The organism is Staphylococcus lugdunensis, assembly GCF_002901705.1.
Lineage (GTDB): Bacteria > Bacillota > Bacilli > Staphylococcales > Staphylococcaceae > Staphylococcus > Staphylococcus lugdunensis.
In genome coordinates, this window is the sequence record NZ_PPPV01000016.1 from 30284 (window position 1) to 87954 (window position 57671).

The following is a 57671-nucleotide window of genomic DNA, read 5'->3' on the forward strand; positions in this document are numbered from 1 at the left end:
GATGTCCCAGTCTCAGTTTAAATTCTATTTGTTGGTGCCCCGATTTGCAACTTTCCTTGTTCGTAGTATATCTTTATTGGGGCACCATTTATGTTATATTTAACGCTATATTTTGACTAATTCGCGTTTTTTCAGGGTATTGACGATTTACCTTTCAATCTATTGAAGATATGTTAAACTTCCCTTTGTGACCATAACATCATTTTGTAAGTCTACCAAAACTTTATTAACTAACGCTCCTTCTGTTTCATTGATATACGTTTTAAAATGAGACGTATTACAGTGGATATTATATGCTTTTTCATCGTTGTAAACTTCATAAAAATAGAATCGTTGAGAATTATTACGATCCTGAAGTGCATACATGGCAAGTACATCGTCTTCTGCAATGATTGAAGCCTTCATATTTTTTAATACACTTTCTTTAAAATTTAATTCTTCATTTTCTTTTACTAAAATTTGTGCAAATTTTAAGCAGAAATGTTCTGCACCAATCCATTTCGATGATGCTAATTTCTCTTTTAAAAAGATTGGCTCTACCTCAAATGCTTTTTGTTGCGTCAACTTCGTTCCAACTTGATTAGTAAACTCTTGATATTGGGAAGAATTTAAATGTTGTTGATAAGCATATTCATCTTTATATACCTCAAAAACAATAAATTGATTAGGATTTTCTGTTATTTTACTAGCGTACATTGCCAGTGTACCATCCTCATTTTGATAAGAAGTTGATAAGTTATTCACACCTGCTTGATGAAATACCTCTATATCATGATTACTGACTTCTAATTTAAATAGATGTGCTACTGGTTTTTCCATGGTTCAAACTCCTTCTCGATTCCATTAATCATAAATATAGTATTCAAATGATTTAAATTACTAATAGTTTAGACTACTAGTTAAAAAGTATCAATTGTATAGAGCAAAATCCGACAAAGATGTTTAGGATTTGAGCAGATCCTAGCAATAAGCGAAAATGTTTTACCAAATTTTTGTAAATGGTGACAGCATGATTAACACGCGTTGTCCGTGAAAGCGTTCTTAATTGTGTGAAAATTATGTAACGATACCAAAAGACAAATGAGAGTTCTATGAGCTACTTTCAAAATACCATAATAGATAATTAGTTTAGACAAAGTGGAAATGATTGTTTGTGACATTGTCTTTAAAAGACTAGAAAGTTATACGAATATGAAATAAACTTTTATTTTTCACAACAAAAACCACTATTCAAAATTTTCATTTTTTCAATTCTATAATAAATCACTAGTCCGATTTTTAAATTTTGAATATAAAAATAACGCAATTATCTCTATAATTACTAAGTGATTAATATAAATAAAAGAGGTAATAAGCCTTTATTCATGTAACAGACATACCGCAACGTAGATGTGGCTGCTAATTATAAACTTAAATCATTAAAAGAACATTTTTATCGATATCCATTAATGATTAGACTAAAAGTTAGAGCTATAACAATTGATGTGTATGAACTTTATATATCTAAATTAGCAATTATTCAGACATACTAAGATAAATCTAGTTTGTTTTCATACAATCCAATTTATTACATAGAGATCTCAATATGTCGGTGATTTGTATTATAAATCGATTCAGAAAGACAGATAAAATCCTTTATAATCAATACAAAAATTATTGCAATCTTTTTCTTATACATTGAATTATAAAAAGTTTATGGATTAAGAAAGTTATTAAAAGAAAATCAAACAAATTAGTTACTTAAAATTTTATTTTCTATTAATTTATCAGCTATTTTGTACAAAGATCCTTCCAATAATTAGAACATTAAAACAGATAATAACCTTAATTGAAATATAATCAATTATTCAAGACTTTACAACGGTCTATAGAGATAATTAAACATAAAATTCAGATAATAAAAAGATTATCTTTTGACTATGGAATATATGATAATTTGTGTTTTAGAATGCTCATAGGTTCAAGACTATTCACATCTTAATTTAAAAAGAAGTTAAGCATCCGTCACTTAACTTCCATAACTTAAATGAATTGTCCTAATTTAAAAAACAGCCTCTTAGTTCAAATTCTATTTAAAAACTAGAAAATGACTTTAAAAAATGAATTAGTTCCTCAAACTGAATGATTTTAATACTATATGTTTTTAAACCGTCAGCAGTAACCGAACAATAGTAATTATTCCATTCAAAAGTAATAAAATCATATTTTTTAGTTACATTTACTTTTTTTAAATTATCTGAAATACCAGTACCTTTTTTCTTTAAATATGCTTCTTTTTTTGTCCAAATATCATAAAATCGCCTCTTATATTCACGTTTTTTAGCTCTTTTCATTAATTTTTTTTCTTCTTCATGAAAGCAATATTCAATAATTTCATTAGGAACGTCATTTAATTCTTCAACGTCAATTCCTACTTCACCATGTTCATAAAATGCAACATAAACAACTTTACCAGAATGTGATATATTAAAGTAAATGTTATTATTCTCAATATACGGTTTACCGTATTTTTCTTTTAATATATTTACATCATTAGGAGAAATACCTCTAAGCTTATACATTCCATACAAAACCACTAATCTACTATATAGCAAATTTAGTTTATCTCTATCGTAATATAAAGCGGCGATTTTGTTCAAATCTTCTTCCTGTATAAAATTAAGTAACTTGGTCTCTATTGTAGAAAATACACTTTTCTTATTTTCATAAATATAAATCATCAGCATTATAGTTTCACCTTTCAGTTAATAGAGTTTCTAACTCTTTCACTGAGTTATTTTCATACAGTTCAATCATTTCTAATTCTCGCCCAATTTTATTTTCAATCCAAATCTTAATCCTCATCATTTGAATGGAATCAACTCCAAAATCTAACAAAGTATCTGTAGATTGAATATTTGTCACATCAAGTTCCAAAGATAACATCTTTCTTAGCTCAGTACTCACATCATCGGTACTATCTTTATTCTTACGTATAAAGTGACGCTGCTCCATGTAGATATCAAATAACTTATTATAATCAGTTTTTCCATTAATTGTGATAGGAAATCTTTCTACCTTAAATACATAATTGGGCATTTCGTAAGGTAATAAATAGTTAGATAATTTTTTTAATATTTCATTTTTATCTGACGAAATTTCACCTTCATATGCAATAATCATCTTTTTAGGAGTATCTTTTGTTAAAAGAATACGGCTTTCAGTATTGAAACACTTATTAAACTTATTGGAAATTTCGCTTAAACTCAATCGATAACCATTAACTTTAAAATCATCATTCTTCCTACCAAGTATTTTAATATAATTATGTTCCGTATAGATACCTAAGTCACCAGTTAGATAAATATATCCCAATCTAGGATGATGTATAAACGATTTACTAGTTTTAAACTGGTCATTTATATACCCATGGGCTACTCCCATTCCACCAATAGCAATTTCTCCAACTTCCCCTACATCACAAAAATCATGTTCATTATTTAATATATATATCGTTTGGTTGGTTAAAGGATACCCGTAGGGAATATATTTCAATTGATTTACCTCATTTTTCATAACATTATAAGTAATTGACCAAATAGTACCCTCAGTTGCTCCTCCTAAACTATGCAAATTCACATTGGGTAATTCTTTATAAAAAAGTTTAGCTAATCCTACTGAAATAAAATCTCCACTTAGTAAACAATGTTTTAATTTATTCTCTATAACTTTATTGGAGTTTAAATAAAGATACATTAAGTTAGGTACGGAATTCCAAATCGTTACTGGATATTTTGAAAGAATCATATTAATTTCATTAAAATCTCTAGGATCTTCAACTAAATGCAATGTCCCTCCAACAATTATTGAGGCAAATATATCAAAAATGCTTAAATCAAATGATAGGGATGATAGATTTAAAAAATAATCAGTATCATCTAAATCAAATCTTTCAATTAAATCGAAGATGGTGTTCACAACTTGATAATGAGATTCTATGACTCCTTTTGGCATTCCAGTAGTTCCCGAAGTAAAAATCACATAAGCAAGGGAATCATCCCCAACTAATGGTTTAATAGTATTGACGACATTTACTTTATCATGTAAAAAATAGGTGTTCTTGCAGTCAATGAACGCTTTCGCTTGTGTTTTATCTAAAATATAATTTATCCTTTCATCTGGCGAAGCTGGATTAATTGGTATAAAGAAATTGCCTGAATTCAAGACTCCTAAAATTTGTCCAACTACATCTATATTTTTATATCCCATTATTGCAATTGGCTGATTATTAAAATCAAATAAGTTAGTTACCTCAATCATTTTATTGTATAGCTGTTCATAAGTAATACTTTCTTTTTTGTTTCTAACTGCAATCTTATCTGGATGTTTCTTCACATTGTCCAATAAGAACTCATGAAGCTTTTTACTTGATTCTATCAGCTTTTGAGTATTGTTATATTTTTTATATAATTCATTTAAATGCAATTTAGACATATAAATTCTCTCCTTCTAGCTAAGCTTAAGATATAAATTAGCAACACAAGAGTTCGAAAGTTAACTTCGGATCTTGAAATATATTATTGATAAAAAAGTGATCTCCTTTAAACTTTTTAAAATTGCATGAATTTACAGCGTAATCCTTCCATTTCATAATATTTTCTTCTTTTACATGAATATCTTGATCACTATACCAAACTTCAACATTAGACTTTACCTTTTTAGAACTATTATTCATTTTATATTGATTGATAAACTGCATATCCTGATAAAATATTTCACCATAGAATTCCATTAGTTCTTTATTATTAATTATTTCTTGAGGAGTTCCATTAAACAATGATATATAAGTTTTCGTATTATCCAAAGATAGTTCATTATATTCTTCTAGGCTATCATTATTGTTGTCAACAGGGCATTGCCCACTAATAATGACTTTCCGAGGTTTATGGAGCTTATTAATCTCAATAAACCTACATAATTCATTTGCTAAATATCCCCCCATACTATGACCAAAAATGACATATGGAGAATTAAAATTAATCACATTACAAACCTCTATCATGACTGAATTTAATGAATCCAATTTCTCAGATATTCTAGAACGTCTACCTGGTAATTCATACTTTATTAAATCTATTCCATCAATATGGCATAATTTTGAATAACTATCTAGTGAGCCACACGCATAAGGAAATGCTAGAACTTGAATATTTGTCATAATAACCTCTCACTTTCTAAGGCATTATAGATATATTTATAAAGTGAATCATAACTTATACTGCAATTTATATTGTAGTTAATTTGATAACCTATATCTTCAGAACTTGAATTTTTAATTGCCTTTACTCCAGAATCATAAAAGATATTTTCTTTAAATAGTGGGATTAATATTTTTATATGATTATCCTTCGAATTTTCTGCTTCAAATATCCAATCTTCTAATGAAACTTTTCTAATTTTTTTATCGATAATCTCTTCAATAATACGAATACATTCACCAAATGAAATCATTGATTTCGTAAAATAATTTATAATTTGATTTTCATTATGAGAAGCATTCGAATTCATTAAGCATTTAGCTACCTCATCCACAGGTGTTAAATCTGTTTGCTGTTCTAAAAATTCTTGAGGACAACATCCAATCTGAGCAATGGATAAAATCAATCTCCAAAACAAATCTTTACTTGGGCTCATTTTATTACGAGAGTTACCATTTAAACGACCTACTCTTGAAATTTGTACACCATTCCTTATTGTACGGTATTTTCTCAATAATTTTTCTGCTTGTATTTTCGTTTTAATATAACTTATTGGCGCCTCATCCAAATTTTCAATTAAATAATAATCATGTCCAACTACAGACAATGTCGATATATGGTTGACCTTCTTAACTAATTTATTATTGGCAAATTTCATTATATTTTCAACGCCAATAACATTGGACTTATATGCTTCCTTATAGGGAGCCATAAAATTCACGTTGCTAGCACAATTATAAATAACTGAACAAGTTTTTGATAATTTATCATATTCTTCTTGTGACATTCCGAAAAATTCTTTTGAAATATCCCCAACAACCACATGTAAATTTTCTAAGGGTAGCTTCTCTATTTTTCCTGATATTTTTTTGAGCTGTTTTAACACTCTATTTCTTGCTGATTTTGAACATTCTGCTCTAATAACTGTATAAACACTAAATCCTTTTATAAGGTGTTGATATAACAATTCGCTCCCTAGCAATCCCGTTGTTCCTGTAATAAAAACATGATTATTACTATTTTCTACTTTTAAGATTTCAGTAGAGGGCAATTTAGGTAACTCTATATCATCACCCTTCATTACTTTTTTTGACTGCTTGCCTAAACTGTTTGCATTGTTTAAAATGTTTTGAATTGTTGGGTCTTGAAAGAAGCTAATAACATCCATTTTTAATCCCATTTTCTCATTTAATAAAAATACTAATTTAGAAAGCTTTAACGAATCGCCACCACTTTCAAAGAAATCATCATTAGTTGAAACGCTGTGTGTACCTAAAATTTCTTCCCACAGATTGATAATTTCTTCTTCACAAATCTTGTTATTTTTATTTGTATCTTTTTTTACTGAATTGATTTCGTCAACATTTTCATTTGAAAGTTTAATCTCAATATCAGGTACTAACAAATCATTGACTCTAAGTACATATTTTAGAGAGCATACTTGTTTTAGCAAATCTTTAAATATACTACTTATTTTTTCTATAGCTTCTTCTGAAATAAGTGAACTGGAATATACTAATTTAAAAACAATATCACTTGATAACCCTACACTCATACTTAATGGCATATTCGATTGTTCACTAGCATAAAAGTCTTGAATACTGTCTGGTTGTTCTTCAACTTCTGGAAAATTTTCAATTACAAGAAGCGTATCATAAAATAATTGCCAACTTGGAATGTTAAGTTTTTGTTTTAATTTACTTATGCTTATTACATTTGCAAAAATATTAGATTTAACCTCTTCTAGTTTTTTAATCTCATTGATTATTGTTTTATCTTCATCTCTGCTAAAAAGTATTGGCAATGTCTTAATAAATAGTCCAACTTTATTTTCTATATCTGGTACATTTATTTCACGGCCAGAGTCGACTAGACCAAAAGTTACTTTAGATTTTTTAGATAGATGGCTAATAATATATCCCCATAGATAGTTAAATATTTGAGCAACTTTTATATCATTATGTTTGGCATATTTGTAAATTTCATTAGTTAGCTCTTTTTCTAAAGTAATTCTAACTTCCCTATTTACTTCTCTAGAACTTTGTAATAAATCCCTGTTATTAAACAGATTGCTACAAACTCCATTGAATTCACTTAATAGTGATTGAAAATCAGTTGACTCAGAAATGGTTTCTTTATTTTGATTTAGCCAAAGTACATAGTCCCTGTTTGAAACTTCATTGATTCCAAGTATAGTCTTTTTATTCCACATTTCATTAATAAGAATCGATAAACTCCAACCATCGAATAAAATATGATTGAATAACCAAACAATTCTTTTATTATTATTTGGAGTAGTTATGATTAAAAGATAATGAGTTACACCATTTTTAAAGTCTCTTAATTTTCCAATGATTCTTTCTTTAATTTCATTCATCTTCTCAATTATCTCATTCGAATCTACATATTTTAAATCTATAATTTTAATCGGTAACTCATCAAAAGAACTTTTAATTACCTGATACACTGAGCCATTATCTGAAATCCAAAACTTAGTTCTCAAAGCTTGATATTTTCGGTGAACTTTGGAAAAAGACTCTATAATATCAGACATATTAGTTTTAGTGGTCCAAGAAATTTCATTAATATAACTTTGTGAATAATCTCCAACAGATGAATACAGCATTTCTTCTTGTAATGGAAACAAAGGATATATTTCTTCAATTTCTTTTTGATTAATTAGTTCAGCATACTCTTTAAAAGGGATAATTGGGTTACCAATTACTTTTAAATCAGCAAAATACCTTAAATAATTTACATTTTGAATATAACAATTAAATTCATGAATCGCATTTAAAAGATGTTCTTCACAGTTTTTGATATTCATTACGCTTACCATCAAGTTCGAGCCCTGCTTAATAATATTTATTGTTGGCGGCATTGATTGTATATTTTCTTCAGCAATTGATTGAATTTCTTCAAATATAAAAAATTCATTATATTCATGGGCTTCTTCAAGATTTACAACATTTAAAAATACTTGGCTATTAATCTTATGATGAAATTTATAATCACTTTCTTTTTGCAATATTAAGTATACTTCTTCCACTGAAATAGCTGGTTGTATATCTAAATTATATATTTCAGTGTACCACCCAACAGTATCGGATAGATTAAAATCTTTTAAAGATTCTGAAAGTCTTGAATCCTTTTCAACAGCAATGTCAAGTTTCAAAGACTCATCAGTCAAAATTTCTTTAATAATACTGCTTGCAAGTATTTTAGGAAAATTCACTTGTGAATATTTGCTATTTTCTATCGAAATATTCCTTGAAATTACTCCTGATTTTGAAGAATAAATTAAATTCTTCTGATTTGTTATGGTATTAATACTAGGTAGGTTTTGTATTTTTTTATTCAAAAGTTCAGTATTAGAAATATCTCCTGTTGCTCTCTTTGTATACAATAAAAAATCATTAATTTCATTTCTAATTATATTTATTGAAAATGTATCAACAAACATATGATGACAAACAAAATAAACACCTACACAATTCTTTTGATTATTAAAAAAATATAATATTTTTGATGTTGGTCCATTGTATATATCCAGTGAAAAGTCAGCTTGTTTAGCTTTATTATAGAATTCCTTTTCGTTCTTACATTCAATAAATATTTGCTCATATTTTAAATTTTCAATTTCCTGAATATAATTAAATAATTCTCCTCTCTCTTCTAGAATTACAGCACGCAACATTGCATGTGATGAATACAGAGATTTAAAAGCTTTTAATAATTCATCTTTAGTTACATCAATATTGATGTTTTCAAAAAATGATTGGTTAAAATGATGAAAATTCTTTTTATCTTTTTTCATGAACCATTGCTGCATTATATTCAATTTGAATTTTTGTAGATATTTATAATTAACCGCCATATTATTATTTTTTATGTTTTTCTGTAAATGCTTCGTTAAGAGGGAAACACTTGGATTATTTAATAAATCATTTGTAGATAAAACGTAATTTTTCTTCCTTAAGGCTGAGATAATCTGGATATTCTTGATTGAATCCCCACCTAATTTAAGAAATGAATCATCATTATTTATATTTTTAATCTTAAATACCTTTTTAAATGCTTCTTTAACATCACTCAGAATTAGCTCATTTAATTTAAAACTACTTTCATTTACATTATTTTTCTTCATATTACAATTTAAAAACGGAATTATATCTTTAAATGTTTGATCGTCATTATCTTTTATAAATATTGATTCTCCACTTTTAAATCCCTTTAGCCTTGTATTTAACATTGATTTATTTAAATCTCTTGAGTCTGAAAAACGACATTTATGAACTTTATTAATATTTTCAGTCATTTTTTGATTAGAACTTTCTACTTTTAATTTTATTAAAAATACATTAGCTATTTCATTTTCAGGTATTTCATTTGAATTTTCATCTAATATCTGTATATCGTAATTATTTTCATTTACTAAATATATTATTTGTTCAAACCTAAATTCTTCTTGATTTTCAGTAGGTAATGGTATTATTTCTTTTTTAGTTTCTCTAATAATTATATCTGATACACAAATGTCTGATTTAAGTAATACCTCTTTTGACCATATTAAGAATAAATCTATAAGAGATTTAATTTCTTGGCTAGTAAACAATTCAGTAGCATAATCAACTTGTAACTTCAAACAATTTGTAAATTCATAAATAGTTAATGATAATGGAAACTGTGAGTATTTGTGATTTTTTATAATTAGATCATCATAGAATTCATTGCTATGTTTTTCAGAAAAAGTTTGCATAGCAAAAGTTGTTTGTGTTATAGGTTCGTAATTATTTCTTGTTGCTTGTATGTTATTTATATCCTGAAATTCTATATCACTATGATCATATAAATCGAATAGTTCTAATTTAAAGTTTTGTACATCTTCTTTAAATGTATTGATGTTACTTTTTTTATCCAAGACAGGCAAAAATTCTATAAATAAACCAATCGTATTTTTATATTCTTCCGTCCTCTTATTTAATGGAGTTCCAACATATACAGCATCTTCATTAAAATAGTTTAATAAGAATTGACTATATAACTTCAAGCAAAGATTAAATTTTGATATATTATTTTTTTGTGAGAACAATTCTATAAGTACGCCTAATTCTTCTGGAATATCAAAATATTGCATTTCTCCTTGATGATTAAATTCCTTTTTATAAAAGCGCAAATAATTCTCTATATTAACTACTTTTTCCATCCAAAATTCTTTATCCTTTTTATACTTTTTTTCATCTTGTTTTGTACTCAAATATTGAAAGTAGTTATTAGTATTGTCTAAATGTTCATCGTCGAATATCATAGAGATAAATTTCTCCAGAGAGATACCATCAAATATAATATGGTGAACTACAAAAATTAAATAAATATAGCTTTTTTCTTCAATTAAAGTTACTTTTATTAAAGGTTCTAAGCCATCACTTAAATTGAATGAATGATTTAAATAAGTTATAATTTTATTCTTATCGAATTGTCCCGGCACAAAAATATGTTCTATCTCAAAATTTTTCTTTTGAGTTACCCATATTAAATCGCTATTTTTATCTTCAATAAGTGCTGAGTTAAATATATTGTGATCACCTATTACTTGTTTTACTTTATTATTTAAATCTGAAACTTTCATATCTGTTTTAAGGATTTTTCTAACATAAGGAATATTAAACATTGTATTTTCCGGATGCTCTAATTGGTAATAGTACATGGACTTTTGCATGTTTGTTGCAAAACCTAAATATTTGCCGTTTGATTGCTTGAATTCATTTTCAATATCGTGCATATAATACTCTTGAACATCATTAATTGTTTTAAACTGAACAAAGTCTTTTAATGATACTTCCAAATTAAAAATTTTGTTTAATTCTTTATTCAATCTGATTGTTTTCATGGAATCAATACCCAAATCATGAAAGCTAGCATCACTTTCTATATTTTTAGAATCTGTATATTTTAAAATAATATCACTCAATTTTGGAGCCACAACTTTTATTTCAGATAAATTTTCTTGGCCATTATCATTCTTTATAGTTAAAAGTTTATCTTTATCAATTTTTCCGTTAAGAGTTAGAGGCATGGTCTTTATCTGATATACAAGTTTAGGATTCATATAACTAGGGAACTTGTTAGCTAAAGTACTCTTTAATTCTCTTTTTGAAATACCACCTGTATAAAAAAGAGTAATCAGTTTATCTTCTCCAATCATAACTTTTGCATTTTTGACTCCAATTATCTCTTTGATTCTATTTTCAATCTCTAATACTTCTACCCTATACCCATTAATTTTTACTTGGCTATCTTTTCTATCAATATAATGGAATCGCTGGCCATCAAAGCTTACAATGTCACCTGTTCTGTAATAAGTTTGCTCATTAATTTCTACTAAGAAGTTTTTATTATCATTAACTTTGTTTTCCACATAACCTTTTGATAACCCTTTCCCACGAACCAATAGCTCTCCTTGAGAATATATCGGTACAATTCGATTAGAATCATCAACAACAACCGCTTCTGAATTAGCTAATAAGCTTCCAATTGAAATTGCTGATCTTTCACTATAATCTGTTGGTATCTTATATGTCGTAGTAAATGTTGTATTTTCTGTCGGTCCATAGCCATTAAAAAAATTAGTATTAGGGTTAACTGAAAGGGCTTTCAAAACATGCCCTCTTGAGAGTGCTTCACCACCAACAAATACATTACTTATTTTTGAAAATAAATACGGATCTAGATCAATAAATACATTAAATAAGCTCGAAGTAAACCAAGAGGCCGTAATATTATATTTATTCAGCACTTCTTTCCAGCTTAGTACATCAAAAACTGGATCCGGAATAAAAGCAATTGACCCATTATTTAAAAGGGGTAACCAAATTTCAAAAAAGCATGCATCAAATGCTAATGAAGAAGCTTGAGTAAAAATATCTCCTTCTTTAACATCGTAAAATCCATTATTGATTGACAAGGCAAAGATATTGTTCGTAGTTATTTTTATTCCTTTTGGGTTGCCCGTAGTACCAGATGTATATATTATTTGAAAATAATCTTCTCTTTTGTTTTTTGTCAAATACTCGTTAGACCCTTTAAAGTTGAATGAATTTTTACTGCTAATACTTATTCCCCGAATTTTAATATCACTTATATATTCCGGCTTTTTTTTATCATAGAAAAGATAAGATGCATTTGAATCATTAAGTATAAATCGATTTCTCTCACTAGTATTTTTGGAATCTAAATATACAAATGGAATGCCATGCTGTTCTAATGCAAGCATTAAACATATTGCATACGGAGCTCTATCACAATCAATAGCAACTGTTTCTCCATAGGAAAGCTCTAAATCGTTTAATAAGGATGAATATCTTTTTGTCTCATTAATTAAAGTATTATAGTTTATTTCATTATCGTTATAGTAAAATGCAATGTTATCATTTTTCCCTTGCACTCTCTCCTCAATATGAGTTATTAATGGAATATCTTTAGGGACAGGAAGTACCTCTCCGAAAGCCTTACTTAATCTAATTTTATTAATCACTTCACTGATAGTTTGTTTCTCATCTTTTAAAACTTCGCTTAACAAAACTGTATAGGATTCTATTAAGGCCGATGCTATATCTTTGTTTATTAATTCTAATGAAAACATCATTTTTACTAAAACTTGATCATTCATTACTCCAGTAGATAAAGTTAATTCGCTTGACTGCTTTTCAAATGTGTTTAATATTTTATAAGATTTACTTTCATTTACGGGATAGTTTTCATATACAAAAGCACAATTTGTGTATTCATTAACCCCAATATCTGATAAATATTTTTTTGTTTGGTACATTGAAAATTCTTGCTTTTCTCTTGTTTCAATATCAGTAATATGATTATTTTCAATGAAATCTGTAAGAATCTCATCATCGTAAATTTTATATCGTGACGGGTAATTTTCAATAAGTAACCCAACAATTTGTTCTTTTTTTTTGCTATCCCGTCCAGAATGCGTTTTATTCAGTAAAATATCACTTTTACCTGTATAAGCTGAGACAACTAAAGACCAAACTGAGCTAAAAAGTGAAGATAGCGAAATTTTATATTTCTTGCAAAAATTCTTAATGACTTTCATATCTAGAGTGAGTATTTTATTTATTGTTTCAAAACCTTCTTTTTCTATTGGTGTAAGAGAAGGGAAACTAAATCCAGGAAAATCAGTAAGTAAATTTTGAAAATATTGATTCGATTTTTCATTGTTAGCAGTTAATTTATTTTGAATAAATTCACTGAATTCAGTATTATTATAAATATATGATTTTTCTTCATTAAATAATTGATAATAAAGTCTATTCACATCATTCAAGACTATAGACAAACTCCATCCATCTAAAATAATATGATGGAAAGTAATAATCAAATAGTTTTTCTGATTATTATTAATATGTTTAAAACGAATAAGTGTGGGTTTCTTTATATCTGATAATCTTTTTCTTTCTTTTTCTTCAATACTTTCTATACTACCATTGTAATCAGTTAACACTTCCCATTTGAAATCAATATGATTATTAACTACCTGAACATCATCTTTCATTTCTCCAAAATAAAATGCCGTTTTGAAGGTTTCATATTTGTCAATAATTTTTTCCCAAGCAGCTTTATAAATCTCTATATTTTCATAGTAAAGCTCTATTGTCATTTGACTAATATAAAATTCTCTGTCTTTATTTAAATAACATTCATACGCTATTCCTTTTTGCACTTCAGTCATAGGATATGCAGCTATAGCTTTCATATTAACACCCCATTCTTTTAAAATAAATCGCTTAAAACTTTCAAAGAATCTTCAGAGATACCGAATACATTCTGTCTCTCCATTTTAGTTAAAAGATTTATCAAGCTTGATAAATTCTCACTTATTTTTTCAAAATATTGAAACATGTCACTTTGATAAATAATAAACACTGAATATTCATTTTCTCTCTTTAATACATTAAAAGCTATTTTGTCCGGAAAATCATACTCACCTATATCATTGAATGATTGCATGGCATTTACATCTAACTCTTTTGATAATTCGCCTAAAAAGTTAAATGATATTTCCGGTCCACTAACAGGTTGTGAAAAAAAATATTCATTAAAAAAACTTGTTTGCTTTTCAATGTTAAAGATATTTGTAGATACAAAGCTTTTATAAGGTACAGTACAATCTACTTCAACAGGACAAGTTTTTGTAAACCAACCGACAGTTTGATCAAGAGAATATTTTTCTGGCAAATAATTTCTGCCACTTAATTCTTTATTAATCAAAATCTTTTCTCTTCCCATTTGTTCACTCAGTACCTTTGCAAAAAGTAATAATAGGAAATTTTCTTCAGACAAATTATGTTTTTGATAATATTCTTTAACTTTTTTATAATCATCTTCTACAATATTTATTTTTTTAGTTTCATATTTGTGTTTTGATGAATTTTTATTTGAATTTATATCATTTGAAAACCGAGGCTGTTTTATTATATATTTTCCCCAATCTTCTATACTCGAAGATTTGGGATATAAAGTTATTTTCTTATTATTGTTCAAGCAATTAATTGCACGTATGAAATCCCTTTTTAAAATTAACCAGCTAATGTTATCACATATTAAATGATGCATAACCCACAGCACCTTAAAATGCGTTTCATTTATTTTGATAATCTTTATTGCAGATAATGGTCCATCAAAAATATTTATTGTTTTGTGAAGGTTTCTTTTTAATTCATTTATGTTATTAATATTAAAATGACTGCTATCAACATATTGAATTTCTTTTTTTGAATCCTCTAAATTATTTTCTTTAACCAACCAGCAATATTCCATATTAATTCTTTGAAAATAACTCCTAATTGCATCGTGTTTCTCCCTAATTGAATAATAAATTGTTTGAAAATCTAATTCATCGAATTGACCAAATATTTCAAATTCATTTGATTGATTCCAATGATGAATATTATGAAATTCTTGAGAAAAAAACCATTTCTGCATTGGGAATAAATTGATTTTTCCAAAAACAGGATCTTGATTAAATTTTGAATTATGTTGTATATTTTTTTGAAATAATTCATTAAAATCATTTGACTTCATTATTTCTACTGAAGAAATATTAAATCCATTATCCTGTAATTCACTGGCAAGTTTAATACTCAAAATAGAATCCCCACCAACATCATAAAAGTTATCATTTTTACTTAGTTTTTTATTTTGAAACACTTTCATAACAATATTCATAAATCCTGTATCCCTACTATCGGTTGTTTCATAACTATTTAGACTACATTTTTCAGTGTTTATTTCTTTCAACTTTTTACTATCTATTTTCCCATTAATTGTCATAGGAAATGCATCTAGCTTATGAATAGTTGTTGGAACCATATAATTTGGAAGAATGTTTTTTATTTTTTTTCTTATTTCAATCGCATCTACATCTCCAATATAATAAGCTATGAGTTGTCCATTTAATACCAGTGTAACTGCATTATTAACTTCACGAAGATTTATTATTGCAGAAGTTACTTCATTAGGATTTATTCTATAACCTCTTATCTTCACAAAATTGGAACTCCTGCTAAAGAAGTGTATATCATAATTTTCATCATAATAAGCTAAATCTCCAGTACGGTATATTGTATAGTCCTCATTATTCAATGTTATTTTTTCTAGCTTATAATTTTTATTTTTGTCTAAATAACCAAGAAATACTGATTGTCCAGTAATACAAATTTCACCGACAACATGACGATTTATTATCTCTCCATTATTGTTTAATAAAATAACTCCTGAGTTTAATATTGGTTTACCTAAGTTTGAGGTTTTTACTTTTTTTGTCATTAACTTTATTAAACACATAACTGTTGATTCAGTTGGTCCATAGGCATTAAATATCTTAACATTTTCAGGTACAGTATCATTAAACTTAAATTCATCTCCACCAACAATTATATTTTTTAATGAATTACATTTACTAAAGTCTAGTAGAGCATAATAATCAGGTGTCATTAAAAAATGGGTAATACTATTATCTATAATAAACTGATTGAAGTTCTCATAACCTCCATTATTGTTAAAGATAATCAATACAGAAAATGTTGAAAAGGCTAATGTCATTTCAAATATACTAGCATCAAAATTCAAACTGGCTATTTGAGCAACTCTATCTCCTTTTTGAATATCAAATAAACTTTTGTATTGAGTAATTAATCCAGACAAATTCTTATAAGTAATCATTACACCTTTCGGCTTATCAGTTGATCCAGAAGTAAATATAATATATGATGTGCCAGGTGAATAGTTCTCATCAGTACCTCTAATTATTGTGTTTGGGCTCAAACAATGACATTTATTTAATTTACTCACTAATATTTTATCTGTTTCACTTCCATCTAAAATGTCTGAAAAAATAAGGAGCGGGTTTGATTCTTCAATTATAAGCTTAACTCTATTTAAAGGTGTGTCATTAGAAACCGGTATAAAACAACAATTGTTTTTCTGTAAGCAATAGAAAATTCTAACAGCTTCAAGAGTATCATTCATATAAACGAGGCATTTTGCCCCCACTTTCAAATTCCTATTCCTAATAAATCCAGAAAATTTGATTGAATCTTCTTCTAATTGTTTATAAGAAATTTTTTCGCTTCCACTTATTATCGCCGTATTATACATTAAGGTTTTTACGTCTAATTTCGATTTATTATAATTAATGTCTTTTTTAGAAGCTGCAAAGTTACTTATATTTATAATTTTATTTAATTCTTTTATTGGCATACCAACATTTTTTTTAAAATAACTTCCAGATTCACTAATAATATTGTTAATAAAGAAGTTAAATCCTTCATGAAAATCCCTAATCTTCCAAAATGGGAAAAGTTCTTTTTTAAAATTGGAATTCAAAAACACTTGCTGATCTCTAATGATAACTTTAACTATCCATGGGTACTCTGATTGTAAATTCCACATTCTTACTTTATTATCTAAATAGGATTCTTCTTCGACAATATCAAATATACATTTATAATAGTCCTCAATATTCTTGGAAGCACTTTTGCTTAAATTAGATAATTCAATAATTGAAAGATCAGAATGCTCTAAAAGTTCATAAAGCAATTGATTAGAATATTCTTGTAAATCTTCATAATTTTTCTGTTTCTCCACCTTCATTACATGGGGAAATACCTGCGTAATGTACCCTATAGTTTTATAATCTTGTTCCGAACGTCTAGAAGAGACAGGTATTGCGATAGACAATGTTTCTTTATTAAAATGTTTAGATGCATAGAGACGAAATAAACCTAAGAGTGTTGAAAATAAACTTTGTTTTAGTTGATGTGAATGCTCTTTTAAATTATTTAAACTTACACTTAGTTCATTCTCATATTCAATCCTTTCGTTTCCTTCTTTATTATTAATCATGAAATAATCATCAATCTCACTATTAAAAATCTTGTTCCAATATTTTTTATCTTCCTCCAAAACAATTTGATCACATGCTTTATTTAAATAGCTCTCATAAAAAGTGTTATTTTTTATACATATATTTTTTTTAAAAGACAGTTGCCTTTCTAATTCTTCTTTAAATATTTTTCCTGAATGACCATCGAAAATAATGTGATGGAATTTACAAACTAGAAAGTTTTTTTTCTTATGTTGAAATAATTTAAAATCGCATAATTTTTGGTATAGAGACATTGGTTCTTCGATATATTTTTTTATTTGATATTCAAAATCATTTTCATTATCTATTAAATTTATATTTCTTAATTCAATATTTACTTTTTCATGAATCAATTGTTTCGGGAATTTCCCCATCATTATTTCTACCCTTAAAGCAGAATTACTTTTAATAATTTCATTAAGTGCTGATTCAACATCTTCTTTTTTTATACCTTCATCAAGTTGAATGACTAAAGGAATTAGGTATTCATTATTTTCTCTATATTGTTGGATTCTTGACCAAATACCTTTCTGCTGTGGACTCAATTCATAAAGTTTATTTACCACTTTTATCCCTCCTTAATAGTAAATAAATTTCGCTAAAGTTACTGGCTTTAAACAATTCCTTTATTTTCATTTCAACTCCATATTCCCTATTTAATGCTCTAATCAGCTTCATACCTTTAATTGAATCACCTCCAACACTGAAGAAATTATCATTTAAATCGATTTTCCCTATTTCCAATGTATCAGAGCATAGTGTTAAAAATTCTAAAATATCGTCATTATATTGATTGATATCGATATTAAAATTCAACTCTCTTTTTACTATACTTTCAATTTCTTTGAAATCTATTTTCCCATTAATTGTTATCGGAAAATCTTCGATATATTTGATGAAATTAGGAACGGCATAACTAGGTAAATTTCTCTTCAAAAATACGTGTATTTCTTCCTCATTGTAGTTCGCAGTATAAGCTAAAATTAAATCCTTATTATTACTAAAAATCAATTTATAGGAGTTACTAGGCATTATCTTATTTAACGCTGATTCTATATCTCCTAGCTCAATTCTATAACCCCTAAGTTTAATTTGATTATCTAACCGATTAATATAATGGGTTAGATAATTTGATTGAATATAAACAAGGTCTTTTGTATTAAAATGATTTTTCCTGTTATTTTCAATCAGAAAATTACTATTTAAATGTTTATCTGTATACCCTTGAGTAACTGTAGAACCTTTTAACACATATTCTCCTACAACTCCAAACGGCAGTATTTGTTTATCGGGTGATATTGTAAAGCCATTCAAACTACTTATAGGTTTGCCTATTGGATAATGGAGATAATCATTTATATTTTCGCTGTTTATTCGAAACATATTCGAAATAATAGTTGACTCCGTTGGACCATACATATTAATTATTTCTATTTTTTTTGGTAAATTTTCAATATCATTTTTAGTTAATTTTTCTCCACCTATAATCATTACCCTCAAACTGCTATTATTTTTCAGTTCTAAATTTTTAGCAAGCGAAGGAGTCATCGAAAAAATTGTAATTTTCTCTTTTTCGAGCAAATATTCAATTTCAGTAGCGTATAATCTTTTCTCAGGAATATACATAGAACATCCACTAATAATAGGCATTAGAAGATCGAATATGGATGGATCAAAATTCATCACTATATTTTGATACCAAATATCTGACTCGTTAGCTATATGTTCCCTAGCCAATGCTTTTAAGAGGTTAGTAAGATTATACTTTGAAACTTTTACTCCTTTTGGTACCCCAGACGATCCTGATGTATAAATGATATAAGCTATATCATCAAGTGAAGTTGTTGAAGTACCTTCCAATCGACTAAAGGAACCATCGCCATTAAACAAACAATTTACTCCGGCATTATTAATCATCATTTCAATTCTATTTTTATTAATTTCCTCTGTTATAGGTATATAAGTTGCTCCGGATATGAAACATGCAATTGCATATAAAGTCATTTTTGTTCTATCTTTTGTCATCACCGCAACTACATCACTATCTGATAGTTCAGTACGATTAATAATATTTCGAACAATATTGTATACATCATTATAGGTGTATTCTTTTTCTTTGCTTTTTATCAACAATTTATTATTATATTTTAAAAACTGTTGTATTAATACACTCGAAACAGTCTCATTAATTTCCGTAATAACCCTTACTTGCGGATAAAGTGAAGTATTGCTAAGTAATTTATTTGAAATTTCACTCACTTCATTAATCTGATTTTCTAAAAACAGATTAATTTGTTTAAGCAATATTTTACAGCTATGCAACATGTCTTTATTAACAAACTTCTCATCTAATTTTATATCTATTTTATAATTATGTTTCATATCAATCACAGATAATGCCAACAAAAAATTAACCTGTTCATGTCCTTTTGAAGTATCAAATGAAAAAATTCCATTTGTTTGTACTTTGGGATAGTTTTCAAATACATAACCAATCTGAATTTCATTATCTATATTTGATTCCATTATTATATCTTTCCATGTAATAAAATCATTTTCTAAAATAGAATTCATTTTATCTTTAATTATTGGAATTAAATCTTCTTTTATTGTTTGGCAATCTCTAAAATCAATTCTGAATGGTAGAGTGGTTACAAACATACCAACTCCATCTATCTCATTACTATGAAATTTACTTCTACCAGATGTTGTCACTCCAAACAAGATATCGTTCTTACCAAATAAATATTTCAATGTCAGAGACCAGAGTAATAGAAAATAATTATTTGGTGTTAAATTGTTACTTTCTAAAAAACTATAATGTTTATCACTTTTTTCTATATAGATTGTTTCTTCCTCTAAACCTTCATTAGAAATCTTAGGTAAGTTAATAGGTTCATATTTTTCAAAAATATCTTTAAACTCATCTAGATTTTTTGGCTTAGTATTACTAATTAATCTATCCTGAAGAATGTTAATATCTCTGAGTTTTTTATCATTATCATATAATTTATTGAAATAATTAAAGATTGTTGACATACTCCAACCATCAATAATTAAATGATGATTTTCCATAATTATTTTATAACCATTTTCAAGTTTAACAATAAGAAACCTTATTAATGGTCCTCTCTGAATATCAAACGGTATGTGTCTTTGACTTATAAGCAGATTATTTATAAGATTATTTGAGTTGCTATTGTTACTAAAGTCAAAAATTTTTATAAGCTGATTTAATCCAAAATCATCAAGTTCATTAACCTTCTGATACCATTCTCCATCTATCTCAGAAAAAGACACCCTTAAAGGTTCTACTTTTCGAAGCAATTCTCTAATTGCACTTAAGATTTTTTCTACTTCCAAGTTTTTGGTTTCAGATTCCCATTGAATAATGTAATTTCCACTTTTGGGATTTTGATAATAATCCATTATCATTGCTTCTTGAGTTCGATTAATTGGATATATTTGACCATTTTGAGCATCTTTCAACAAATATAGTGAATCTTGAAATTCCATTTCCACTTTTTTAAAATCCGAACTATTATATAGTTTTTTATTATATTTAAATTTAATACTTAATTCTTGATTATTTAAAATAACATCTACATGCAGATTTGATAAAGCCTGACTGTTTGGAGAAAAGTCATTTTCTGAAAAAATATCTACTATCTTAAACTCAGGATAGTCATTAAATGTCATATCACCCAAAAAGTTAAAACTCCAATCATGACAAAAATTCAAATCAAAATATCTTTGATAGCCGATTCCTTTATTAGGGATTTTTATTTGATTAAAAAAGATCTTTTGAGCTGATATTTTAATATCATCATTTAGTTCTATCTTCATTGGATATATATTTGTGAACCAGCCCATTGTATTAATAAACTCATTCTTTTCTTTTGGTCTACCATGGCCTTCTAATAGTAAAATAGATTTTTGGGGTATGATATTATTTTTACTTAGAGTATGTGCAATAACTGCAATAAGAACAGCCTCCATGTTTCCATGGTTCTTCTGATTCGCGAATCGAATTATAACTTCAGTTTCCTCTTTACTCAATGCTATGTCATAATCTTTTAAATCTTTATATTTACACTTTTTGTTATTATTAATCTGATTCTTCCATTCCGAAAAATAATTTTCTGATAGCCCATCTTCATAATTTTTTATATATCTTACCCAACTATCAAAGTTACTCGATTCATAATTATACTTATTATTACCTTCTAATAATTCAGAGAAATCATTTAAAATAATTCTCCATGATACCCCGTCAATCACTAAATGATGTATAATAAAGTGAATATATACTTGATTTTGATAATATATTATTTTAAAATTGTATATACCTTTGTGAATATTTAGTGATGATTGCCCAATATTTAATAAGTTATTAAATTCACTTAAACTCTGTACTTTCTCTGAATTTATCTCATATTTTCTTTTATCTATGACTTGCCTATAGACACCGTTATCTAAAATAAATCGTGATTTCAATATAGGGTGTAATTCGATAAGTTGTTTTAAGCAATTAATAATATCCTTTTCTTCTTTTATGTTTTTTAATTCAATTAAAGCACTTTGATTCCAATGAGATATGTCTTCTTTCTGTGTTTCAAAAAACCATTTCTGAATTGGACTAAGTTCATTTGAATTCCAAATCTGATTATTTTGGCGTACCTCTTTATTATTTTCTTTTTTAAAAAATTCTCCTAAACTTTTAATATTTTGGCAGTCCATAAATTCGCTCATAGTAATGTTATAACCTTTATTTCTTAATTTAGAACAAATTTGCATCGATTTAATGGAGTCTATACCAATTTCATATAAATTAGTTTCCGTACTAACACTTTGACTATGCGTGGCATCTTTTATTACTTCCATAATCATTTTTTCTTCTTTAGTGGCCGGAATATTATCACTGTTTTCTATATAAAACTTTTCTATAATTGATTTATCTAATTTGCCATTTAACGTTAATGGAATCTTATCGGTATGAATAATTTGATTTGGCACCATATAATTTGGCAATACATTTGTTAAAAACTCTTTAGCCTTATTAGTCTTTAGTTGACCTTCATAAACTAATACTAATAAATTATTGATAACTTCAGTAACACAATTTGACACTAAATCATGCTTAAGTAGATTTTCTTCAATCTCAGATAACTCTATTCTGTATCCTCTCAGTTTAATTTGGCTATCTATTCTGCTAATATAATTAAGCGTTGAATCACTTGAAATATAACCAATATCACCACTTTTATATAACTTGTCAGTCACTTCATCAATCGTCACAAATTTTTCTTTTGTAATATTTTCATTTAAGTATCCTGAACTAAGATTTTCACCACCAATTACTATTTCGCCTTCGCAATTATGTGGTAGAAGCATATTTCTTTTATTTACAACGCCGATTTTCACATTGACTCCAGGTTTTCCAATAGGAACGTTAGAAAAGAATGAATTATTAAATTCCATTGTAGTCGTAAAAGTAGTATTTTCAGTTGGACCATAACCATTAACAATACTAACATTCTCTAAGTTTTTAATTGCTTTTTTAATATGTTTTGCTAAAGCTTTTTCTCCACCAATAAAAATTTTCCTATGATCTTTGAACAATTGTATTGACTCATTATCAATCATAGAATAAAACAACGATGTTGTTAAAAAAGAAATAGTAGGTTTTAATTGTAATTCCTCAAAATTCCAATTTTCAATATCAATTATTGGATCGGGAACCACTAATAAACTACATCCATTAAGTAAAGACATCCATATTTCAAATGTAGAAGCATCAAATGATAAAGAACTGCAGTGAGTAAAGACATCCTTATCATTTAAACCATATGCTTCAAAATTCCGGGTAAAATTGAAAACATTTTTATGAGTTATTTTAACACCTTTAGGAAAACCAGTTGTACCAGATGTATAAAATACCTCCAGACAGTTTTCATCTTCCCTAAAACAAGAGTTTTTATTGTAATTCAAATTATCATAAATGAATAAATTTCTATCTAAAACTTTTTGTTTCTCACTTATTTTTAAATGATTTGCATTATCTGTAATAACATATTTTGCATTAAAATCATCTAAGATATATTTAATTCTTTCTTCAGGATAGTTATTATTTAAATGTAAAAAAGGAATATTCATTTTAGCTAAAGCTATCATTAATGCAATATTCTTAATTCCTCTATCTAAAAAAATAGCTATCCTGTCATCCTGAGAAATTTTATAATTTAACATTGCATTTACTAGTTTATCGACCAATGTATTTAATTCGAAATAAGTAATTTGATATTGTTTTGACATAATTGCTATTTTGTGCTTATATTTTTCGTTAAATGCTATATTTCTAAATTCTTTATAAAGATTATTATTTTTTTCTAGACTAACTTTTTTACCTTGAATTAAGCTATCATTACTTCCTCTATTTTCAAAATCATTACCTTTTAAAGCTTTATCAATTATACTTTTATAAGTATCAATCAAAAATTTCGATTCTTCTTCATTAAATATTTCATCAGAGAACTCGATTTCCAAAAACGCTTCATTTCCTAAAACTTTAACGTTGCCAGTCAATTCAAACTTTGCTCCTGTTTGATTTGTATTAATCTCATAAAAAATGTCCGAAACATTCTTATCTGTTTCTTGGTAGCTAAAAACTACATCTTGCATTCTGTTTAATGGCGAATCAAAGAATGTAGTTAAATCCCGATAACGTGCATTCTTATATTCAAATGTTTTAAATATTTCTTTTTGAACAAGTTTAAACCTATCTAACCAGGTATAACCTTTATCATAAATACTATCCTGAATATATAAAGGCAATATATTCACAAAATATCCCATTTTTTTAAAATCCTCACTATTATTTCGAGTAGAGAAAGGTATACCTAATCTGAAATAATCCTCACCGGTAATATGAAGTAAAGTGTAATAAAAAGTAGTTAGAAAAAAAGTGTATTTTGAAATTTTATTTATGTTACAATATGTTACTAATTCTTGGAACTTTTCATTATTTAGTTTTAAATTCTTAGTATAGCCAGTAAATTTAGTTTGTGAAATTCTATGAGGCTTAATACGACGAGGTATATCAAGTGCTTTTTGTATGTATTTATCTTGTTTGAGCTTTTTTAATGGCTTTAAGTGTTCTTGATAATTAGTAGATAATTCATGATGAATTTTTTCAGTAACCCTACTTGGATCTAGTATCTCTTTTAACCTTCGAAGTATTAAATTTTTTGTTTGAGCATCTGATACAATGTGGTGGTGGTTTATAATAAGATAAGTGCTATTCATTTCATTATCTATTAAAATATAAAACTGACATAGGACGTCATTATTTAAATCAAACTCTTCCGTTTTGTATTTATTTATAAACTGATATAAATTTGTCTCTTTCACTTTTTCAGTTATCACAACAGGATTTGTATGATTTACGTATTTATATACACGATTATTTTTAAATATGAAATTTGATTTTAGAATATCATTTTCTTCAAAAATTTGACAAAGTGCTTTCACAAGTTTATTTTTGTCACATTCAATTAGTAATTTAAAACACCATGTTTCCGTATATAACGATCTAGTCACAGATGATTTATTCCATATCAAATAAAGTTGTTCTTCTTCCATAGAAGCTTGTGTCATATAGGATGATTTAATTAATTCCATCTGATTGACCTCCTTTAACTAAAACTTATTCAAAAATCCTATCAACGGTTATGTCAATTAAAAACTCGATTGTTCCATTTTCATTATATATATCTAACTCTTCTTTTGATAAAGGAGTAAAGATATATCCTAAGGCAGAAATCCCTAAATTTTCATCAACTTTATATTTCAAATTTGATTTCCTAATTTCATTACGAAGATCATAGTGTACATTTTCCATTAATTTTTTTTGTTTTTTTACATCTAGTTTATTTAAAAATTTGATAAAATCCTGTTGTGATGTCTCATTTAAAAAATCTAATTTTGTATATTCCTGATATAACAGTTTCAAAAAATTAGCAAAATCATATTTAGTCATACATTTTTTTAAACCGTCCTCTGTAATTTTCACTAACTTATTGTGTGCACTTATGATGACTTCATAAAATAATGCCTCCTTCGAATCAAAAAAATTATAAAAAGAACCTTTTGATATTCCAGAAATTTGGCACAAGTCATTAATATTTGTTTTTTTATAACCGTATTTTGACCAATGCTTTTCACAATTTTCTAATAAATTTTTCTTAATATTTTCTTTTTCAATCTTAGAGAATGCCATATTAATACCCCTATTCATTTATGACTAAATAAATTTTTCTAGTCACTTTTATCTTAATCTATTTAATTAATATGTCAACTATATTAAGCGAATATTTTTTTAAATATTGATTTTTCTTTATTGTGTCTATTACATCTCTAAAGATAAAGAATAAAATATTTTGTCAACTAATCTTCTAATAATAAGAATATTCTATTGCGGATTTTATACTACATTTACATTGTATTTCTTATTACATACTTTATTATTTTAAAATTAAACTATCTGCTGTAATTTTTTTAAACATAATTATAATCACTGCCATTTCTATAAAAATTACCAATAAAGTCAGCAATGAGTTATTTATTAGAACAAATGCAATAACTATCGGAATAATTATCATACTTATTATTGCAGTTACAATAGTTCCTTTACTTTGTTTAACAACTTCCATTTCAGAACTCCAGTTATAGGATGGGAACCGTAAATTTACTAAAAACCCAATAATACTTATCAAAGTGAGGGTAGATACTAACAACGTACTGATTATAATTAAATAAAATATACCTGCATGAAATACTGTATAGAACACAATAGAAGTTAAAACAATACCTGGTAAAAATAAAAGTATATTAACTAATATTTTTCCAATCGCTATTTTCTTAATATTAATAGGAGCCACTAACATAATCCAAATACTCTTTCCTTCAAAAGAAATGCTACAAGAAGTTGTAGTAGTAAGAATTACAAAAGTAAAGACAATAAGTACATATATTTGCTGAGAACTAATAGTAAATCCTAGTAAATCATAAGAAATTGAATCAATACTGGGTATTATTCCAATTAGAATACTTATATTTAATATAACAATAACTACTGGAGTTATGATTGTATTACTAACATAAGTTAAAGAGGAAAAATATAATTTAAATTCCTTTATTATTAAACTGAATACTGGTGAATTTATTTTAAATACCGTATTCCCATTTCTTTTTTTCTTTCGCTTATTTGTTTGATTTCTAAGGGAATCATGAAAATTAATCAGCATATAAATAACTATGAACGTTGTAATAAAGGTAATAACAATTAACAAAAACATATTAAATAAAAAAGGAGAGCTAGTCATCTTGTTAAGCGGGTACCGTAAAATAGATGTATTTATAAACCATTCTTTATAACCAACCATTTCAGAGTTAAAGATAAAATAAATTAACGGAGCTATAAATGCGAATAATGTAAAAATTGACTCTGTTATATTATTACGTAACTTGATAAATATTAGTATATTTCTTACTAATATGGAAATTATAAAAGGTATATTTGTAGCTAGAAGAGGAACAATAAAACTTAATAAAATAATCATAAGAATTACTGACAATAAATGAGATAACAAAGGTATTACGAAGACAACACTTAGAATAAAAATGGTAAAAGTCAAAGTAATATGAATCAAATATTTACTTAATAAATAAAACAGTTTTGCTTGCCAGTTTTTTATTGGCAGACTATAAATAAATTCACCATCCTTCCCTTCTATGACATTATCGAATCCGCTAAGTATATTCCATATACCAAATAGCCAAAATAAAATGGATGTTAATAATACAAAAAATTCATGGATATTATTATTTAAACTTAAATCTATTGCAATGAAAACTATATATCCTAAAAACATTATAAATGCAGTAATATATCCTGTGATAGTGTAAATAGAATGCTTTCTTACTTCTTTATTATTGCTTTTCAAATTAGATAATTGCGTTTGATTTTTTAATCGAAATAAAAATAACAATTTAAGATTATTCATCAGAAGTCACATCCTTAAATATTTCATTTAATGGTGCTTTTTTAAGAATACTTTCCATTGTATCATTTACTACAGCTTTACCATGATCTAAAATAACAAGTTTATTACATAATTTTTCAGCAACTTCAAGTACGTGTGTAGAGTATAAAATAATTACTCCTTCACTGGCTCGTCTTCTAATTTCATTCACTAAAAAATCAATAGCATTTGGATCCAAGCCAACAAATGGTTCATCCAAAATAATTAATTTAGGATCATGCATTAATAATGAAATAAGCACTAACCTCTGCTTCATTCCATGAGAATAACTAGAAACCAAATCATAAATGGCACTTTCAAATTTTAATTCTTTTATTAGGTAACTTAATTTCTCTTCAAGTTCTATGTTCTCCATTTTATAAAGCGCCGCTATTAGTTCAATATATGCTTTCCCCGTCATATTATTGTACAAATCAGGCGTATCTGGTGAATAACCAATGAAAGATTTATAATACTCTGGATTATCTTTTAGATTTATATTGAACAATTTCACTTCTCCATGATCAAATGTATGTATTCCAACAATTGATTTAATCGTTGTCGTTTTCCCAGCACCATTTGCTCCAATAAAAGCACATATATCACCTTCATATAATTCTAATGATAAATTCTTAACACCTTTATCAGAACCTTTATACGTTTTACTTAAATTTTGAATGGATAACATTTCTATACCTCCTTAGAATTTCTTGATAATGACTTTAGATGCATATACTAAGGCAACAATATAAATAACAGGTGCGATTATCAATAAGAAATTAGAATTTATATTTTGAAATTGGCTTTCAGCTAATGTAAGTGCACCACTTGGTAAAAATAAAGCAAATGTTTTATTAATATTGCCCAATAATATAAATACCATTGATATTACGATAGTTATCACACCTATAAAAATAGAGCTTTTTATAAAAGTACTTAATAATATCGTTACGCTGACAATAAAAAGAATCCACAAACTATAAAATAAGAGAAAAAATAAAAAATTAATAAATGGATAATAATCAAAAAGATAAATAGTATAACAATATGAAACACCAGCACCAATCAAGATACATATCATACTAATAATCCAGTTTCCAAAAAGCTTTGAAATAATATATTGCATACTAGATACTGGCCTTGTAAATATAAACCCCAGAACTCCACTCTTCTTTTCATCAGCTATCATACCCATAAAGCTGATGACCAATACAATCAAACCCATCTGATTAAATTGGCCAGTAAACGTTGCCAACAAAACTTCATTAGCCTGAGGTTTAGGTGCATTAGGGTCCATAATAATCCCATCAACCCCTCCAAAATTTTTAATAATCACTTCCATGTAATTATCAATTAAAGGTTGCGTCAATCCAAGAATAGAAAAGAATATTGCTAACCATATAAATTTAATGTTCCTTACTGCTTCTAATAATTCCACTTTTCCTAAAATTAATATATTTCTCATATATCAGACACCAACTCTAAAAATATTTTCTCTAAATCTTTCTTTTCATATGCAATTGAATTCACTTTAATATTAATTTTGTCCAGTTCTTCAATTAACTCAGATATTTCAATTGGCTTTCGACTGGTTACAATATATTCTCCTGCTTTTACTTTTTGTAAATCATATAAGTCGGTTAATTGAATATCCGGATCATAAGAATCTTTTAAAGAAATTTTTAAATATATACTTTTGTAATTCACAGTCTCATCTTCATTGGTTATATTTCCGATGATTTCTCCATCTTTTATAATAATATATCGATCACAAAATTCACTTGCATCATCAAGAATATGTGTGGATATAAGAACTGTTGTGTATTTTTTCAATTTTTTTATTAGGTTTTTGATTTCATTCCTGCCAACTGGATCAAGAGCTGATACTGGTTCATCTAAGACCAAAAACTTTGGACGATGTAAAATAGCCTGTGCTATGCCTAATCTCTGTTTCATCCCTCCTGATAATTCTTCTACCTTATATTTATTTTTATTCTGAAGACCTACATCTTTTAGTATTTCATTAATATTCTGAGCAATATACGTTTTATTTAAACCTGATAAACCACCAAAAAATCTTAACGACTCTTCACAAGTCATCCACTGCTTAAAATCTGTGTGCTGTGATAAATAACCAATATCATTTTTAAAATTCAAAATATTTTTTCCATTAAATTTAATTTCCCCTTTTTCATAATTAATAATTCCAGTAATACATTTAATCAATGTTGTTTTCCCAGCACCATTAGGACCTAATAATCCAATACACTCTCCCTCTGAAATATTAAAAGAAATATTTTTCAGTATTTTTCTTCCTCTAAACATTTTATTCACATGCTTAATCTCGATCAATTTTTATTAGCCTCCTTCCAATAATCAAATAAAGAATAGGTCCAATAGTATTAAACAACAAAATTGCGATTGCCCAAGCAATAGGATAATTAACAATTTTTCTTCGTCTATATAAATCGATTAGGGCAATTATTAAAAGTACTACATGTAAAACCAATATTGGTATTAATATTGGCATAATAGTCCCCCAGTCTATTTCTTTTAAGACGTTAATATCAGTATTCATTTTCACCCTCCATTATCATTATTGATAATGATAATGTTACTGTACATTTATTTAAAAATCAATTATTATGTATAAAGTGAGGTGTTATGTATGGAATTCAGTTTATTTAAAAATCAAACACGTTTTAAAATCGCATTAACATTAATCGATAAACCAGAAGGACTTTCTATTATGCAACTCAATGAATTATTAGAAGATGTGCCTCAAGCAACACTGTATAGACATGTAAATGCTATGTTTGAAGAACAATTATTAAAAATTGTAAAGACCAAAAAATTACGTTCTAGTGAAGAAAACTATTATGCAATAAACTCTAAAGGCTATAAAATTGATGAAACAGAGTGGACTCAAGCGAATTACAGTAAAAAAATAGACTTTGTTACTTATTATTTTATGTATGTATTACAATCTTATCAAAATTATCATAAAACAATTAATAAGGATGATAAAGCTACCTTTTCTATTTCAAAACTAAATTTAGAAGACAGTGAATTTGAAAATTTCCAGTCCGATCTTAACTGTTTAATTAATAAATATTACAATGAAAAACAAAATACGAATAACAAAGAGCGAACCATTTCACTTGTTATTATTCCATAACCAATTTTGATTCACTTTACTAGCAAAAGTTAAAACTATTAATACTGTGGTTCATATGATTATTTCTTATGACTATATTGCCAAAATCAACATCGGCCACATTGACTGTAATAATATAATTTGATTTTCCTACTTTTGTAATAGGTATACGAACACATCATATATCTCTCTTTAAAAGACTGTTAGATGGAGTTTTAAAACGTCAAACAGTAGTTCCTCCAGAAATCTTTTTCGTAATAGTATAGTGTAATATGTTTTATATATACCTCTCAAGTTAATCCTAGAAAGATTGGTTAAATATCAAGACACAATATACTGAATTTTTCCACAAAAAACACCTCGACATAATATCGAGGTGTTTTGTATATTTCTTCCAACAATTAACGTTTTGAGAATTGTGGAGAACGACGTGCTTTTTTAAGACCTGGTTTTTTACGTTCTTTCATACGTGGGTCACGTGTTAATAATCCAGCACGTTTTAAAGAACCTCTGTATTCAGGATCTGCTTCTAATAACGCACGTGCAATACCGTGACGAATTGCTTGAGCTTGTCCAGTGAAGCCACCACCATGTACATTAACTAAAACATTGTAGTTACCTTTAGTTTCTGTTACATCAAATGGTTGGTTTAAGTCTAAAATCAATGATTCGAATGGTAAGTAGTCACGCACATCACGATCGTTAACTTTAATGTTACCTTCGCCTGGTACTAAACGTACACGTGCTACTGAGTTTTTACGACGGCCTGTACCTCTATATTCAACTTGTGCCAATGTAATTTCCTCCTTCTAATTAACCACGTAACTCGTAGTTTTCTGGTTGTTGTGCAGCGTGTGGATGTTCAGCGCCACCATATACAAATAATTTTTTACCTTGTTTTTCGCCTAAACGTGAACTTGGTAACATACCTTTAATAGAATTTTCAAGTAAGCGTTCTGGATTATTACGTTTCAATTCTCCAGCAGTAACAGCTTTTAGTCCGCCTGGATGATTTGAGTGACGGTAATAAATTTTATCTTGTTCTTTGTTACCAGTTAATTCGATTTTTGAAGCGTTGATGATGATTACGAAATCACCAGTATCAACGTGTGGTGTGTAAGTTGGTTTATTTTTACCGCGTAAGATAGATGCAACTTCTGATGATAAACGACCTAATGTTTGGCCTTCAGCATCAATTACATACCATTTGCGCTCAATGTTTGATTCATTTGCCATAAATGTTTGACGCATAATAATTGTCCTCCTAAAAATAAATGCTGTGTCTAGATTGTAATCCTGTCTTCACATTCGAACCTATGAGATAAATCACAATCTGCTTTCGATACTTAAATACTGTTACGATTTAAAAGCGTTAGTTTCATTTATTTTGTTAACTGTTCTTCTGCTTTGCTTATATATCTTGTAACACAATAAGTTTCCGGGGCTTATCATGGGGTGGATATAAAACAATACCGTTAATAATCTTATAATTTTATAGGTGTTTTGTCAATCTAATTTAGTCGTTTTGTAAAGATTTTTTACGATAAATTTTGATGTTTTGTCCAAAGTCATTAATTAGATCTTCAGGTGCTAAGTAGATTTTTTCAAGATAAAGGCCTTCTGCTGGTGCGGTAAATGGAACATTATCTCGATTTTTTTGTTCCAATAATGCTGTGACTTCTTCCGGGGAACGGTTCCCCTTTCCTACTTCAATGAGAAAAGCCATTAATACGCGGACCATATTATATAGAAACCCTGATCCTGTAACAATATAATCAAAACCATATGTCGTCATTTCAATTTCACTTTGATATAACGTTCTAACTTTACTTTCTACTTCTGTTTTTTGCGAACAAAATCCTGTAAAATCATGTGTCCCAATAAATTTTTGAGCAGCTTCATTCATACGTTCAATATTTAATTGTTGTGGTACATAAGTCTTCAATCCACTTTCAAATGGATTCTTATGTTCAGCTTGATACACTTTATATCGGTAGCGTTTGCCAACACAATCATATCTACAATGAAAATCCGAATCTACCTGTTTAACTTCTTTGACATAAATATCATCAGGCAAAGCACTGTTCATTGCATATTGCCATTGACTATCAGCAATCTTTAATTCGGTATCAAAATGGAAAAATTGTTCAAGCGCATGGACACCTCGATCGGTACGACTTGATGGATGTATACGAACATCATGTCGATGCATTCGTTTTAGTATCTTTTCAAATTGTTGCTGAACCGTACGACCTTGATTTTGAATTTGAAATCCTAAAAAATTGCTTCCTTGATAGCATATATTGACTAAAATACGCAACGCATTACACTCCTATCAATTTTAATACAAACATTAAACCTGCGATTGGAATCATTGCTAAAATCACAATTGTATCTTTTATCTGCCATTGTAACGTACGATAGCTAGTACGTTGAACATTTGCATCATATCCTCGCACTTCCATAGCTATAGCCAAGTCTTCTGCACGTTGAAATGCAGAAACAAATAATGGAATCATCAAAGGGACAAAGGCTTTTATACGTGCAAATATCCCTCCCGAGCTTATTTCAGATCCTCTTGATTTTTGTGCTAATATAATTTTATCTAATTCATCCATTAGTGTTGGAATAAAACGTAAAGCAATAGACATTATCATACTGAGTTGATGTACGGGTACCTTAATCCATTTCAGCGGATACATCAATTTTTCAAAGGCATCTGTTAAATCAATCGGACTTGTAGATAAGGTCATAATTGTTGCTATCACTACAATAAGAATTAATCTTAGAGAAATAAAAATCCCTTCCAAAACACCCGCACTTTCAATAGTAAACGCACCTATTTGAATCAGTACAAAGCCACCTTTTGTAAACAGTATATGCATCACAAAAGTAAAAATCAGAAAGATAAATATGGGTGTCAGTCCTTTTAATAAAAACCAAAGTTTTATTTTTGCACATATCATAATAGCTAAAATAATAAGTAACAACCATGCAAACGTAGTAAACGAGTGAGCAAAGAATATCGTAATAATAAATAAAAAGACAAAGATTAATTTAGCTCGTGGATCTAATTCGTGTATCAATGATTGTGTAGGTAGATAGCGACCAATAATCAATTTATTTTTCATTTTTGCCGCCACTCCTTATACATTTGAACGAATTCCTCATTTGTAAGTGCCAAATGAGGGAACTTTATTTGATGTTTATCCTCAATATCTTTTTGTAGTTTAACAATATCGGGTAAGGCAATATGCCAATTTGTTATATACTTATCTTTAGCAAACAAATCACGCGGTGTACACACATCAACGATTTGTCCTTCTTTCATAATTACAGTTTGATCTGCATAGCACGCAACATCATTCATATCATGCGTCACCAAAATGATAGTCTTATTATCTTCAAGTTGAAACTTTTTAAGTAGTGTCATAATTTGAAATCTACTTTGAGGATCCAATCCTGCAGTAGGTTCATCTAAAATAATTACATCGGGATTCATTGCTAAAATAGATACGATGGCAATCTTACGCATTTGTCCTCCTGACATTTGGAAGGGGGATAAAGACATAATGTTTCTTGGAAAACCTAATTGCATTAATAAATCAAAGGCATCACTTTTAACTTGTTCTATATCCATACCAAAATTTTTCGGACCAAAGATAATTTCACGTTCCACTGTATCTTCAAATAATTGTGTTTCTGGAATTTGGAAAACCATACCGACTGTTTTACGAATAGTTCTTATATGTTTATCTTTGGTTTTATGATGAATCGTAATGTCACCAACAGAAAGGCTTCCTGTTGTAGGTTTGATAAGGCCATTAATATGTTGAATAAGTGTTGACTTACCGCTTCCCGTTTGTCCTATGAGTGCATAATAGACACCTTGTTCTAAAGCCAAATGAATGTGACTCACTGCTTCTTTTTCATAAGGTGTCCCCTTTTGATAAATATATGTGACATCATTAAAGGTAATACTCATAGTTTGTCCACTAACCCTTCATAAGTAATATAACGATTACTAACTTCTAATTGTTGTGCAATTTTCATTACAAATGGTAAGTCTAAACCAATATCTAATAAACCGTGTTGTGACGAAAAAATGGTCTCAGGTATTCCAGCCTGGTAAACCGTTCCTTTATTCATCACAATCACATAGTCACTATCCATTGCTTCAGTCAAATCATGTGTAATAGAAATAATTGTAATATTTTTTTCTTGTTGGACACGTTTCACTAACTCAAATAAATCTTCTCGTGCTTTAGGATCTAACATAGAATCAGCCTCATCTAAAATAATCACTGAAGGCCCTAATGCTAGTACACCAGCGATAGCAACGCGTTGTTTTTGACCACCAGATAATGATTGTGGCTCACTATCTGCATAATCTAACATATTAACATGAGAAAGCACCTGTTTAACTATGCGATGCATATTATCATGAGGTACTGAATGATTTTCTAAGCCAAAAGCAACATCGTATTTGACAATTGACCCAACAAATTGGTTTTCTGGGTTTTGCAATACGATACCAATATGTTTACGAATATCTTGTAAATTTTGTGCATTGATAAGGTGATTATTATAAAAAATTTGTCCTTCATTTGCTTGCTCGATACCTACCATCAATTTTGCAAGCGTTGATTTCCCTGAACCATTATGACCGACAATTGTCGTCCATTTACCTTTTGGTATATTAAAAGAAACATGATCTAAAGTAAATGCAGTATCGCTTTGATATTGAAATGACACATCTTTAAATTTAATTATATTTTCTTCCATAGCCATTGTCAGTCATCCTTATCAAAATTTATGTATTCTATCATATTTTACATGAAATCATATCATCTGTATATTGTCCACATTTTATCAAATATACTGTCTATTTTCTATGCACGTTACTACACAACATCCACTTCAAATAGGATACAAATTAAAAAGCCATAGTCAATTAAACTACAGCTAAATGAAAAAAGCGCGCACCCCATCATGTTTATTGAGTTCACGCTTTAAATGATTATTAAGTTGATGGGGTACTCTGAGCTAGACAATATTTGTATGTGGCAAACATTATCGTTGCACTCATTTGCTTTATATATAAGTTCTAAGTGTATTTATTCAGTGATATATTGTGACATTTCACAATTATACTAATTCAATAATTACTGATTCAGCACCGTCTCCACGACGAGGGCCTACTTTAAGGATACGAGTGTAACCACCTTGACGTTCTGTATAACGGTCTGCGATTTCACCAAATAGTTTTTGAAGTGCAGTTTGTGTTGTCTCATCTTCATTTAAGATGTCAACATTACGTAATGTTTTAGCTGCATTACGACGAGAAGCTAAATCGCCTTTTTTTCCTAAAGTGATTAATTTCTCAACAATACTACGAACTTCTTTTGCACGTGCTTCTGTTGTTTCGATACGTTCACTTACAATAAGTGACGTTGCTAAATCACGTAACATTGCTTTACGTTGGTCAGAAGTACGACCTAATTTTCTGTAACCCATGAGTTAACCTCCTTTATCAATCTTCTTTTCTTAAACCTAAACCTAAATCTTCTAATTTGTATTTAACTTCTTCAAGAGATTTACGACCTAAATTACGCACTTTCATCATATCAGCTTCTGATTTATCAGCTAACTCTTGTACAGAATTGATTCCTGCGCGTTTTAAACAGTTATATGAACGTACAGATAAGTCTAATTCTTCAATAGACATTTCTAATACTTTTTCTTTTTGGTCTTCTTCTTTTTCAATCATAATTTCAGCATTTTGAGCTTCATCAGTAAGACCTACAAAGATATTTAAGTGCTCAGTCATTATTTTAGCAGCTAATGATACTGATTCTTGTGGCGTGATTGAACCATTTGTCCAAACATCCAATGTTAATTTATCAAAATCACTACTTTGACCTACACGTGTATTTTCAACTGTATAGTTTACACGTTCTACAGGTGAATAAAGTGAATCAACAGGAATTACTCCAATTGGTAAATCACTAGTGTTGTTTTGTTCTGCTAATGCGTAACCTCTACCCTTATTAGCAACAAGACGAATTTTAAGATGTCCACCTTTAGACACGGTTGCGATTTTAAGCTCTGGGTTTAAAATCTCAACATCACTATCATGTGTGATATCACTTGCAGTTACTTCGCCTTCATCTCGTACATCAATTTCTAACGTTTTATCCTCTTCAGAATAGATTTTTAATGCTAGTTTTTTGATGTTCATGATAATTGTAGATACATCTTCCACTACATTATCTATTGCTGAAAACTCGTGTAATACGCCTTCAATCTCGATGTATTTAACGGCTGCACCTGGTAATGAAGATAGTAGGATACGACGTAAGGAGTTTCCTAGTGTAGTACCGTAGCCACGTTCTAGTGGTTCAACAACGAACTTACCGAATTTAGCATCATCACTAATTTCAATTGTCTCAATTCTAGGTTTTTCGATTTCTATCATTTACAAATATCCTCCTTAAATACGTCGACTTTAATTTCAAACTGTTTTGCTAAGTGATCAGTGACCTGTAACAATAACAATCAAGAATTAGACGCGACGACGTTTTGGTGGACGACAACCATTATGTGGTACTGGAGTAACGTCTCTGATTGCTGTTACTTCTAAACCAGCAGATTGTAATGCACGGATAGCTGATTCACGACCTGGGCCAGGACCTTTAACTGTTACTTCTACAGTTTTTAAACCGTGTTCCATTGCAGATTTTGATGCAGTTTCTGAAGCCATTTGTGCTGCAAAAGGTGTAGATTTTTTAGAACCTTTAAAACCTAATGCACCAGCTGATGACCATGATAATGCATTACCAAATTCATCTGTGATAGTTACAATAGTATTGTTGAATGTTGAACGGATATGCGCAACACCGTTTTCAATATTCTTTTTAACTCTACGTTTACGAGATACTTGTTTACGTGCCATTTATTTTTGCCTCCTTTACCTATTATTTTTTCTTGTTAGCTACAGTTTTCACTGGGCCTTTACGCGTACGAGCGTTATTTTTAGTTTTTTGACCGCGAACTGGTAATCCACGACGGTGACGGATACCACGGTATGATGAAATTTCCATTAAACGTTTAATGTTTAAATTTTGTTCACGACGTAGGTCACCTTCAACTTTAAAGCTATCAACAACCTCACGGATACGACCTAATTCATCATCTGTTAAATCTTTTACACGTGTATCAGCTGAAACATTTGCTTGTTCAACAATTTTTTGAGCTGTTGATGTACCGATACCGTATATATAAGTTAAAGAAATTACAACGCGTTTTTCACGTGGAATATCTACTCCTGCAATACGTGCCATATAAATTTACACCTCTCTTTTAATTAACCTTGTCTTTGTTTGTGCTTAGGATTATCACAAATTACCATAACTTTACCTTTACGTTTAATGACTTTACATTTTTCGCAAATTGGTTTTACTGATGGTCTTACTTTCATTTTTATACCTCCCTATATTATGGAGTGACGATTATTTATAACGATACGTAATTCTACCGCGTGACAAATCATACGGAGACATTTCTACTGTTACTTTGTCGCCAGGAAGAATTCGAATATAATTCATTCTGATTTTACCACTTACATGTGCTAAAATCTCATGACCATTTTCTAATTCTACTTTAAACATAGCATTTGGTAAAGTATCAAGTACTGTACCTTCTAATTCAATTACATCTTGTTTCGCCATTGATTACTTCCCCCTTTTTGCAATAGTAAGGTAATCGTCAATAGACAACTTTAACGATACGAATCTATTTCAGTGACTAGTTAGAATAACTTCAACAAAAGTGCGGGAATTATATCGTCTTATGTCACTCAACTTATTAATCATAGATTAAACCTAAATAAAATCACCATTTAATAGACCGTATAAAGTTGATCTATTTTAAATGATTTAAGATATCAATGACATCGCTGGTTACTTCGTCAATGTTTTTTGAACCATCAATGTTTTTCAAGACACCTTTTTTATCATAGTATTCTAAAATAGGTTTTGATTGTTTAACATTAACGCTCAAACGGTTGGATACTGTTTCTGGATTATCATCTTCTCGCTGATACAACTTTCCACCATCGATATCGCAAATACCTTCTACCTTTGGAGGATTAAAAACAAGATGATAAGTCGTACCACATGTTTCACATATACGTCGACCTGTTAAGCGATTCATTAGTTCTTCTTCTGGAACTTCTATATTGATAACCGCATCAATATCTCTGTCAAGCTCAGACATAATTTCATTTAATGCCTCAGCTTGATCGATTGTTCTAGGAAAGCCATCCAATAAAAAGCCTTTTTTTGCATCGTCTTCAGAAATTCTTTCTTTAACGATACCTACAGTAACTTCATCAGGGACTAATTCCCCACGATCCATGTATGATTTAGCTTCTTTGCCTAAATCAGTCTCATCTTTAATCGCTTTTCTGAACATGTCACCAGTAGATATATGTGGTATTGGGAATTTCTTAACAATTTCACTCGCTTGAGTTCCTTTACCTGCGCCAGGTAGACCCATTAAAATGATATTCATAAATGCCCTCCTACAAGTTATCTACCACCAAAGCCTTTATATTCTTTTTGGCTTACTTGAGCTTCTAAAGATTTCATAGTTTCAATTGCTACACCAATAACGATAAGCAAGCTTGTACCACCAATTTGAATGGATTGTGGTAAGCTCATAAACTTAGTCGCTAAAATCGGTAAAATAGCAATAACTGCTAAGAAAATAGAACCTACAAAAGTTAAGCGATATAGCACTTTAGTAATATACTTTTTCGTTTGGTCGCCAGGACGAATACCTGGTACATAACTACCTTGTTTCTTCAAATTATCGGCCATTTTTTCAGGATTAACTTGAACAAATGCGTAAAAGTAAGTAAACGCAATAATTAACACAACATAAACAATCATACCATAAGTATTGGATGGGTTCGCAGTTTGAGATATAGTTTGAGCCCAATCTGCTTTAGGGAAGAACAACGTTAATGTTCTTGGCAATAAGAAGAACGCCATCGCAAAGATTACTGGTATAACCCCTGCTGAGTTAACTTTCAAAGGTAGATAAGTTGCTTGTGAACCTAATCGTTGAGCTGATTGTTTTTTCGCATATTGAATAGGTATCTTACGCTTCGCTTCAAGTACATAAATTGCACCGATTGTTAGCAAGATTAAACCTACTACTAAACCTATCACTTTTAACCATGCTAAAGTCGTATCATCGTTACCAACAAATGCTTGTTGCGCAAATTGGATGATAGATGATGGTAAAGTGGATAAGATACCCGCGAAGATAATGATTGAAATACCATTACCTACACCAAACTGTGTGATTTGGTCTCCAAGCCAAATTAAAAATGCTGTTCCTGTTGTTAAGACAATCGCAATTAACAAATAACTCATCACGGATTGATTAATAACCAATTTACCGCCTAGATAATTGTTAAATTGGAATGCCATACCTATTGACTGAACAAAAGCCAATATAATTGCAAAGTAACGTGTGACGTTACTTAATTTTCTTTTACCTACTTCACCTTGTTTCGCCCATTCAGAAAACTTAGGTACGATATCCATCTGTAATAGTTGCATTACGATAGATGCAGTGATGTATGGCATAATACCCATTGCAAAAATTGAAAAGTTCTTTAAGGCTCCGCCACCAAACGTATTTAGCAAAGCAGCAACACCTTGATCCGAACCTTGATGTGCAAAGGGTTCAGGATTTACTCCTGGAGCTGGGATATACGTCCCAATCTTAAAAATAATTAACATTGCTAGAGTGAAGAAAATCTTGTTACGAACTTCTTTAGTTGTAAAAAAGCTCACAAGCGTTTGAAACATTAGATCACCTCGTGTGCTCCACCTTTTGCATCAATAGCATCTGCTGCTGAAGCTGAAAATTTATGAGCTTTCACTGTTAATTTTTTCTCAAGTGAACCATTACCTAGTACTTTAATACCAGATTTTTCATTCTTCACAACACCAGTTTCAACTAATAAAGCTGGAGTTACTTCAGTACCATCTTCAAATTTATTAAGTTGGTCTAAGTTAACAATAGCATATTCCTTACGGTTAATGTTAGTAAAACCACGTTTAGGTAAACGACGGAATAAAGGCAATTGTCCACCTTCAAAACCTGGTCTTACGCCACCACCTGAACGTGCTTTTTGACCTTTTTGACCGCGACCACTTGTTTTACCGTTACCAGTTGCAGCACCACGTCCAACACGATTGCGTTCTTTACGTGATCCTTCAGCTGCTTTTAACTCATGTAATTTCATTCTCTCGGCACCTCCTTATTTATTTTTCTTCTACTGATAATAAATGTTTTACTTTGTTGATTTGCCCACGAATTGCAGGGTTGTCTTCAACAACTACTGAACTGTTTGTCTTTTTAAGACCCAATGCTTCAACAGTTTTACGTTGTGTTTCAGGACGACCAATAACACTACGCGTGAGGGTAATTTGTAATTTAGCCATTATTTATTTTCCCTCCTTAATTGTATAATTCTTCTACTGTTTTGCCACGTAATTTCGCAACATCTTCAGCATTTTTAAGGTTTTGTAAACCATTGATTGTTGCACGAACCATATTGATTGGTGTGTTTGAACCTAATGATTTACTTAAGATATCAGTAATACCTGCTAATTCTAATACCGCACGAACTGGACCACCAGCGATAACACCAGTACCAGGTGCAGCAGGTTTCATGAATACGCTACCTGAGCCATAACGACCAGTGATAGTATGAGGAGTTGTTCCTTCTACACGTGGAACGACTACTAAATCTTTTTTAGCTGCTTCTACAGCTTTTTTGATAGCTTCAGGTACTTCTTGTGCTTTACCAGTACCGAAACCTACACGACCTTTTTTGTCTCCTACTACTACTAATGCAGTGAAACGGAAACGACGTCCACCTTTAACAACTTTCGCAACACGGTTGATTGTTACAACGCGTTCTTCAAATTCTTTCGCTTCTTCTTCTCTACGAGCCATGTAATTGTCCCTCCTTTAAATTAAAATTCTAATCCGCTTTCTCTTGCAGCATCTGCTAATGCTTTTACACGACCATGGTATAGGTAACCTCCGCGGTCAAATACAATAGCTTTAATGCCTTTGTCATTGGCTTTCTTAGCAATTGCTTCACCAACTTTTGTAGCTAAATCTACTTTAGAAGTTGAGTCACTAGCAATATCTTTATCTTTAGATGATGCTTGTACGATTGTTTCGCCTTTTACATCATCAATAATTTGTGCGTAAATATGTTTATTTGAACGATAAACATTCAAACGAGGTTTTTCAGCTGTACCAGATAAGCTAGTACGAACACGTGCATGTCTTTTTAAACGCACTTTATTTTTATCAATTTTACTGATCATTGTTATACTCCTTTCTTTCGAGAGTTATCTATTATTTACCAGTTTTACCTTCTTTACGGCGAACGTATTCACCTTGGTAACGAATTCCTTTACCTTTATAAGGTTCTGGAGGTCTTACTGCGCGAATGTTAGAAGCAATTGCTCCAACTTGCTCTTTAGATACGCCAGATACTTTGATTGTAGTATTCTTTTCAACAGCAAATGTGATACCATTTTCTGCTTTAATTTCTACAGGGTGAGAATATCCCACATTTAATACTAAATTAGTTCCTTGCATTTGAGCACGGTAACCAACACCAACAAGTTCAAGCGTTTTTTCATAACCTTGTGATACACCTTGCACCATGTTGTTTAATAAAGCACGAGTAGTACCATGAACTGTACGATCATCTTTAGAATCTGATGGTCTTACTACTTCGATAGTGTTTTCTTCTTGTTTAAAAGACATTTTTTCATCAAAAGTTCTTGATAATTCCCCTTTTGGACCTTTAACAGTTGCAGTATGACCATCAAATGTAACTGTTACGTCTGTAGGAATATTAATAATTTTCTTACCAACACGACTCATGTTAGGGCACCTCCTTATTTATTATTACCAAACGTATGCGATAATTTCTCCACCAACATTACGTTTTCTTGCTTCTTTATCAGTGATAACACCTTCAGATGTAGAAACTAATGCGATACCTAAACCATTTAATACTTTAGGCACTTCGTTAGCTTTAGCATAAACACGTAAACCTGGTTTAGAAATACGTTTTAAACCTGTGATAACACGTTCGTTATTTTGACCATATTTTAGGAATAAGCGAAGAACACCTTGTTTATCGTCTTCAACGAATTCTACGTTTTTAATGAAACCTTCATTTTTTAAGATTTCAGCAATTTGTTTTTTAATGTTTGATGCAGGTAACTCTAATTTATCGTGACGCACCATGTTAGCGTTTCTCACTCGAGTTAGCATATCTGCAATTGGATCTGTCATTGTCATTGATTGTTGCCTCCTTTCAGACTCTTAATAATTACCAACTAGCTTTGCGTACGCCAGGAATTTGACCTTTATAAGCTAATTCACGGAAACAAATACGGCATAATTTAAATTTACGGTATACAGAATGTGGACGTCCACAACGTTCACAACGTGTGTATTCGCGTACTGCATATTTTTGTTTTTTTTGTTGCTTAGCAACCATTGAAGTTTTAGCCACTTAATTAGCCTCCTTTTTTAGAGATTATTTACGAAATGGCATACCGAAGTTTGATAACAATTCACGAGCTTCCTCGTCAGTGTTAGCAGTTGTTACGATAACAATATCCATTCCTCTTACTTTGCTTACTTTATCATAATCGATTTCAGGGAAAATTAATTGTTCTTTAATACCTAAAGTGTAGTTACCGCGACCATCAAATGCTTTTTTAGAAACACCATGGAAGTCACGTACACGTGGTAATGAAACTGCGATTAATTTATCTAAGAATTCATACATTCTTTCACCGCGAAGTGTTACTTTTGCACCGATTGGCATACCTTCACGTAAACGGAATGTTGCGATTGATTTTTTAGCTTTAGTTACTAATGGTTTTTGACCAGTGATTAATTCTAATTCTTCAACTGCACTATCTAAAACTTTAGAGTTTTGAACAGCATCACCGACACCCATGTTAACTACGATTTTTTCGATTTTTGGTACTTCCATTACTGAACTGTAGTTAAACTTTTTAACCAAGTTTTCAGTAACTTCTGTGTTGAATTTTTCTTTTAAACGGTTCAAAGTGGATCCTCCTTTCGATTATTTATTAATTATTAGATTTGATTTCTTCGCCTGACTTTTTAGCAATACGAACTTTTTTACCATCAACAAATTTATAACCAACACGTGTAGGTTCATTTGTTTTAGGGTCTAATAATTGTACGTTAGAAACATGGATAGCTGCCTCTGTTTCTAAGATTCCACCTTCAGGATTTAATTGAGTTGGTTTTTGGTGTTTTTTAATAACATTTACACCTTCCACAACGACACGGTCTTTTTTAGGTTCAGTAGCAATAACTTTTCCTTCTTTACCTTTGTCTTTACCTGCGATAACTTTTACGTTGTCACCTTTTTTGATATGCATGTGGGCACCTCCTTAAATATTATGGTTATTGTTTGTTTATAGTACTTCTGGTGCTAATGAAACGATTTTCATGAAGTTACCTTCACGTAATTCACGAGCAACAGGACCAAAGATACGAGTACCACGTGGGCCTTTGTCATCACGAATAATGACACATGCATTTTCATCAAATTTGATATATGAACCATCATCACGGCGAACACCTGACTTAGTTCTAACTATAACAGCTTTTACTACATCGCCTTTTTTAACAACGCCACCTGGTGTTGCATTTTTAACAGTACAAACAATTACATCACCAATGTTCGCAGTTTTGCGACCAGATCCACCTAACACTTTGATTGTAAGAACTTCACGAGCACCAGAGTTGTCTGCCACTTTTAATCGAGTTTCTTGTTGGATCATTCGTTAAACCTCCCTTATCTTTAATCTTGTATTAAATAATTACTGACTCTTCAACAATTTCTACTAAACGAAAACGTTTTGTTGCTGATAAAGGACGAGTTTCTTGGATTTTAACAATGTCTCCTAATTTAGCTGAATTGTTTTCATCATGAGTTTTGTATTTTTTAGAGTATTTTACACGTTTACCGTATAATTTGTGTGTTTTGTAAGTTTCTACTAATACAGTGATAGTTTTGTCCATTTTGTCAGAAACTACTCTGCCAGTGTAAACTTTGCGATCATTTCTTTCACTCACTTTTACAACCTCCTCTTTTATTGATTAGCCTTGCTTTGTTCAATTTCTCTTTCACGAGCGACAGTTTTTAGACGTGCAATCGTTTTTCTTACTGTGCGAATACGTGCAGTTTCCTCTAATTGACCTGTAGCTAACTGAAAGCGTAGGTTAAAAAGTTCTTCTTTTGAAGATTTGATTTGTTCTTCGATTTCTGAAGTGGTTAAGTCTCTAATTTCCTTAGCTTTCATTTGTTTCACCACCCAATTCTTCACGTTTTACAAACTTAGTTTTAACTGGAAGTTTGTGACTAGCTAAACGCAATGCTTCACGAGCAACTTCTTCTTGTACACCAGCAATCTCGAATAAGATACGACCTGGTTTCACAACTGCGATCCAACCTTCAACAGCACCTTTACCGGCACCCATACGAACTTCTAAAGGTTTTTTAGTATATGGTGTATGTGGGAAGATTTTAATCCAAACTTTCCCGCCACGTTTCATGTAACGTGTCATAGCAATACGAGCAGATTCGATTTGACGAGATGTAATCCAAGACGTTGTAGTTGCTTGTAATCCATACTCACCAAATGTTACATAGTTACCGCCTTTTGAACGACCAGTTGTTTTTGGACGATGTTGACGACGATATTTAACACGTTTTGGTAGTAACATTATTATTTTCCTCCTTCACTAGTGTTCTTAGTAGGAAGAACTTCTCCACGATAAATCCATACTTTAACGCCTAATTTACCATAAGTAGTGTCGGCTTCAGCATGTGCGTAATCAATGTCAGCACGCAATGTATGAAGTGGAACAGTTCCTTCAGAATATTGTTCGGCACGAGCGATGTCTGCGCCACCTAAACGACCAGAAACTTGAGTTTTGATACCTTTAGCACCTAACTTCATAGCTCTTGAAATCGCTTGTTTTTGTACACGGCGGAATGATGCACGATTTTCTAATTGACGTGCAATGTTTTCAGCAACTAAACGTGCATCGATATCAATTTTTTTGATTTCAACAACGTTGATGTGTACTTTCTTATCAGTTAAATTGTTTAATTTGTTACGAAGTTTTTCAATTTCTGAACCGCCTTTACCGATTACCATACCAGGTTTACCAGTATGAATCGCAATGTTAATTCGGTTAGCTGCACGTTCAATGTCAACGTGTGAAACTGATGCTTCTTTTAATTCGTTATCAATAAATTTACGGATTTTTAAATCTTCGTGTAGTAATGATGCAAAGTCTTTTTCAGCATACCATTTTGCTTCCCAATCACGGATGATACCGACACGAAGTCCGATAGGATTAATTTTTTGACCCACAGTGTTCCCTCCTTAAATAATTATTAAGCTTCTTTAGCTTCTTCTTTTCCGTCACTTACGACGATAGTGATGTGGCTAGTACGTTTGTTAATTGCACTTGCACGGCCTTGTGCACGTGGACGGAAACGTTTTAAAGTTGGTCCTTCATTAGCATATGCTTCTTTAACAACTAATTCATCAGTGTTCATATCATAGTTGTGTTCAGCATTTGCTAAAGCGGACATTAATACTTTTTCAATTACTGGTGATGAAGCTTTGTTTGTCAATTTTAAAATTGCAATTGCTTCAGCAGCATTTTTACCTCTGATTAAGTCAAGAACTAATCTTACTTTACGAGGTGCGATTCTTATAGTTCTAGCAACCGCTTTTGCTTCCATTAGGATTTCCTCCTCTACTTATATATGTTATCTTCTTGTTTTCTTGTCGTCTGCTGCATGTCCTTTGAATGTATGAGTTGGAGCAAATTCACCTAATTTGTGACCAACCATATCTTCAGTAACATAAACAGGTACATGCTTACGTCCATCGTATACTGCAAATGTATGTCCAATGAAATTAGGGAAAATTGTAGAACGACGAGACCATGTTTTAATTACTTGTTTTCTTTCACTTCCGTCTTGAGCTTCAACTTTTTTCATTAAATGATCATCGACGAAAGGTCCTTTTTTAATACTACGAGCCATTTGGGCGCCTCCCTTCTTATTGTGTGCGTGCAGCTTTACGCCGCACACCCAAATAAGTTGATTTTATTATTTTCTCTTACGTCCACGTACGATAAGTTTATCTGATGCTTTTTTACCACGACGTGTTTTCTTGCCAAGAGTTGGTTTACCCCATGGAGACATTGGAGATGGTCTACCGATTGGAGCACGACCTTCACCACCACCGTGTGGGTGATCGTTAGGGTTCATTACAGAACCACGAACTGTAGGACGGATACCTTTCCATCTTGAACGTCCTGCTTTACCTACGTTAACAAGTTCATGTTGTAAGTTACCAACTTGTCCAATTGTTGCTCGGCATGTTGATAGCACCATACGAACTTCACCAGAACGCAATCTGATTAATACGTATTTACCTTCTTTACCAAGTACTTGAGAGCTGGCACCTGCTGAACGCGCAAGTTGTCCACCTTTTCCTGGTTTTAATTCAATGTTATGGATGATAGTACCAACAGGTATGTTTTGTAATGGTAATGCGTTACCAACTTTGATGTCAGCGTCTTCACCACTTTCAACTACTTGTCCTACTTCTAATCCTTTAGGTGCAATAATATAGCGTTTTTCACCATCTGCATATACTAATAATGCAATATTTGCTGATCTGTTTGGATCATATTGAATAGAATCAACTTTAGCTGTGATTCCATCTTTATTACGTTTGAAATCGATAACACGGTATTGACGTTTGTGGCCGCCACCATGATGGCGTACTGTCAATTTACCTTGGTTGTTACGTCCCGCTCTTTTCGGTAGCGGTTGTAATAATGACTTTTCTGGAGTTGTTTTAGTAATCTCCGCGAAATCTAATGAAGTCATATTACGACGACCATTTGTTATTGGCTTATATTTTTTAAGAGCCATTGTCGCTTACCTCCTTATTGGTAATTTTATTTTAGTTAAATAAGTCGATTGATCCTTCTTTTAATGTAACAATCGCTTTTCTTCGTTTATTCGTATAACCTTGGTATCGGCCCATACGTTTTTTCTTAGGTTTATAGTTCATGATGTTGACATTTGCAACTTTAACGTCAAAGATTTCTTCAACAGCATCTTTAACTTGTGTTTTATTTACACGAGTATCAACGTCAAATGTATATTTTTCTTCTGCCATAGCTTCTGAAGATTTTTCAGTGATTACGGGGCGCTTAAGAATGTCTCTAGCTTCCATTATCCGAGCACCTCCTCAACTTTTTTAGCAGCTGCTTCAGTGATGATTACACTGTCAGCACTTGAAATATCTAATACGTTTAAACCAGTCGCTGTAGTAACTTGTACTCCAGGAATATTACGTGCAGATAATGCTACGTTTACATCTTCATTTTCTGTCACTACTAAAACTTTTTTAGGTTGTTCTAATGTAGTTAACACGTTTTTGAATTCTTTCGTTTTAGGTGCTTCGAAACCAAAGCTATCTACAACTGTGAATCCATTTTCTTTAACTTTGAATGACAATGCTGAACGTAACGCTAAACGACGCATTTTCTTAGGCATTTTATAAGCATAGCTTCTTGGAGTTGGTCCAAATACGATACCACCACCACGCCATTGTGGCGCACGAATCGTACCTTGACGCGCACGTCCTGTACCTTTTTGTCTCCATGGTTTACGTCCACCGCCACGAACTGCTGAACGATTTTTAACAGCATGTGTTCCTTGGCGTAATGAAGCACGTTGTAATGTAATTGCTTCAAAAAGCACGCTGTTATTTGGTTCAATGCCGAATACTGCATCGCTAAGTTCTACTGAACCTGCTTTAGAACCGTCTACTTTTAATACATCATAATTAGCCATTATGCATTTTCCTCCTTTCGCTACTTAATTATTTATTACCTTTTTTAATTGAAGATTTAATTTCTACTAAGCCTTTTTTAGCTCCTGGAACATTACCTTTTACAAGGATAACGCCATTTTCAGTATCAACTTGTACTACTTCTAAGTTTTGTACAGTCACTGTGTTACCACCCATACGTCCAGGTGCTTTTTGACCTTTAAATACTCTTGAAGCATCAGAAGCCATACCTACTGAACCTGGTGCTCTGTGGAAATGAGAACCGTGAGCCATTGGTCCACGTGCTTGACCATGTCGTTTAATAGCACCTTGGAAGCCTTTACCTTTAGATACGCCTGTTACATCAATGATGTCGCCAGCTTCAAATGTATCAACTGAGACTTCTTGACCTACTTCGTATTCATCAACATTGACGTTTCTGAATTCACGAATGAAGCGCTTAGGTGCTGTGCCTGCTTTTTTAGCATGACCTTCAGCTGGTTTCGTTGCATATTTGTTTGATTTTGCATCTTTTTTATATGCTTGTTTGTCTTCAAAACCTACTTGAATAGCATTGTATCCATCTACTTCTTCAGTTTTCTTTTGCAATACTACGTTTTGACTTGCTTCTACTACTGTAACTGGGATTAATTCACCATTTTCTCCAAATACTTGAGTCATCCCAATTTTTCTTCCTAAGATTCCTTTGGTCATCGAAAGTCCACCTCCTAAAATTTTCTATTATAATTTAATTTCGATGTCTACACCAGATGGTAAGTTTAAGCCCATTAAAGCATCAACTGTTTTTGGTGTTGGGTTCACAATATCGATTAAACGTTTGTGTGTACGTTGTTCGAATTGTTCACGAGAATCTTTATACTTATGCACCGCACGGATAATTGTATAAACTGATTTTTCAGTTGGTAACGGAATTGGTCCAGAAACATCTGCACCAGAACGTTTTGCAGTTTCAACAATTTTTTCTGCTGATTGATCAATCACACGGTGATCATAAGCTTTTAATCTGATTCTGATTTTTTGTTTTGCCATAATTTTCCCTCCTTATTCGTCTACATTTAAGTGATAGACTTCTCCACGAAAACTATCTGCCACAACGCCATGGCAAAGCGGCCGGGTGTGTCAGTAACCTTTCGCTTCATCGCTTCTTACAAGTCCAACATTAGATATGATACAGTAAAAACCCATCTAATTCAAGGGGTTTCTGTAATTTTTCTAACCTTGTCTAACACATACCTTTGTATTGTACTTGATAATTACAGTCAGTTCAACTGTTTTTCGCATTTTTAGTCATTAATTATTTAGGTAATATTAGTTTACAGCCTTTTTAATTTCTATATATCTTTTTTTTACATATAATATAGGTAAATGGAGGTGTCGTTACATGAAACATAGTATTAAAGTTACACTTTCACTTATTAGTGTATTTATATTAGTATGTGAATTCTTTTATGGAATCCCCTTTTTAGGTGGAATGATTATCTTTAGTTATTTTTGGCAACCGTTATTATTTAATGCATTTTTATATTTAGTATTGGTTATAATCTTGCTTTTCGATAAACAAAATGCCATTAAGCCTATGCTAGTTATACCTTTAATTGGAATTGTCGGGTCACTTATTGCAATTCTTCCAATTATTGGGATGATTACGCATTGGATTTTATTCTTCTTGATGGTATTTTTCTTATTTATCGTCTTAAACGCTCCAACTTATCTACCTAATAAAAATGCGCGTGTTGTTTATACACAGTATAAAGATGATAAACATGAGAATCGCTGATTTAATTAAAACGGAGCGGGACAACATTCATTTTGAATTCGTAGTCCCGCCCCGACAAAAGGTTGGCTAAGATTGAAAAAACTTGGTATAAACGCATTTTCAATCAAGTCAACTATTGTCCATATGTAATTAAGATCCTAAAACATGATTCATATGTCTTAGGATCTTTTTAATTTTAACCGTGTACAAACACGAAATATAAAATGAAGAGCACCATTAATACATACATGATTGGATGCACTTCTTTATGTTTTTTAGTAATAAGCATTGTAATTGGGTAGAAAATAAAACCACACGCAATTCCAGTAGCAATAGAATACGATAAAGGCATCATGATAATTGTAATAAACGCTGGAACAGCTACTTCGAACTTTTTCCAATCAATTTCAGCAAAGTTTGCCGCCATCAGTACCCCAACAACAACAAGGGCTGGTGTAGTAACAGCACTTGTTACAACTTGCATCAATGGGCTGAAGAATAATGCCAATAAGAAGCAACAACCTGTCACGATACTCGCAAATCCTGTTCTTGCTCCTACAGCAACACCAGAAGTAGATTCTATATATGATGTTGTCGTTGTCGTACCAAATATTGCACCGACGATCGTTGCTAGTGAGTCTGAAAATAATGCTCTACCTGCACGTGGGAGTTTATTATCTTTCATAATACCTGCTTGAGTTGCAACCGCAACTAATGTACCTGCAGTATCAAAGAAATCAATAAATAAAAACGTTAATATTACAATTAAAAATTGAATCGTAAACAGTTGTGATGGATCTTTAAATGCTTCGAAAGCTGCCCCAAATGTTGGTTTAATACTTGGAACATGTCCTACTATACCTGAAGGTGCATGAATAAGTCCCGTTACCATTCCAACAATTGCAGTAATCACCATTCCTATAAAAATTGAACCAGGTACTTTCTTAGCATATAAAATAACCGTTACAACAATACCTAATATCGCTAATAATACTGGCCCTTCTGTTAACTTTCCAAGCGTTACAAGTGTGGATTTGTTTTTCACAATGATTCCAGCGCTTTGTAAACCAACAAAGGTGATAAATAAACCAATACCAGCCGATACTGCCATTTTCATTTGATATGGGATGGCATTAATAATGACTTCGCGCCAACCAGAAATTGTCAAACAGGCAAACACAATTCCTGAGAAAAGCACGCCTGTTAATCCGATTTGCCATGGAATACCCAAATTTAATACTACTGTAAATGCAAAGAAGGCATTTAATCCCATACCTGGTGCTAATGCAATAGGATATCTCGCTATCAATCCCATAAATAAAGAACCAACAAAAGCTGCTAAAGCAGTTGCTACAAAAATCGCTCCTTGATCCATCTTCATGTCTGGAGTTACACCCTTAACCCCTGCAAGACTTAAGACATGTGGATTGACAGCCAATATATAAGCCATGGATAAAAATGTCGTTATCCCACCAATAATTTCCTTCTTATAATTCGTGTTATTTTCGTCAAATTGGAAATATTTTCTCACCGTAAAATGCTCCTTTTAATAAAATACTTTAATAGTTTAATACCTATTAGTAGAAAAAACAATAGCAAATACGAACTTTATTATTATAAAGTCTCATTTTGTTCGAATTATTTATAGTTTTAAATTTTTTAACGCATCTTTAAACGGATTATTTTCCAACTTTTCATCAGATGACATATATTTCTTCATTTCCTTTTTAGATATCTTATTATTATTTTTATGCTTCATACGCTCATCCATATGTCGTTGTGTTTCCGTATAGCCGCAAATACAACGATATGTCGCTTCTTTCCCTTTACCAAATAATGTCATTTTCTTCTTACAATTTGGACATCTTGCATTCGTTTTACGTTGCACATTCTTTTTCGTTTTACAAGAAGGATCTTGGCATACTAGCATCTGCCCATTCTTTGTTTTTACTTTAATCATAAATTTCCCACATGTAGGACATTCTGTTGTAGTTAAGTTATCATGTTTATATGTCTGCACACTATTTTTAATGTCATGCACTATTTTTGTCGTAAAATCTTGCATTTCCTGTATAAATTTCCGCTGATTATACTTACCTTTTTCAATTCGAGTTAATTTTTCTTCCCATTCTGCAGTTAATAGCGGTGAAGTTAAGGCTTCTGGTGCTAAATCTAATATTTGTTGTCCTTTAGATGTGACCTTAATCTTTCCGTCTGTTGATTCAATTGCATTAATATTGAAAAGTTTTTCAATAATGTCTGCCCGAGTCGCTACGGTGCCAATACCTCCAGTTTGTTTAAGCATTTGTGCATATTTCTTATCTTGTATATGAATAACTTGTTGTGGTGATTCCATCGCTTTTAATAACGTTCCTTCATTAAAATAATCTGGTGGTGTTGTTTGATGTTTCTTTATATTTGTTTGTGAAATTGGATATTGTTGCCCTTGACGGAAAGGTTGTTTCTTTACTTCAGTTTGCGTTGTGTCAAATAAGGCTTTATATCCTAGTTGCAAAGGTATGTTTTCTTTCATTTTAAACTGGTGCTGTGCTACTTCTAACTTAACCGTTGTCATTTCATATTGGTATGGTTCCATTAATGATGCAATAAAGCGCTCAGCCACAAGCATATATATGTTTTGTTCTCTTGCAGTAAGTTGATTTAAATCTGGTCTAATTTCAGTTGGAATGATCGCATGATGATCTGAAACTTTTTTATCATTAATGATATTTAGTTTTGTATTGAACGACTTTTTCATTAGATTTTTAACTGCAACTTTGTAATCAGTTGCAAGTAAAGCTTGCAGTCGTTCAGAGAACGTTTCTACCATATCACTAGTTAAAAAGTTAGAATCGGTTCTAGGATAAGTCACTAATTTATGTCGTTCATATAAATTTTGTAACGTGTTCAGAGTTTCTTTAGGTCCCATTTTAAATCGGCGGTACGCCTCTTGTTGTAAATCAGTTAAGTTAAACAATGCTTGCGGATAGCTTTTTTTACGCTTTGTCTCAACGGTCGTCACTTGAATATTATTTTGTGCGATGGCTTTAACGATATGCTCTAAATCTTCTCTTTGTTTAAAGCGTTGCTGTGAGTCCAAATCAAACTCATAGCCAGCAACTTTAATATGCAATGTGTAGTAATCTTCAGGTTTAAATTGCTTGATTTCTTTCTGACGCTCATACACTAATTGAATGGTTGGCGTTTGCACACGTCCTAATGATAATTGAGCATCATATTTAGTCGTTAAAGCACGGGTTGCGTTAATCCCTACAATCCAATCTGCTTCACTGCGCGCCAATGCTGCTTGATACAGATGATTATATTTTCTCCCGTCTTGTAAGTTCTTAAAACCTTGTTGAATTGCTTTTTTAGTAACTGAACTAATCCACAAACGTTGAATTGGCTTTTTATTGCCTACTTTGTCTAAGATAAGCCGCGCAACAAGTTCACCTTCTCTACCCGCATCAGTAGCAATAATCACGTTATTTACCTGCTTATTTAACAATAATGATTTCACTGTTTTAAATTGCTTGCTTGTTTTTCCAATTACTATCGTTTTCATATGTTTGGGAATAATGGGCAAATCGTTTAAGTTCCATGTCTGATATCTTTTGTCGTAATGCTCGGGTTGAGCATTGGTTACTAAATGTCCAAGTGCCCAGGTCACAATATATTTTTCGTTTTCTATATAACCGTTTTTCTTATGCGTTATGTGTAAAGCATCTGCTATATCTCTCGCAACAGAAGGTTTTTCAGCTAAAATTAAAGATTTCATAGTAAGTCCTTTCATTTCAAGTGTCACCATATTCGACACTATTTTGTCATTAATAGTCTTATTGTAACATGTGATTTCACATGCAAAGCTTTTAATTGTTGACGATTATTCTTATAATTAACTTAACTATAAGGTGCGGGAGGTAAATCAATGGAAATTCATAAACTCACAGAATTAGCAACGATTAAGTCATTTATAGAAACTTCGAGTTACATTCAGACCTCATATTTATATAAATTGCCTCAAAATTATGATGATATAGATACTTTATTAACCAAGGCAATACATTTTCCAGGTGTATTTGCATGTGCAGATAATAACAATGATATAAAGGCCATTTTGTTTGCTTTCTCTTACGCAAAAGATTGTTATAAAGTCATTGGTCCATTTACTAAAGGAGAGCATGACTTAACTGTGGAGGATTTTCAAGCGTTATTTAATGCATTAAATTCAAATGTATCTGCTCATTCGATTTTTAATTTTTCTTTTGAAGAAGGAGTCCAAACGTATTATCCATTGATGGATGCTATTCATGCGCATTATAATTTCACGGATTACTATCTAGAAGCCTATAAGCAAACACATGCGGAGACAATTAATCCTAATATTATTGAATATCATACAGCTATTTACCGTCATTTTGCTAAGTTGCATCATGATACTTTTAAACACGGCGCACATACAGCAGAAGAACTTATCGCTACATTAGATGATTACCATCGTTTATTCCTTTTTGTTAGTGAAGGCATCTTAAAAGGTTATCTGTATCTACAAGTTGATACTACTGGTTCCCATGCTGAAATTAAATACTTTAGCTCTCACTCAGATTATCGTTTCATGGGCATTGGCTTTGATTTATTAAGTTATGGATTGAATTATGCCTTTAAGCACTATGAAATTAAAAAAGTTCATTTTAAAATACGAAGTAAAAATACAAAACTTGTATCACGCTTTAATGAACTTGGTTTCAAAGTCAATTATGAATATAAAAAATTTAAACTTGAACAATTCACTAAGCCTACAAGTAGCAACTAAAAAGTGATTTGGACAAGTCTGGGACATCATTACGTTTTAAGCTATGAACTAAATATTGACAGTAGTTGACTGGATTGAAAATACGCTGATACCAACCTTTTTCAATCCAGTCAACCTTGTTGGAGCGGGACTAAGAATTCATAATGAATGCTGTCCTGCTCCAGTTCTTGTTTGTATGATTACGGTTTTACCCAATAATCATAATATATCCTGTTATTTATGATACAAAGACTGCTTGATATACATATAGTATAACGATACTAATCATTATCGTTAAATTGGTCACCATGCCAATAAACGGTAGCGTTTTGTATTTAAATTGAATTGCGTAAGGAATAATAGCTACACCTACTGGTAATAGCCAAGTAACAAACAATGTCGTTTTAATCATTGAATCGGAGACCGGCAAGAAGAAATAGACTGCCAGACCTGCTGCCAAACCAACGCCGTAATGAATTGCTAAGTACTTTATTGCTACAGCAATATAATTCCGTTCAATTTGGAAGTTAAGCATCATTCCCAGTAGTATCATTGATAATGGCATATTAGCCTTTGATAAAATGCTAAAGAAGTCAATAGCAATATGTGGCAGATGAATGTTAAACATATTAAGTGAAAACATCGTGATATAAGTTACTAGAGGAACAGACTGAACTAACTTTTTAGCTAAAAATTTAAAATTAAATTGATCGGTACCTTCACTATAGTAACTCCCAACAAAGTATGTTACGCCAAACATAATGATAGCTCCCCCAATATCAGCCATACCAAAATAAATCAACCCTTTTTGAGGCCATATCGCTTCTACTAATGGATAGGCAAATAATCCTATATTTAAAGCTGCCATCATCATTCCCACTGATCCACGCATATTATTTGAATACCTTTTAAACAGCCAAATTATAAAGACTTTAGATAATACACCGTAAACGAGCATCATAATAGGCAATATTACAAAAGACATATCTAAATCTGCTTGATTTAAATTTACAATCACCAGAGAAGGCAAAGTGACATTAATTACAAGTGTTGCTAGTACCTGGCTATCAGCCGCTTTAACAAAGTGAATGCGCTTAAGAAAATAACCAAGCCCTATTAGCAAAATAATCATAACAAATTGTTCAGTCACGATACGCCCTTCTTTCATTTAAAGTTTATATATACATTAAAGTACTCTATCATAGTTTTACTTCGGTTTAGAAGTCTTTATATTCATGATATAATTCTTTTAACCATTATTTTATGATGACAAAGGAGTTCATTTTATGGATTTAGAAGCTAAATTAGCTGAATTGAAATATGATTATGTTCGCTTGCAAAATGATTTAGAAAAAAAAGAATCGTTAAATCAAAATGTTGATTCATTGATTGGACAATTATCTGAAATTGAACAGCAAATTGCAACATTACGGTCAAAAATGCGTCATAATTAATCATCTAGTCATATTAACATTAACATGCTATTATAGGCTCTGGCCTAGAAAGGAAGTCTAAAATGCAACTATATCTGATACTTTTACCTATTTTATATCTCATTGTGAGCTATATTAGCATTTATAAAATGCCAACAATTTTCACAAGAATATTGCGCATTATTATGGGGATATTACTACTCTTCGTAATTGCAATCACTACACTGCAATTCCCTACAGAAAATTGGTGGGTATTTATTGTATTACTTTTACTTGTTGGTAATGTTGAAGTAACTGGATTCAAAGCAATAAAACAAGATCGCAAAGGCTTGCTTATTTTGAATCTCTTAACTCTTTTGTTATACATTGTTTACTTAATTTTAGTATTCATCATGTATTAGTTTAAACTGTGAAATGAATACTATATATTGTAAAACACACATGACTATCATACTCGTTAGTCATGTGTGTTTTTTTAGATTATTTACGGGTTAGTTTTCCTTTTAAAGTAAATAAAATTTCGTATATTACTGGTACAACAATGAGCGTTAAGAGTGTAGAAGAAATAAGTCCACCAATGACTGTTGCTGCCATCCCTTTAGAAATTAAAATTGAGCTATCTTGTCCAAATAATAATGGTAATAATGCACCAATAGTAGCAATAGCTGTCATTAAAATTGGACGTATACGGATGCCTCCTGCCTCAATTAATGCTT

General features: G+C 30.5%; 57 protein-coding genes (1 of these 57 cut by a window edge). 5 read left to right on the forward strand and 52 right to left on the reverse strand.

From position 1 onward, the window contains the following. Window positions 1-159: 159 nt before the first annotated feature. The 13 genes from CD041_RS07025 to CD041_RS07085 form a co-directional block, all read right to left on the reverse strand. Window positions 160-819, reverse strand: a complete 660-nt coding sequence (locus CD041_RS07025) for a putative quinol monooxygenase (protein WP_002478848.1) — start codon at window positions 817-819, stop codon at window positions 160-162. Window positions 820-2072: 1253 nt separating this feature from the next. Then, entirely contained in the window at window positions 2073-2726 is a 654-nt protein-coding gene (locus CD041_RS07030; RefSeq protein WP_002478847.1) for a 4'-phosphopantetheinyl transferase family protein, read from the reverse strand. A 7-nt stretch (window positions 2727-2733) separates the two neighbouring features. Further along, window positions 2734-4473 (reverse strand): lugdunin non-ribosomal peptide synthetase LugD, encoded by a 1740-nt coding sequence (gene lugD / locus CD041_RS07035; RefSeq protein WP_002478846.1) that lies wholly within the window; start codon window positions 4471-4473, stop codon window positions 2734-2736. 37 nt (window positions 4474-4510) lie between these two features. Continuing rightward, window positions 4511-5197, reverse strand: a complete 687-nt coding sequence (locus tag CD041_RS07040) for a thioesterase II family protein (protein ID WP_002460022.1) — start codon at window positions 5195-5197, stop codon at window positions 4511-4513. Beyond that, window positions 5194-14007, reverse strand: coding sequence for a lugdunin non-ribosomal peptide synthetase LugC (gene lugC / locus CD041_RS07045; protein ID WP_070648192.1), 8814 nt, complete (start codon window positions 14005-14007; stop codon window positions 5194-5196). The genes CD041_RS07040 and lugC overlap by 4 nt, the downstream gene beginning before the upstream one ends. Window positions 14008-14024: 17 nt before the next feature. Beyond that, on the reverse strand, window positions 14025-18245 hold the full coding sequence (locus tag CD041_RS07050; RefSeq protein WP_070648191.1) for a condensation domain-containing protein: 4221 nt from the start codon (window positions 18243-18245) through the stop codon (window positions 14025-14027). Beyond that, complete coding sequence (gene lugA, locus CD041_RS07055) at window positions 18235-25359, reverse strand: lugdunin non-ribosomal peptide synthetase LugA (protein ID WP_070648190.1); 7125 nt, start codon at window positions 25357-25359, stop codon at window positions 18235-18237. The genes CD041_RS07050 and lugA overlap by 11 nt, the downstream gene beginning before the upstream one ends. 25 nt (window positions 25360-25384) lie before the next feature. Then, a complete protein-coding gene (gene lugR / locus CD041_RS07060) occupies window positions 25385-25975 on the reverse strand; it encodes a lugdunin biosynthesis transcriptional regulator LugR (protein ID WP_002460032.1) in 591 nt (196 codons plus the stop codon). 226 nt (window positions 25976-26201) lie between these two features. Then, window positions 26202-27743, reverse strand: coding sequence for a permease-like membrane multi-spanning protein (locus tag CD041_RS07065; RefSeq protein ID WP_002478840.1), 1542 nt, complete (start codon window positions 27741-27743; stop codon window positions 26202-26204). Then, window positions 27736-28449: an ABC transporter ATP-binding protein gene (locus CD041_RS07070; protein WP_070648189.1), complete on the reverse strand. Its 714-nt coding sequence runs from the start codon at window positions 28447-28449 to the stop codon at window positions 27736-27738. The genes CD041_RS07065 and CD041_RS07070 overlap by 8 nt, the downstream gene beginning before the upstream one ends. Window positions 28450-28461: 12 nt before the next feature. Continuing rightward, the gene (locus CD041_RS07075) at window positions 28462-29226 is read right to left on the reverse strand and encodes an ABC transporter permease (protein WP_070815480.1); all 765 of its coding nucleotides are present in this window, start codon (window positions 29224-29226) and stop codon (window positions 28462-28464) included. Continuing rightward, complete coding sequence (locus CD041_RS07080; RefSeq protein WP_012990772.1) at window positions 29223-30113, reverse strand: ABC transporter ATP-binding protein; 891 nt, start codon at window positions 30111-30113, stop codon at window positions 29223-29225. Before CD041_RS07080 ends, CD041_RS07075 begins: the two co-directional genes overlap by 4 nt. Next, a complete protein-coding gene (locus CD041_RS07085) occupies window positions 30100-30339 on the reverse strand; it encodes a PLD nuclease N-terminal domain-containing protein (protein ID WP_002460038.1) in 240 nt (79 codons plus the stop codon). The genes CD041_RS07080 and CD041_RS07085 overlap by 14 nt, the downstream gene beginning before the upstream one ends. Window positions 30340-30429: 90 nt before the next feature. Here CD041_RS07085 and CD041_RS07090 point away from each other — a divergent pair, with 90 nt between their 5' ends. After that, window positions 30430-30939 (forward strand): transcriptional regulator, encoded by a 510-nt coding sequence (locus CD041_RS07090; protein ID WP_002460039.1) that lies wholly within the window; start codon window positions 30430-30432, stop codon window positions 30937-30939. A gap of 380 nt (window positions 30940-31319) precedes the next feature. Here the strand turns inward: CD041_RS07090 and rpsI are convergent, their stop codons facing one another. The 35 genes from rpsI to rpsJ form a co-directional block, all read right to left on the reverse strand. Further along, window positions 31320-31712 carry a 30S ribosomal protein S9 gene (gene rpsI, locus CD041_RS07095; protein WP_080606533.1) on the reverse strand — a complete coding sequence of 131 codons (393 nt, stop codon included), beginning with the start codon at window positions 31710-31712 and terminating at the stop codon, window positions 31320-31322. Window positions 31713-31731: 19 nt separating this feature from the next. Next, on the reverse strand, window positions 31732-32169 hold the full coding sequence (gene rplM, locus CD041_RS07100) for a 50S ribosomal protein L13 (protein WP_002460041.1): 438 nt from the start codon (window positions 32167-32169) through the stop codon (window positions 31732-31734). Window positions 32170-32434: 265 nt separating this feature from the next. Beyond that, on the reverse strand, window positions 32435-33238 hold the full coding sequence (truA, locus tag CD041_RS07105) for a tRNA pseudouridine(38-40) synthase TruA (protein WP_002478836.1): 804 nt from the start codon (window positions 33236-33238) through the stop codon (window positions 32435-32437). A 4-nt stretch (window positions 33239-33242) separates the two neighbouring features. Next, complete coding sequence (locus CD041_RS07110; protein ID WP_062077936.1) at window positions 33243-34049, reverse strand: energy-coupling factor transporter transmembrane component T family protein; 807 nt, start codon at window positions 34047-34049, stop codon at window positions 33243-33245. Beyond that, window positions 34046-34903: an energy-coupling factor transporter ATPase gene (locus CD041_RS07115; protein ID WP_002478834.1), complete on the reverse strand. Its 858-nt coding sequence runs from the start codon at window positions 34901-34903 to the stop codon at window positions 34046-34048. Before CD041_RS07115 ends, CD041_RS07110 begins: the two co-directional genes overlap by 4 nt. Continuing rightward, complete coding sequence (locus tag CD041_RS07120) at window positions 34900-35709, reverse strand: energy-coupling factor transporter ATPase (protein WP_070648187.1); 810 nt, start codon at window positions 35707-35709, stop codon at window positions 34900-34902. Before CD041_RS07120 ends, CD041_RS07115 begins: the two co-directional genes overlap by 4 nt. Before the next feature lie 357 nt (window positions 35710-36066). Continuing rightward, on the reverse strand, window positions 36067-36435 hold the full coding sequence (gene rplQ, locus CD041_RS07125) for a 50S ribosomal protein L17 (RefSeq protein ID WP_002460046.1): 369 nt from the start codon (window positions 36433-36435) through the stop codon (window positions 36067-36069). Between the two features lie 16 nt (window positions 36436-36451). Then, entirely contained in the window at window positions 36452-37396 is a 945-nt protein-coding gene (locus CD041_RS07130; RefSeq protein WP_002460048.1) for a DNA-directed RNA polymerase subunit alpha, read from the reverse strand. Window positions 37397-37483: 87 nt separating this feature from the next. Continuing rightward, window positions 37484-37873 carry a 30S ribosomal protein S11 gene (gene rpsK, locus CD041_RS07135; protein WP_000101625.1) on the reverse strand — a complete coding sequence of 130 codons (390 nt, stop codon included), beginning with the start codon at window positions 37871-37873 and terminating at the stop codon, window positions 37484-37486. A 22-nt stretch (window positions 37874-37895) separates the two neighbouring features. Next, window positions 37896-38261, reverse strand: coding sequence for a 30S ribosomal protein S13 (gene rpsM, locus CD041_RS07140; protein WP_002460049.1), 366 nt, complete (start codon window positions 38259-38261; stop codon window positions 37896-37898). 23 nt (window positions 38262-38284) lie between these two features. Then, a complete protein-coding gene (rpmJ, locus tag CD041_RS07145; protein ID WP_001829709.1) occupies window positions 38285-38398 on the reverse strand; it encodes a 50S ribosomal protein L36 in 114 nt (37 codons plus the stop codon). A 31-nt stretch (window positions 38399-38429) separates the two neighbouring features. Next, window positions 38430-38648, reverse strand: a complete 219-nt coding sequence (gene infA, locus CD041_RS07150) for a translation initiation factor IF-1 (RefSeq protein WP_001829792.1) — start codon at window positions 38646-38648, stop codon at window positions 38430-38432. A 193-nt stretch (window positions 38649-38841) separates the two neighbouring features. Continuing rightward, complete coding sequence (locus CD041_RS07155; protein ID WP_002478833.1) at window positions 38842-39492, reverse strand: adenylate kinase; 651 nt, start codon at window positions 39490-39492, stop codon at window positions 38842-38844. A gap of 17 nt (window positions 39493-39509) precedes the next feature. Then, complete coding sequence (gene secY / locus CD041_RS07160) at window positions 39510-40802, reverse strand: preprotein translocase subunit SecY (protein ID WP_002460051.1); 1293 nt, start codon at window positions 40800-40802, stop codon at window positions 39510-39512. Then, window positions 40802-41242 carry a 50S ribosomal protein L15 gene (gene rplO / locus CD041_RS07165; RefSeq protein ID WP_002460052.1) on the reverse strand — a complete coding sequence of 147 codons (441 nt, stop codon included), beginning with the start codon at window positions 41240-41242 and terminating at the stop codon, window positions 40802-40804. Before rplO ends, secY begins: the two co-directional genes overlap by 1 nt. A gap of 19 nt (window positions 41243-41261) precedes the next feature. Next, on the reverse strand, window positions 41262-41441 hold the full coding sequence (rpmD, locus tag CD041_RS07170) for a 50S ribosomal protein L30 (RefSeq protein WP_002460053.1): 180 nt from the start codon (window positions 41439-41441) through the stop codon (window positions 41262-41264). Between the two features lie 16 nt (window positions 41442-41457). After that, window positions 41458-41958: a 30S ribosomal protein S5 gene (gene rpsE / locus CD041_RS07175; RefSeq protein WP_002460054.1), complete on the reverse strand. Its 501-nt coding sequence runs from the start codon at window positions 41956-41958 to the stop codon at window positions 41458-41460. A 20-nt stretch (window positions 41959-41978) separates the two neighbouring features. After that, entirely contained in the window at window positions 41979-42341 is a 363-nt protein-coding gene (gene rplR, locus CD041_RS07180) for a 50S ribosomal protein L18 (protein ID WP_002460056.1), read from the reverse strand. Window positions 42342-42372: 31 nt separating this feature from the next. After that, on the reverse strand, window positions 42373-42909 hold the full coding sequence (gene rplF, locus CD041_RS07185) for a 50S ribosomal protein L6 (RefSeq protein ID WP_002478832.1): 537 nt from the start codon (window positions 42907-42909) through the stop codon (window positions 42373-42375). 24 nt (window positions 42910-42933) lie between these two features. Beyond that, window positions 42934-43332: a 30S ribosomal protein S8 gene (rpsH, locus tag CD041_RS07190; protein WP_002460058.1), complete on the reverse strand. Its 399-nt coding sequence runs from the start codon at window positions 43330-43332 to the stop codon at window positions 42934-42936. Between the two features lie 31 nt (window positions 43333-43363). Beyond that, a complete protein-coding gene (locus CD041_RS07195; RefSeq protein WP_001140799.1) occupies window positions 43364-43549 on the reverse strand; it encodes a type Z 30S ribosomal protein S14 in 186 nt (61 codons plus the stop codon). Between the two features lie 24 nt (window positions 43550-43573). After that, a complete protein-coding gene (gene rplE / locus CD041_RS07200) occupies window positions 43574-44113 on the reverse strand; it encodes a 50S ribosomal protein L5 (protein ID WP_002460060.1) in 540 nt (179 codons plus the stop codon). Window positions 44114-44138: 25 nt separating this feature from the next. Next, window positions 44139-44456: a 50S ribosomal protein L24 gene (gene rplX / locus CD041_RS07205; RefSeq protein ID WP_002448459.1), complete on the reverse strand. Its 318-nt coding sequence runs from the start codon at window positions 44454-44456 to the stop codon at window positions 44139-44141. A 36-nt stretch (window positions 44457-44492) separates the two neighbouring features. Further along, window positions 44493-44861, reverse strand: coding sequence for a 50S ribosomal protein L14 (gene rplN / locus CD041_RS07210; RefSeq protein WP_002460061.1), 369 nt, complete (start codon window positions 44859-44861; stop codon window positions 44493-44495). 31 nt (window positions 44862-44892) lie between these two features. Further along, window positions 44893-45156 (reverse strand): 30S ribosomal protein S17, encoded by a 264-nt coding sequence (gene rpsQ, locus CD041_RS07215; RefSeq protein ID WP_002460062.1) that lies wholly within the window; start codon window positions 45154-45156, stop codon window positions 44893-44895. Window positions 45157-45173: 17 nt separating this feature from the next. After that, a complete protein-coding gene (gene rpmC, locus CD041_RS07220; RefSeq protein ID WP_000644737.1) occupies window positions 45174-45383 on the reverse strand; it encodes a 50S ribosomal protein L29 in 210 nt (69 codons plus the stop codon). Further along, on the reverse strand, window positions 45373-45807 hold the full coding sequence (gene rplP / locus CD041_RS07225; RefSeq protein WP_002460063.1) for a 50S ribosomal protein L16: 435 nt from the start codon (window positions 45805-45807) through the stop codon (window positions 45373-45375). Before rplP ends, rpmC begins: the two co-directional genes overlap by 11 nt. Window positions 45808-45809: 2 nt before the next feature. Next, window positions 45810-46463, reverse strand: coding sequence for a 30S ribosomal protein S3 (gene rpsC, locus CD041_RS07230; protein WP_002460064.1), 654 nt, complete (start codon window positions 46461-46463; stop codon window positions 45810-45812). A 23-nt stretch (window positions 46464-46486) separates the two neighbouring features. Next, on the reverse strand, window positions 46487-46840 hold the full coding sequence (rplV, locus tag CD041_RS07235; protein ID WP_000387527.1) for a 50S ribosomal protein L22: 354 nt from the start codon (window positions 46838-46840) through the stop codon (window positions 46487-46489). A gap of 27 nt (window positions 46841-46867) precedes the next feature. Beyond that, window positions 46868-47146 (reverse strand): 30S ribosomal protein S19, encoded by a 279-nt coding sequence (gene rpsS, locus CD041_RS07240; protein WP_070648186.1) that lies wholly within the window; start codon window positions 47144-47146, stop codon window positions 46868-46870. A 66-nt stretch (window positions 47147-47212) separates the two neighbouring features. Then, window positions 47213-48046 carry a 50S ribosomal protein L2 gene (gene rplB, locus CD041_RS07245; protein ID WP_002460067.1) on the reverse strand — a complete coding sequence of 278 codons (834 nt, stop codon included), beginning with the start codon at window positions 48044-48046 and terminating at the stop codon, window positions 47213-47215. Between the two features lie 31 nt (window positions 48047-48077). After that, window positions 48078-48353, reverse strand: coding sequence for a 50S ribosomal protein L23 (gene rplW, locus CD041_RS07250; protein ID WP_002460068.1), 276 nt, complete (start codon window positions 48351-48353; stop codon window positions 48078-48080). Continuing rightward, a complete protein-coding gene (rplD, locus tag CD041_RS07255) occupies window positions 48353-48976 on the reverse strand; it encodes a 50S ribosomal protein L4 (RefSeq protein ID WP_002460069.1) in 624 nt (207 codons plus the stop codon). The genes rplW and rplD overlap by 1 nt, the downstream gene beginning before the upstream one ends. Before the next feature lie 28 nt (window positions 48977-49004). Then, window positions 49005-49667 carry a 50S ribosomal protein L3 gene (rplC, locus tag CD041_RS07260; protein WP_002478829.1) on the reverse strand — a complete coding sequence of 221 codons (663 nt, stop codon included), beginning with the start codon at window positions 49665-49667 and terminating at the stop codon, window positions 49005-49007. 27 nt (window positions 49668-49694) lie between these two features. Continuing rightward, window positions 49695-50003: a 30S ribosomal protein S10 gene (gene rpsJ, locus CD041_RS07265; RefSeq protein ID WP_001118667.1), complete on the reverse strand. Its 309-nt coding sequence runs from the start codon at window positions 50001-50003 to the stop codon at window positions 49695-49697. Between the two features lie 352 nt (window positions 50004-50355). Here rpsJ and CD041_RS07270 point away from each other — a divergent pair, with 352 nt between their 5' ends. Then, window positions 50356-50751: a hypothetical protein gene (locus tag CD041_RS07270; RefSeq protein ID WP_070545015.1), complete on the forward strand. Its 396-nt coding sequence runs from the start codon at window positions 50356-50358 to the stop codon at window positions 50749-50751. 175 nt (window positions 50752-50926) lie between these two features. On the opposite strand, the gene CD041_RS07275 is transcribed toward CD041_RS07270, so the two are convergent. Together CD041_RS07275 and CD041_RS07280 are read right to left on the reverse strand one after the other, a co-directional pair. After that, window positions 50927-52261 carry an NCS2 family permease gene (locus CD041_RS07275; protein WP_002460073.1) on the reverse strand — a complete coding sequence of 445 codons (1335 nt, stop codon included), beginning with the start codon at window positions 52259-52261 and terminating at the stop codon, window positions 50927-50929. A 111-nt stretch (window positions 52262-52372) separates the two neighbouring features. Continuing rightward, window positions 52373-54508, reverse strand: coding sequence for a DNA topoisomerase III (locus CD041_RS07280; protein WP_037545408.1), 2136 nt, complete (start codon window positions 54506-54508; stop codon window positions 52373-52375). Between the two features lie 150 nt (window positions 54509-54658). On the opposite strand from CD041_RS07280, the gene CD041_RS07285 reads away from it, so the two are divergent. Then, window positions 54659-55543 (forward strand): GNAT family N-acetyltransferase, encoded by an 885-nt coding sequence (locus tag CD041_RS07285; RefSeq protein WP_080606532.1) that lies wholly within the window; start codon window positions 54659-54661, stop codon window positions 55541-55543. A gap of 217 nt (window positions 55544-55760) precedes the next feature. Here the strand turns inward: CD041_RS07285 and CD041_RS07290 are convergent, their stop codons facing one another. Continuing rightward, complete coding sequence (locus CD041_RS07290; RefSeq protein ID WP_037540574.1) at window positions 55761-56672, reverse strand: AEC family transporter; 912 nt, start codon at window positions 56670-56672, stop codon at window positions 55761-55763. 136 nt (window positions 56673-56808) lie between these two features. Between CD041_RS07290 and CD041_RS12160 the strand changes: the two genes are divergently transcribed. Both CD041_RS12160 and mspA read left to right on the forward strand, forming a co-directional pair. Beyond that, the gene (locus CD041_RS12160; RefSeq protein ID WP_170121705.1) at window positions 56809-56976 is read left to right on the forward strand and encodes an SE1832 family protein; all 168 of its coding nucleotides are present in this window, start codon (window positions 56809-56811) and stop codon (window positions 56974-56976) included. A gap of 62 nt (window positions 56977-57038) precedes the next feature. Continuing rightward, complete coding sequence (gene mspA, locus CD041_RS12200) at window positions 57039-57356, forward strand: membrane stabilizing protein MspA (RefSeq protein ID WP_002492245.1); 318 nt, start codon at window positions 57039-57041, stop codon at window positions 57354-57356. 79 nt (window positions 57357-57435) lie between these two features. Here mspA and CD041_RS07300 read toward each other — a convergent pair whose 3' ends face one another. Further along, a protein-coding gene (locus CD041_RS07300) for an efflux RND transporter permease subunit (RefSeq protein WP_070648184.1) crosses the window boundary here: on the reverse strand, window positions 57436-57671 show its 3' end. The gene runs 2950 nt beyond the window's last position; only the last 236 of its 3186 coding nucleotides appear in the window; the start codon falls outside the window, past its right edge; its stop codon occupies window positions 57436-57438.

Coding starts and splice junctions, on each gene's coding strand:
- CD041_RS07025 (WP_002478848.1), bottom strand. CDS start 819: ATGGAAAAACCAGTAGCACATCTATTTAAATTAGAAGTCAGTAATCAT.
- CD041_RS07030 (WP_002478847.1), bottom strand. CDS start 2,726: ATGCTGATGATTTATATTTATGAAAATAAGAAAAGTGTATTTTCTACA.
- lugD (WP_002478846.1), bottom strand. CDS start 4,473: ATGTCTAAATTGCATTTAAATGAATTATATAAAAAATATAACAATACT.
- CD041_RS07040 (WP_002460022.1), bottom strand. CDS start 5,197: ATGACAAATATTCAAGTTCTAGCATTTCCTTATGCGTGTGGCTCACTA.
- lugC (WP_070648192.1), bottom strand. CDS start 14,007: ATGAAAGCTATAGCTGCATATCCTATGACTGAAGTGCAAAAAGGAATA.
- lugA (WP_070648190.1), bottom strand. CDS start 25,359: ATGGAATTAATTAAATCATCCTATATGACACAAGCTTCTATGGAAGAA.
- lugR (WP_002460032.1), bottom strand. CDS start 25,975: ATGAATAGGGGTATTAATATGGCATTCTCTAAGATTGAAAAAGAAAAT.
- CD041_RS07065 (WP_002478840.1), bottom strand. CDS start 27,743: ATGAATAATCTTAAATTGTTATTTTTATTTCGATTAAAAAATCAAACG.
- CD041_RS07070 (WP_070648189.1), bottom strand. CDS start 28,449: ATGTTATCCATTCAAAATTTAAGTAAAACGTATAAAGGTTCTGATAAA.
- CD041_RS07075 (WP_070815480.1), bottom strand. CDS start 29,226: ATGAGAAATATATTAATTTTAGGAAAAGTGGAATTATTAGAAGCAGTA.
- CD041_RS07085 (WP_002460038.1), bottom strand. CDS start 30,339: ATGAATACTGATATTAACGTCTTAAAAGAAATAGACTGGGGGACTATT.
- CD041_RS07090 (WP_002460039.1), top strand. CDS start 30,430: ATGGAATTCAGTTTATTTAAAAATCAAACACGTTTTAAAATCGCATTA.
- rplM (WP_002460041.1), bottom strand. CDS start 32,169: ATGCGTCAAACATTTATGGCAAATGAATCAAACATTGAGCGCAAATGG.
- CD041_RS07110 (WP_062077936.1), bottom strand. CDS start 34,049: ATGAAAAATAAATTGATTATTGGTCGCTATCTACCTACACAATCATTG.
- CD041_RS07115 (WP_002478834.1), bottom strand. CDS start 34,903: ATGAGTATTACCTTTAATGATGTCACATATATTTATCAAAAGGGGACA.
- CD041_RS07120 (WP_070648187.1), bottom strand. CDS start 35,709: ATGGCTATGGAAGAAAATATAATTAAATTTAAAGATGTGTCATTTCAA.
- rplQ (WP_002460046.1), bottom strand. CDS start 36,435: ATGGGTTACAGAAAATTAGGTCGTACTTCTGACCAACGTAAAGCAATG.
- CD041_RS07130 (WP_002460048.1), bottom strand. CDS start 37,396: ATGATAGAAATCGAAAAACCTAGAATTGAGACAATTGAAATTAGTGAT.
- rpsK (WP_000101625.1), bottom strand. CDS start 37,873: ATGGCACGTAAACAAGTATCTCGTAAACGTAGAGTTAAAAAGAATATT.
- rpsM (WP_002460049.1), bottom strand. CDS start 38,261: ATGGCACGTATTGCAGGAGTAGATATTCCACGTGAAAAACGCGTTGTA.
- rpmJ (WP_001829709.1), bottom strand. CDS start 38,398: ATGAAAGTAAGACCATCAGTAAAACCAATTTGCGAAAAATGTAAAGTC.
- infA (WP_001829792.1), bottom strand. CDS start 38,648: ATGGCGAAACAAGATGTAATTGAATTAGAAGGTACAGTACTTGATACT.
- CD041_RS07155 (WP_002478833.1), bottom strand. CDS start 39,492: ATGAATATCATTTTAATGGGTCTACCTGGCGCAGGTAAAGGAACTCAA.
- secY (WP_002460051.1), bottom strand. CDS start 40,802: ATGTTTCAAACGCTTGTGAGCTTTTTTACAACTAAAGAAGTTCGTAAC.
- rplO (WP_002460052.1), bottom strand. CDS start 41,242: ATGAAATTACATGAGTTAAAAGCAGCTGAAGGATCACGTAAAGAACGC.
- rpmD (WP_002460053.1), bottom strand. CDS start 41,441: ATGGCTAAATTACAAATTACCCTCACGCGTAGTGTTATTGGTCGTCCT.
- rpsE (WP_002460054.1), bottom strand. CDS start 41,958: ATGGCTCGTAGAGAAGAAGAAGCGAAAGAATTTGAAGAACGCGTTGTA.
- rplR (WP_002460056.1), bottom strand. CDS start 42,341: ATGATCAGTAAAATTGATAAAAATAAAGTGCGTTTAAAAAGACATGCA.
- rplF (WP_002478832.1), bottom strand. CDS start 42,909: ATGAGTCGTGTTGGTAAGAAAATTATTAATATTCCTACAGACGTAACA.
- rpsH (WP_002460058.1), bottom strand. CDS start 43,332: ATGACAATGACAGATCCAATTGCAGATATGCTAACTCGAGTGAGAAAC.
- rplX (WP_002448459.1), bottom strand. CDS start 44,456: ATGCATATCAAAAAAGGTGACAACGTAAAAGTTATCGCAGGTAAAGAC.
- rplN (WP_002460061.1), bottom strand. CDS start 44,861: ATGATCCAACAAGAAACTCGATTAAAAGTGGCAGACAACTCTGGTGCT.
- rpmC (WP_000644737.1), bottom strand. CDS start 45,383: ATGAAAGCTAAGGAAATTAGAGACTTAACCACTTCAGAAATCGAAGAA.
- rplP (WP_002460063.1), bottom strand. CDS start 45,807: ATGTTACTACCAAAACGTGTTAAATATCGTCGTCAACATCGTCCAAAA.
- rplV (WP_000387527.1), bottom strand. CDS start 46,840: ATGGAAGCAAAAGCGGTTGCTAGAACTATAAGAATCGCACCTCGTAAA.
- rpsS (WP_070648186.1), bottom strand. CDS start 47,146: ATGGCTCGTAGTATTAAAAAAGGACCTTTCGTCGATGATCATTTAATG.
- rplB (WP_002460067.1), bottom strand. CDS start 48,046: ATGGCTCTTAAAAAATATAAGCCAATAACAAATGGTCGTCGTAATATG.
- rplW (WP_002460068.1), bottom strand. CDS start 48,353: ATGGAAGCTAGAGACATTCTTAAGCGCCCCGTAATCACTGAAAAATCT.
- rplD (WP_002460069.1), bottom strand. CDS start 48,976: ATGGCTAATTATGATGTATTAAAAGTAGACGGTTCTAAAGCAGGTTCA.
- rplC (WP_002478829.1), bottom strand. CDS start 49,667: ATGACCAAAGGAATCTTAGGAAGAAAAATTGGGATGACTCAAGTATTT.
- rpsJ (WP_001118667.1), bottom strand. CDS start 50,003: ATGGCAAAACAAAAAATCAGAATCAGATTAAAAGCTTATGATCACCGT.
- CD041_RS07270 (WP_070545015.1), top strand. CDS start 50,356: ATGAAACATAGTATTAAAGTTACACTTTCACTTATTAGTGTATTTATA.
- CD041_RS07280 (WP_037545408.1), bottom strand. CDS start 54,508: ATGAAATCTTTAATTTTAGCTGAAAAACCTTCTGTTGCGAGAGATATA.
- CD041_RS07285 (WP_080606532.1), top strand. CDS start 54,659: ATGGAAATTCATAAACTCACAGAATTAGCAACGATTAAGTCATTTATA.
- CD041_RS12160 (WP_170121705.1), top strand. CDS start 56,809: ATGGATTTAGAAGCTAAATTAGCTGAATTGAAATATGATTATGTTCGC.
- mspA (WP_002492245.1), top strand. CDS start 57,039: ATGCAACTATATCTGATACTTTTACCTATTTTATATCTCATTGTGAGC.